We start from the raw sequence: 40,452 nt of genomic DNA, 5'->3' as shown, positions 1-40,452 counted from the left end.
GCCCGCAGCAGTTCCCGACAGCGGGCGAGCTGGATGGCCCGATGGCCGTTGGCGAGGAAACCGAAGTGACGGATGCGGTGAAAACCCGGTGGCAACACATGGAGCAGGAAGCGGCGGATGAATTCGTCGGCGGCCAGGTTCATCACCTTGGGCTTGCCGTGGTGCCGGTAGTCCTTCCAGCGGAAGCGGACCTGGCCGTCGTGCAGATCGACGAGGCGGCTGTTGGCGATGGCGACGCGGTGGGTGTAGCGACCGAGATAAGCCAGCACCTGTTCCGGTCCCCCGAAGGGGCGCTTGGCATAGACGACCCAGTCGAGCCGGCGCAGGTCGGCCAGGTGGCGGGAGAAGGCGGCGGGTTCCGACAGAGGGGACAGGTCCCCGAACAGCCGGATTGTGCCGGCGGCAAAGGCGGCGGCCAGTTGTTCCAGGAACAACCGCCGGAACAGCCGGGAAAGGACCCGGACGGGCAGGAAGAAGCCGGGCCGGCAGGAAACCCAGCGGGTACCGTCCGGTGCCGGTCCGCCGCCGGGCACGATGCAGTGGATATGGGGATGGTGCTGGAGCGCCTGTCCCCATGTGTGCAGCACGGCGATGCCGCCGGTCTGTGCCCCCAGGTGCCGCGGGTCCGCGGCGATGGTGCGCAGCGTCTCCGCCGCCGCCCGGAAGAGGATGGCATAGACCGCGGCCTTGTTCTGGAACGCGATGGCCGCCACCGGTGCCGGCAGGGTGAAGACCACATGATAGTAGGGCACAGGCAGCAGTTCGGCCTGCCGGGCCGCCAGCCAGTCCGCGCGGGCCAGGCCCCGGCATTTCGGGCAATGCCGGTTGCGGCAGGAATTGTAGGCAACGTGCAGGTGCCCGCAATCGCCACAGCGCTCGACATGGCCGCCGAGCACTGCCGTCCGGCAGGCCGCAATCGCCCCCATCACCCGCCGCTGGTCACGGTCGAGATGATCGGCATGGGTGCTGCGATAGGCATCGCCATGCTGGCGGAAGATGTCCGCCAGTTCCAGCTGATCGGCCATGGGGATGGCCTCAGCCCGGGGGCACGACCTCCAGGTGCAGGCGGTCGAGCGGGCTGGTGGTTTTCTGGACGGTGGTCGTGGCCACCTGTGTATAGCGCGCCGTCGTCGAAAGCTGGCTGTGACCGAGCAGCACCTGGATGATGCGGATGTCGGTGCCATTCTCCAGCAGATGGGTGGCGAAGCTGTGGCGCAGGGTGTGAACGCTGACCTGCTTGTGGAGACCGGCGGCCTTGGTGGCCGACCGGCAGGCGGCGTGCAGGACCGTCGGCGACAGCGGCTGGTCCGCGTCCCGACCCGCAAACAGCCAGTGCCGGGGCCGGGCCAGCCGCCAGTATGTCCGCAGGATCTGGAGCAATTGTGCCGACAGCATCACGTAGCGGTCCTTGGCCCCCTTGCCATGTTCGATCCGGATCAGCATCCGGGAGCTGTCGATGTCGCGCAGCTTGAGCGTGACCACCTCGGACACCCGCAGCCCGGCACCATAGGCCGTGGCCAGTGCTGTCCGGCATTTCAGGCTCGGCACCGCCTCCAGGAACCGCACCACCTCGTCCGGGCCCAGGATCACCGGCAGCCGCCGTGGCTCCCGCGCATAGGCGATACGCTCCGGCACGTCGGCCCGGCCCAGGGTGATGCCGTAGAAGAAACGCAGCGCCGCCACCGTCTGGTTCAGGCTCGCCCACGAAATGCCTTGCGACACCAGGTGGACCTGGAACGTGTGGACATCAGCCAGATCCAGACGGTCCGGCGACCGGCCGAAAAAACGGCTGAACTTCGATACTGCATGCAGGTAGGATCGCTGCGTCGCCGGCGACAGATTGCGGATCGTCATGTCCTCGATCATACGCCGGCGCAGAGGGCTCATCTCGGCCATCGGAAGCTCCTGTCAGGAGAGGGGGGATCAACACCCCAAATCCTCTCAGCCAGAAGCAGCGCAGGCGACACAAACGCCAATTACCGCGTCAGCGGTTTCGTTCAATCCCCTACGATTCAATTACTTTCAGACAGACTCTAGTAGATGAAGTATCAACCCGCCAGCAGGCGCCTTTTCCGTGCTGCGGGTTCGTTCTCCGAGGAAAGTCCGAAGAAAAGCTTGTCGTCAGCAGATGGGGTGTGTTTAAATAGTTAATTAAATCAATGCCTTAATCTTGCTATAACCTCGGTCAAATCCTGCCCCCGCATCCAAAAAAGGCCAGCAATCCCATAGGGTTGCTGGCCTTTGCCGTTTCTGGATCACACAAGCGGCGCAAGGCGTGGAAGCAGGGTGGAAGCGCTCCGACGCGACATCTTTCCAGAGGGACATGCACTCGAGTGAAAGAGTATCTGCCACGTTCAGAACACGTACTCGCCCTCCATTGCTGAAGATCATGTCCCGTGCGGCGATGTAAGAGCGGTTTGCGGTACATTGGGCTTGGTCTGCTGACACTGTCCGTCGTCGAAACAAATGGGACATCGGGATGAATTTGTGAACGGAGGTTCTGGCTCGTTGGGGGGTGATGTTAGGCGGCCATACCTTGGTGACACAAGCGCCTCTGCTGTATGGTTCGCTTCTTGATTTTGGCCCCCCTTTGAGGATGGCCGTGCCACGGCCGTAATAGACATCGTTCGGCGTCAGGTTGCCGATGCTTTCATGGTATCGGCGGCGGTTGTAATGGTCGACGAAATCCTGGATTTTGGCTTCCAGGTCGCCGGGCAGGAAATAGTTTTCCGGCAGGATGCGGTTCTCCAGGGTCTGGTGCCAGCGCTCGATCTTTCCCCGGGTCTGGGGGTGGTTGAGGGCGCCGCGGATATGGTCCATGTCCTTGTCTTCTAGTCATTCGGCCAGATCGCCGACGATGTAGGATGCGCCATTATCACTGAGCAGGCGAGGCCGGTGGGCAACATCGACCTGATTACAGCCCGAGGCTTCCAGCGCCGGAGTCAGGGTGTCGTGCCCGGCGTCAGCCTCTGTGGGACGCAATCACCCGCTTCTGTCCCACAGGGGCTGACGCCGGATACGCATTTCTTCACCACGATCCCGTACCGTGCTACGTTGTATTTCATTTACGTCTGTGCTACATTGTATTTCTTAGCTGGGGGGTAAATATGTCGACTAAGCCGACCACGACAATTCGGATCGACCTGGACGTTAAGCGGCGCGCTGGGGAAGTGTTCGATGAAATTGGTATCGGCATGTCTGCGGCTATCAATACTTTTCTTAAAGCGGTAGTTCGCGAGGGATCAATGCCGTTTGATATTAGCGCCAAACTTCCAAGGCAAAGCTCGAAGCCGGGGAATGCTACCCTCAATCACGCCTTTATCGTTAAGAAAGATGAGTTCTATACACAGTATGAAGATGTAGTGAAGGAAATATTGAGATACAAAGAGAAAATGAATGGAAAACATGTTCTTTGTAACTGCGATGATCCTTTTGAGTCCGCGTTCTTTCGTTTCTTTGTTCTTCATTTCAATAAACTGAGATTGGCGAGTTTGACATCGACCTGTTATGCGAGTTCTTCGATAGCCGGACTGGAGTACCCCCTAGAGGGGCAAACCAATGCATATAAGGCGACGGTCAAGGAAGTGCCTGACGAGCCAATAACGCGACCGGATGGATCACTTGATTTGGAGTTGCTATTCTCTATGCCTCAAAATTCGCTTGTGCATCTCGCGGGCGACGGCGATTTTCGGTCAGCCGAATGCGAGGCCTTGCTTAAGGGGGCCGATATAGTGGTCACTAATCCACCCTTCAGCCTCTTCCGTGAGTACGTCAGTCAGCTTGAATGTTTCGGTAAGGAATTTATTATTCTTGGAAACATAAATGCGTCTACGTACAAAGAAGTGTTCCCTATGTTCCGTGAAAATAAAATTTGGTATGGAGAATCTATACGCTCGGGGGATCGCAAATTTTTTGTACCAAATAGTTATCCGCTAAATGCGGCGTGTTGCGGAGTGGACGAGAGAGGACGACGCTTTATTAGGGTGAAGGGTGTACGCTGGTTCACCAACTTGGACACTGTCAGGCGGCACAAGCCAATAATATTAACCCGTCACTACAACCCGAACGAATATCCACGCTACGAAAACTATGATGCGATTGACGTTGCTCGCACCCAAAATATCCCCGCTGACTACAAAGGGATCATGGGTGTGCCTATCACGTTCCTCGATAAGTACAGTCCGGAACAGTTCGAGATCGTAATGCTAGCCAACGGCAACGCGCGCACGAACGTGCCCTCGAAAATCCTTAATGAGGTAGGGTATCGCCCACATCCTGAGGATAGAGGGGGGGTCGGCATCGTCAATGGTCGGCGCGTCTATGCACGAATTTTAATCCGCAGGAAGTACCCATGAGCTTAGTGATGCGCGTGCCATGCGCATATCAAGGCGGAAAGCAACGTGTCGCGAATCAGATCGTAGACCTTTTGCTGGAGGCAGCGCCGGAACCGAACTCCCGATTCTATGACCTGTGCTGCGGATCTGCTGCGGTTTCTATCGAGCTAGTAAATAGGGGCGTCCATCCGTCACGGATTTGGATGCTTGATGTCAGCTCGTGGGGGACATTTTGGTCCGCCATTGGAGCGGGGGCGTTCAACATGGACGCCTTTGATCAGCTTTTATCCGGGTTGCCTAAGGATAAACGCGATCTTAAGGCGCATATGTTGGCCTTATCAGCGCTCCCGGTGGGGGACCGTGAAGTTGAACTTTATCCGTTGCTTCAGGCGTGCTCCTTTGGTGGAAAGCAAATTTGGCGCAAAGGCGAGTATTGGGCTAATACGTGCTTCCGCGACTACTGGGAGCCAACTGCGACAAGTATACGCCGCAGCCCGGCTAATCCAATGCAACCTTCTCCAGACGAACTACGCCGTCGAATTGCTACCCTTGTGCGGGGAATGAAAGGGATAACTTGTCTTAAGTCAGATATTATGACGATCCTTAGTGAATCTATTCCTAGAAATTCGGTCGTATATATAGACCCGCCATACAGGAGCTCGACGGGTTATGCATTCGGCTTTGATCTAGATGCATTCGTTGGTAGATTCCGTCGGATAAATCGGGTTCCATTGTTCGTTTCAGAGGGGGTACCTTTGAGTAACAATGCCTTGAAGCTGATGTTCGGAGGAGCAAAGGGGGGGATTAGCGGGATTCGAAAGGGGAAGCACCAAGAATGGCTAAGCCGTTTCTAAAGCAATCCAAGTTGTTTTGAGTTTAGGGTTGCTCCATTCCGTGCCAATATTAATGAAGCGTCAACAAATTCCTTAACTTTTGAGATTGGGAACACGGAAAGATGGTAGTAATCATCGTGAATTTTTGTAAAGGTAATTATTTTGTTCATTAAATAGTACCCTTCATCTTTTTTCATGAATGCGTCTGTTATTTTGTCTCCTGACGAGCTAACTCCTTTTATCTGGAGTCTCCACGTTCCATTAGCATTTTTTCCAGTGGGGAAAAGTATTTCGTTTCGGTGGTAATCAACCCCTTCAAAGTTGATGGTGATTGACTTAATTTCATCGGTTTCTTCAGAATCTACGCCAAAAAACGTTACTGCACCGCGCATGAGCCTCGGCTTGTCGAGGTTAAAAATAGTAGATGAAACATTTCCAAATTCCACCAAAGACGTCATCGATAGATCGAGTATGTTTCGTGAACCACCAGTCATTCTCCTGGTCTCGAACCAGATAGTTTTCCCACCGTCAATTACAAAAAAGGATGGTGGGTGTGCTTGTAGCGCGGGCGCTGTATTAATTGCACTTTTCATCGAGGAGGTGACACTGGGAAGTTTTGCTGAAGCGCCCTTACCAAAAAGACGTTCTCTGGCGTCCTTTTGTTTGTTGGACTTGGATGTAAACAACTGTAAGTCGATTTCATTATATATATAGCCATTTTTTAATAGATAGTCAATTTCGTTTTTACTTGATATCAACATACATGAATCTTTTAATGATTTTAGGTATTCAATATATTCAGTTAGCGCGTCGGGCAATTCGTGATGGTTTGAATTGAATTTTTCTGTTTGTATGATTATCGAGCTCTCAAAGTTGGTCCAAAGCCCTCCGGCGGTTAAATTGTGTGAGCCAACAACTGTAACCCCTTTATTGTTGCCTAGAAACTGATAAATCTTTGGGTGAAATGTCTGACCTTTCTCGGAGTGAACTACATTCAACGTATCAGTAAGGTGTAGCAAAGCTACAAGTGCCTCGTACGACGTTCCGCCGAGGTCAACGCCAACGTGAATATTTACTGTTCCGCCACGTTCTCTGAATGTCTCTAAGGCCGACTTTATTCGTAGAACGCCACTATTTTTGGCAAATGCTACTATTATATTCAATGTATGGTAGTCTGGTGAGTTTAGCAATTTGATCAGACGATCTCCAAGTTGTCCGGTAAGGGGCTGGCTCATTAATTCCATTAGGTTCTCCTATAAATCTTGGTCTCAACGCAGTGCTCAAAGAGAGTGTGCCTCGTGGAACGTTCTCTATCAAGTTTTGTCGTATTGTGTATGATGACTGTTGGGTGGTCATCGCGGTTATTCGGTAAAGTCTGGTCACTAAAGCAAGACCCTAACCAAGATGGCCACGATTATCGAAGGGATGCTGGCACTGGGCGGCGGCCTCGAAAACAGAGTTGATGCGAATATTTTTTCGGAGGCATAGGGCGCTTCAGCACCGCGCTTGGGCTCTGGTTCAGCGTTCGTTCGTTGCCAGAGCCCGGGCATTGAAGTGCGTCAGCGGTTGCAAAGGAGAGAGGCGATTGTCCCTAGTTACTGGCATCCGTCTGTGCCGCACCGCTCCCAATTGACGAACCGAAAGCGCTGTGCTGCTTTCCGCCGGCTGGCTTCAAACCGATCAGGGGCACCGCGTATATGGCCGCGGACTGCATTGGCGGCTGCTTCAGAGATAATATCTGCGTCGGCAGGCAAGCCGGCTGCAACTGAATAGGAGGCTGCCAATCCCTGTATTTGGGCGGTGAGGACTTGTTGCTGCTGTTTGCGCTTCACTTCCTTGATAACCCCAGGTTCGGCACCCGTGTTCATCTCGAACAGGTCCCTGTCAACTGTGTGGCGGGTAACGTCCCACAGCGGATGATCCAGCCAACGGCACCGCTCGCTGTCGGAAGGATTGGGGATCGTATAGCGGATATCGGCCAGCGCACGGGCGTAAAGGTCGCCCAGCCTGTTATCCAGGTCTGCCCATGTGCGGATACCCCAGCGCTCTTTCAGGTGCGCCTTGCCGGCCCGCAATTCCAGCCGCCAGATGGTTTCATCCCCGGACAATGGGGGCAGGTTCTGGCGGGTGCGGGCGGCGTTCCAATGGGACCACCATTCGCGCTTCTGCTTCTGCCGTACCTCCCGCGATTTCTCGTACAGGATCACTTGTCGGCCCGGCATCTTTCCGCAGGTGACGGACGTGTACCGGCCAGAGACGCCATGCATGGACATGCCGGCATCATCGTCATGGTCTGCCCGGCTGGTGTGGGAATGCATGACAAAGGCGGTGGGGTCGAGGGTGAAGGGCTGCCCCGTCGCGGTCTCAATATCCGATGCCAGGAAATCCAGGCAGTAATCCACGCGGGAGATGGAAGCGTCCCGCACGGTTGCTCCAATGGCGGACAGGAACCGGTACATTTCCGCCCGTACTCGCCCCAAACCCATGCATGCCAAGGCGTTGGACTTGGCGGAGACGCGGATACCCCAGTTGTCGGGCTTTTGGTTGCGGCTGAAAAACCATGTCATGCCGGTGGGGCCGGTATCGCAGCGGAAGGCGTAGCCCCCCTTGGCCCCGCTTTCGCCCACATGCATCGGTTCATCCTGCCATTCCAGCAGGACAGAGGCCTTGGCGGTGACGGCTTCGGCCTTGGCTTCCTCCAGCCGTTCGACCATGGCTTGCGAGATGCGGCCTTGAAAGGTGACGTCCAGACCGTCGAAATTCCAATAGAAGGGTTTCAGGCTCATAGGTCGGTGCCCTCTTGTCTGCGGTTCTAGAGGGGGGTGCTACAAGGACCCCCCTCTTGGCCCAATGGCAGGCCTTGTTATCGGTTTGGTGCCCGCTGTCGCGGGCTGGCTTTGGGTTTGGCCCTGCGGGCCCGTGGCCGCTTTTGTTTTGGGGCCGGGGAGGGGGCGTTCGGCCCCTTTGGCAACCGGGGTGCCCGTGGCGGGCGGGGCAGGGGGAGAGGTTGGGCGCTTGTGGAAAAGGGGGCGGATGATCCCCGCCCCCTTTCCTCTTTTTGAGCCTTCCGGCCCCAAAACACCGTGCGGTGCGGCCAGCCCCGCACGGCGAAAACTCATGGTCGCGCGCCGATGGCGGATCAGGCGGCCTTTGACAAGTCAGAGGTGCTGGAAACCAGCAGCGCTTCGGCCCAGGCGATCAGGTCGCGGCGGCGATAGCGGATGGAGCGGGCGGACACCTTCACAAAGCGCGGCCCGCCCCCACGTACCCGCCAGTTCTGCAAGGCGCGGACGGTGTAACCGATGAAGGATGCGGCCTCGATCTCACCGATCAGGCGGTCAAGATGGTCTTTGTCTTGGGTGGGGGTGGTGTTCTCGTTCACGGCGTGGCCTCCTGTCTGGCGTGCGGTTCGATGACCCAATTCAGACAGAGACGGGCGCGGTGGTCACGTCGAACCACTTGAAAGTACCGGGTCGATTTTTGCCCCCGGTACTTTCAAGCGGTCGGGCTTGACAGCTTTCGCCGTGCGCGCCGTTGGCGTTGCATCGCTGTGAAAATCTGACTGTTGGTGATGTCGGGTGCTGTCAACCGCGTCACGGCAACACAGAAGCGGGCCGCGTCGGAAACCGGCTCCCCCTGGTGACTATCCACGGTGAAGGTGCGTCCGAGAATATCCGTCCACAGGATATGGAGATTGCCCATCCAATGGCGCAGGCCCAACAACTGCCGTTGTCCGCCGGGATCGGCGGGGAGGCGCTCCAGCCCTTGAAGGGCGTAATTATGCAGGATGGTCACCGCACGCAGAAGGCTGACCGGGTCCTCATGCCATACGATCTCGACAGTGTCGTCGATGGTGCGTCGCTCAATCCGATGCCCGTAGGGGGTTTCGGTTTCCCCACGCATAACGGCGGAAGCCAAGGCCATTTCCGGGAACCAGAAGGCCGCTTGTGTCCGTCTGTCCATATGGGACAGACGGTCGTGCAATTGCTTGGTCAGGTCCGCAATTTCTGTCAGCGCCGCGTGGCACTCTCCCGGCTTGGGTGCATCGTCCACATTGTGCCGCCAGTGAAAGAACACGTCGGCGGACCCTTCGAGATGCTTTCGGGCTGCTTCCCGCTGTTCATCAGAAATGGCGAACTCTGCGCAGAGACGTTGCATATGGTCGGGTGTGAAGATGGGGGGACGTTCAGTCTCCCACCGCCTGCCTTCGTAACCCCACCGTGGCAAATGCTTCTTGGCCATCAGCCGCGCTTTCAACAGAGGGAGCGAGCGGGCAACCCGGCTATATAGGAACGCAGCTATATAGCTATATAGGGCAGCCCCAACATCGGGTGCCGAAACCGTCCCTTATGTACGTATGAACGGGAGCCCATTTCCCTACGTGCATACGGGACGCGGTGGGGCGGGCCTCACCCCGCCGGCGGCCCCTTCATACGGGTGGCAAGCAGGGCCGACACCCGTTCCGACGATGCCCGTAGGGGATCATCGGCCAGGTGGGCATAACGCGCTGTGGTCTGCACCTGGCTGTGCCCCAGCAACTTGCCGATCATGGGCAGGCTTTCACCCATGCCGACGGCTGCCGACGCAAAGGAATGGCGCAGGTCGTGAATGCGCAGATCGGGCAGGCCCGCCCGTTGCCGCAGCCGACGCCACGGCTTTTGCAGGTCTTGCAGGTGCTGCCCTTCAACCGCACCGCAGATGACATAAGGGTTGCCGGGCAGGCGCGGGATGGTGTCCAGCACCTCCATGGCCGCTTCCCCCAGATAGACCTTCTTGGCCCCCGTCTTACTGTCGGGCAGGGCCAGAAATCCCGGCTGGACGTAGGACCATTTCAGGGTCTGGATTTCCCCCAGCCGGCACCCGGTCAGGATCAGCAGCCGGATAGCGGCGATGAAATGCACGCCCTCGCTCCCGTCCCGTTCGGCATCGTTCAAGGCCATGCTCAACCGGTTCAGTTCATCGGCGGACAGGAAGCGTTCCCGCTTCTCTTCCCGGTATTTCTTCACATGCCGGCACGGGTTGGAACCGTCAGGACGCAGGTTCCAGACCTCTGCCAGATTGAACAGCTTAGACAGCACGCCCAAGGTGCGGTTGGCCTGATAGGGTGTGTCGCGGGCCTTGTGGTGCAGCCGGGCGATATCGGCCCTGGTCACGTCCTGCACCTTGTGTGATCCGATTTCCGGCTTGATGAACAGTTCCACCGCGCGGCGATATTCGCCCTGGGTGCTGGGTTTGCAGCGATGCTGAACATGCTCTTCCATGAAACGGTCGCACAGGCCCGCCATGGTCGGGGCATGCCGCTGGGTGCGGGCTTCCTCCGATGGGTTCTCCCCCTTATCGACGGACACCAGCAATTCGCGGGCCTGCCTGCGCGCTTCATCGGGTGTCATCACGCCATGCTGGGAAAAGCTGTATCGCCGCGTCCGCCCACCGGCCCGGTACTGGATCACATATGACTTCTTGCCCGTGCGCAGGACGCGCACACCAAAGCCGGGGATATCCTCATCCCAGATGAAATAATCGGTGTCCCTTGGTTCCGCGCTGTCGATAATCCGCTTGGTCAGTTTGGGCATGGGAACCGCCTGCTTCCATGATGGCCGTGGAAGCACGGTGGAAGCAGAAGATGGCGAAATCCGGCCCGGATTGGAGCAATCCAGCGGTCTATCCATGTCCTGAGACGCGCGGATTTCCTGGCTTTATGCCATCCCGCGACAAGCCGGCGGAAATCAGCGCAGACGGGGAACCAAACTCATAACCTGAAGGCCGCAGGTTCAAATCCTGCCCCCGCATCCATGGCTTAAACCCCTGAAAGCCAAAAGCTTTCAGGGGTTTTTGCTGTCCGCGCCAAGCGCGCGCCAAAATCCCGCAGGTAACACATAGGTAACAACAGAGAGTGAAAATGGGCGTAGGTATTTTCGTGTGGGGTGGTGATCACTTTGATACTCGGTGAGGCGCCCCAAAATTGGGGTTTCGGCGAGCGAAACGCGGCCTAGAACAAGGGGTTGGGGGTCGGTGCCGGTGCGGGCGGCGGCGGCGGGGAAAATGATCGCGGTTTGATACTTTTGAGCGGTTTGGGGCTGAAAAGTGATCGCGTGCCGCACCGGTTTGATACTTTTTCCGGTGCAGCCGAACCAATAATTAGAAAATGCGTGTACCTTTGCCTGCATATTCTTATAAGTAAGATGCTGGGATCGAACTATCCTCAGGCCAAGCGTTTGGTTTCAATGGGGTTTGCGGCGGCGGAGCGCAGTTCCTTGCGCAGGCGGGCCAGGATTACGGCCATGGCGCCGGCGCGGCCACCATCATCATCGGGGTCGGTGACAGACACGATCTCGTCATGCAGCTCCACCGCCTTTTCCACAGCCTGGTGCAGGGCGATGCCTTGGCCCATTTCCTTGTAGAGCTTGACAATGCCGTCCGTCAGGCGGCCCAAAAGGAATGCGTCAGTTGCCGCGGGAGCGCCTTGACCGCCGCCCGTATCCGCGCGGCGCATTTCCCCCGCACCCGTCATCAACCAATCCAGGCTGAAGCCGAGATCAGCCAACTCAGACAGCGTTTCTGTCTTCGGAAGCCGCCCTGCGCGCTCGTTTTTTGCCCAAGTCGATTCACCCAGCCCGAACCGATCAGATATCTCTTTTTGGCTCATCCCGAGAGCCAGACGGACCCTTTTAAGCCTCTCTCCAACGCCGCTCATATCGCAACCTCATTGCAAAGGTCCGCTTGCGCGGCACGCATGCAAGCCCAGGAAACTTGCGTTGCGATAATTGACAATAAAATCAATGAGTTGACAAAAAGCCGCACAAAAATGCCACTTGCGCCCTTTTTTGCCTTCTCAATGGGTAAAAAAGTACCTATTGTCAATTTGCACCCCAATCGCTGACACGATGGATTTCCACCCTATGAAACTCCCCGACAGTCCGATCCAGCGCCGCCATTTCGTGGCCGCGCTGTTGAAGAATAAGGGCATCACCTTCGCCCAGATCGCCCGCGAAGAGGGCGTGTCGCCCCAGGCCATCAGTCAGGCATTCATCTGCCCGAATGACCGGCTGGAGAAGGTGATCGCCGACAAAGCGGGGTTCACCCAGCAGGTGCTGTTCTCCGACCGGTACACCGCCGACGGCACGCGCCTCGTTCGCGTTCTTGAGGGTAAATCTAGCAGCCGCAGCGCCGTGGGTAATGTCCAAAATGGGGAGGCCGCTTGATATGTCGATTGATGGCCCGCCGCAGGATCTAATCGACCGGGCGGTCAATGCCCTGACGCACGAGGAAATCCTTTGTGCCATGGGGATCCTGGATCAGGCGGTTGCAGACGGACTTTCCTGCCCGGAAGCAATGCAGCGGCTACGCGACGGCATTTCTGCTCTTCGTCTGCATCGGGGGGGACACGGAGAATGACTTTATCCGGCATCTCCGCAGCAGCCATCATGACCATCAGCAATCTTCCGAACAGGATTGCCCAGGCAGTGTCGCACAGGCCAGACCAGTCTGACGCCTCTCCATTTGCCCAAGCGATAATCGCTGCATCCAGGGTTTTCTCCACTTCCTCATTCTCTGACCAATTCATGTGCGAAACACGCGCCCTGGCCATTTCGAACAGTGGCCAGAGCAAGTCAGACGCTTCTTTCAACGCAACGGGCTTCATGATCCCCCTCCTCGGTGGTGTGGCGATCCCGAGTGTAGGGGAGGATGCGGCGGGAGTCTCGCGTAGTGCGACACATGCGATGGCTCCCACCCGCATTTCGGGAGGTGTCGCATGAACCGGAAAAGCGCGCCCGTGACGGCTGCGGCCGGATTGCTGCCCCGGTCCTTGTGCATGAGCATCGACGGACAGGATGCGCTTGGTGACATCCGTGTCGAGTGCGCGCCGTCCCTGCTGGTCGTCGTCGCTATCGACGTGCTGCTGCTGGAAACCAGGGAAAGGATCACGGATCGGATCGTCTTTACCGCCAAGGAAGCGCGTACCCTGGCGCGCGCCCTGCTGGCCGCTGCGGATGGTGAAGCATGAGCCGCAAGCGCGACATGGTCACGCTGGATTTGTTCGACTGGGAGCCGCCGGAAGTGGTGGTTTCGTACCAGGACGAGCCGGCGGTTGACCGGGTGGGCAGCATTCATGGGCGGCTGTGCCGGGCCATGGCGCTGGCCTGCCGGGAATGCGGCAAGAACCGCGATCAGATCCATGCCGAGATGGAAGAGTGGCTGGGCCGCAAGATTAGCCGCAGCGCGCTGGACGCCTGGATGAGCGAGGCGCGGGAGGAAAGCTATATGCCGGCCCTGCATCTGTTCGCCCTTATCGCGGTGACGGGCGATATGCGCTTGTTGAGCGTGGGGCCCGAGATGTTCGACCACGCGGTTGTCCATAACCGGATGGTGCCCTGGATCAAGCTGGCCCTGGCCGAGGAAAAGCGCCGGGAGCTGGACGGTGTGATTGAACAGACCCGGCGTGAAGCCAAGCGGGGGGTCCGGTCATGATGGAGCCCGCCATTCTGGATGAAATTGCAGCAGCAATGGGGATCGACTACAGCAACGCTTACCGTGCAGCTGAGAAGCAGGCGTGGCCGCACGATGGCGGCCGTCCTCGCAGGTTTCCTCTCGAAACCCTGCCCACCGACATCCGCACAGCCATCGCGACGCTCCGCGCCAAGCGCGACATGGCGCACCCGGTCTGTGCGGATCGTGGCGAGGCGCAGTCCATTGCCGCTGCCAAGCGCAAGATGGACGCTGCCGCCCGACTGCGGTTGGATCGGCGCATCGAGCTGTTGGACGCCATGGCGCGGTGGAACATGGCCGCCAAGCTAAAGAATGTGCCCTGCGCCCGACGGTTCGAGACCGTCTACAACGCCGGGGAAGTCCCTGTCGCCCCGTATGTCCGGGAGGAATTCCCCACGGTCGCGGCCGCCAGCCTGCTGCGCTGGGGAAAATACCGCGCGGCCAAGGATTGGGCCGCCCTGGCGGGCCGGTTCCGGCCCAGCCCCTGCATCATCGAACGGGCACCCGGCCTGCGGGATTTCATCATCGGCCTGATCACGAAGCATCCGCATGCGTCCATGAAGTTCGTGCGTGACGCGGCCGTGGCCCGACTGGGCGAAGAGATCGAGATCATCATGCCGACGACAGGCGAGCTGATCAGCCGCGCGATCCCGTCAACGGATGCCATCGGCCGATGGCTGAACGACTGGAAAGCCGACAACAAGGCGCTGTGGGCGCGCCTGACCAATCCTGACCAGTACCGCAACAGCTATATGCCGGCGCCGGGATCGCTGTATGAGGCCATCCGGCACCCGAACCAGCGCTGGGAGATCGACGCCAGCCCCAACGACGTCATGTGCGTCGATGGCCGGTACAGCATGTATCTGGTGGTGGATGTCTATACCTGCCGGATCAAGGTGCGGATCACGCGCACGCCACGGGCGCGGGCCGCTGTCCTACTGATGCGGACGTCCATCCTGGATTGGGGCATGCCGCAGGTACTGGGGCATGACCAGGGCAGCGATTTCAAGGCGCGGGAATTCCAGGATGTGCTGTCCAAGGCCGGCATCGTGCCGGAGATGTGCGACGCCTATAGCCCCTGGCAGAAGGCATGCGTGGAACGGCATATCGGGTCCGTCCAGCACATGTTCATGGAACAGCAGCCCGGCTATATCGGCCATAGCGTGACCGACCGGAAGGGCATTGAGGCGCGGCGCAGCTTTGCCGCCCGGCTGGGCGAGAGCGACGAGAAGATGTTCTGCGTCAGCCTGACGGCCGAGGAACTGCAACGCCGACTGGACGAATGGATTGAGGTCGAGTGGAACCACCGGCCCCATGACGGCCTGAACGGCAAGACACCGTTGCAGATGGCGAACAGCTATCGCGGCACCCTGACGCGGGTCAGTGGTGAAGGTGCGGTGGAATTCATGCTGATGCCGCCGGCCGATGGCGATCCGAACCGGACCGTGGGCAAGAAGGGCCTTCAGGTTAACAACATCTTCTATCAGCACCCTGTCCTGATGCCGGGTCAGAAGGTGCATGTCCGCCTTGATCCCGACGATCTGGGTAAGGTCTATGTCTTCGACCGCGAAGACGGGGATTTCGTCTGTGTGGCCGTCGATCCGGTGCGCGTCGGCATGAGCCGGGCCGAAATGGCGGGCCGCGTGAAGTCCGAGCATCGCCGCGTCTTGAAGGAGAAGATGGCTGAGGTCCGGCAGGCGCAGAAGGGCATCAATGTCGCCACGATCAGCGGCGAGATCATCGCCGCCAAGCGCAAGCGGAACGCGAATGTCGTGCCGTTGCCCGTGCCGCAGAAGACGGAAACCCACAGCACCCCCGCCCTGCGCGCCAGTCAGGACGCCGCCGACGCGGCACGCGGCATCGTCCCCACCCGCACCCTGACCGAAGCCGAACAGGCGCAGCATGAGAAGGTGGTGAAGCTGTTGCGCGATCCGAAACCGGCCGCGCCGGCACAGTCGGATGAAGACCGTTTCTATGCCCGTGCCCGCGCCCTGGATGCGGAGGTCGATGCCGGGCGGCCCATCAGCGACACCGACGCGCAGTGGCTTGCCCATGCGCACCGGGCGTTCTGGTACCGGCCGCGCCGGCAGCAAGAGGAAATGTTGAAGCAGTTCCAGCAGGAACGCGGCTGAAAAAAGGGCGGAGCCGGCGGCCCGTCGAGGCCCGAACTTCGCCCAAGTACACAACTTTTAAGGACTCAACCATGCCGGATATCCACATGAGCGTCAACGCCCCCGGACCCCTGTTCACCGCCACCGTTGCCCCGGCCCGCGCCCCGCTGCGCAACCTGACCCTGCTGTCCCAGTTGGTCGAACGGTCGATGAACCGCAAGTCGGACCTGCCGGGCATGGTCTGCTTTTCGGGGTACAGCGGCTACGGCAAGAGCTACGCCGCCGCCTTCGTGGCCGCCAATTTCCGGGCCTATTATGTCGAGGCACGGGATACGTGGACGAAGAAGTCCATGCTGGCCGCCATCCTGAAACAGATGGGCATCGCCACGCCGAACGGCTGGACGGTCGATGACATGCGGGAGGCGGTGGCCATGCAACTGGCCAAGTCTGGCCGCCCGCTGATCATCGACGAGATGGATTATGTGGTGGACCGCAATCTGGTGCAGCTGGTGCGGTCGATCTATGAGGGCAGCCGCGCCACCATCGTCCTGATCGGCGAGGAAAAGCTTCCGCACAAGCTGGAAGCCTATGAGATGTTCCATAACCGCATCCTGAAATGGGCGCAGGCGGAACCGTGCAATGTCGATGAGGCCGCGTTACTGGCCCAGCTTTACAGCCGGTCGGTAACGCTGGCGCCTGACCTGCTGGCGCATGTGGTGCATGAGACGCGGGGCATCACGCGCCGTGTCTGCATCAATCTGGATGCCATCATCGAATGGGCGGCCGGCGCCGGCCTGAAGCATGTGGCCCTGGCCGACTGGGGTGGGCGTGAGCTGGATACCGGCGCGCCGCCGCGCGTGCGGGGGCGCTGATCATGGCGCGCCGCAAACCCCCTTTGAAGCCCCAGGGCTGGTTGACCGGCCGTGACGCGGCCTGGGCGGCCATCCGCGAGTTGGGGCAGGACGGTGCCGTCTTCACCGGCGCCGAGGTGATGAAGCGCGGCCAGGTCAACCTGAACATGATCCGCGATTATCTGCCCCAGTTGGTGGCCGGCGGCTTCCTCAGCGTGGAGCGCCGGTCCGGGTTTGCCGACCGTTTCTCGCTGATCCGGGATTGGGGGGTGGACACACCGCGCTTCACCGGCAGCGGTGAACTGGTCACGGAGCCATCGGTGCGGGAACGGCTGTGGCAGGCCATGAAGGTGCTGCCCAGCTTCAACGCGGCGGAACTGGCCACCATGGCCGGGGCCAACCTGTCGCACGCCAAGAGCTATGTGCTGGATCTGAAGCGCGGCGGTTATTTGCAGGTGGTGGCGGAAGGCCAAGGCCGGCTGGCGCGGTACCACCTGCCGTCCTGGCGGAACACGGGCGGGAAACCGCCTGCCGTGCGCCGCGATAAATCCATCTTCGACCTGAACCTCGGACGGCAGGTGTGGCCGGAGGTGGCGGAATGATGGCCGAGCCGGAATGGATGCAGGCCTTGCGGGCGGCTGCCCAACAGATGGGCGGCAACGCCGCCGTTGCCCGGTTGCTGGGCTTCAGCCGTCCTGCCATCAGCCGGGTGCTGAACCACAACTATGGCAACACGGACAAGGTCCGGGCCGCCGTTGAGCGCCTGTTGCTTGATCCGGTCCCATGCCCTGGCCTGAACCAGGTGATCGACAAAGCCACATGCCAGGATTGGCGCGGCCGGCCGTTCGACGCCAGCAACCATGTCAACGTGGCCATGTATCGGGCCTGCCGTGGCTGCCCGCATGGGGGTACGCCATGACGAAGCATCCCCTCCTTGTTCTGCCCTGGCGCTGTGGTCAGCGGATCGACTGGCTGGCCCAAGGCCGCACCCAGACCGGTCGGCTGACAACCTGGCGCGGGCCGTCCGAGGCGGGGGTCTATGTGCTGACGGTGTCGGTCAGCAGCGAGGGCGAGGCCGGCGGCCTGGTCACGCTGCATGCCCCCGGCCCGGAAGCCATCACCACCCAGATCCGGGAGGTGGCCCGCTATGCGTAGCCGCCCCCGTTCCCGGCGCCGCGACCCGCGACGCCTTGCACCCTGGCTGATCGCGTGCGCGGCAGCCGTTCCCTTCATCCTCGCGTGCTTTGAAAGGACGCATCCATGAGTATCCACCCCGATGCCGTCACCATCGGCGGCGCCCAATACCTGCGTGACAGCAAGGGCGACCTGAAGGCCATGGTGAACATCACTCCCATCGACTTGCTGATGGACGAGATGGTGCGCAAATGCACTGCCTACGCCGAGGACATCTCGGCCGAGCTGGCCCGCTTTCAACTGCATGTCTATGCCGACATCGCCGCCTTTGATGCGCTGCTGGCGCAGGAATACGGCGTCACCCAGGATGGCGAGAGCAAGGGCAACCGCACCTTCACGTCGTTCGACGGCCGCCGTCAGATCAAGGTGCAGGTGGCCGACCGCATCCAGTTGGGGCCTGAGCTTCAGATCGCCAAGCGCCTGCTGGATGAAATGATCCTGGCGCGCGCCAACGCGGAAGGGGCGGACACGTTCCTGGTCACCCTGGTGACGCAAGCCTTCAAGGTCGACCAGGAAGGCAAGGTCGATGTCGGCGCCATCCTGGCCCTGCGCCGGATGAAGGTGGCCGACCCGAACTGGGAGAAGGTCACCGCCGCCATCGACGGCGCCGTGCGCATCATCGGCACCAAACGCTATGTCCGATTCTACCGGCGGCCCGATCCCAATGGCGAATGGCAGATGGTGCCGCTCGACATCGCCAAGGCCGTGCCGACCCCGGCCGATACGGACCGTCGCAGCCTGCGTCGGGCTGTGGAGGAAGGCCGCAGCGCTGCCGAGCTTGCCGCCATTTACCTGCTGGACGGCGCCCCTGTTACGGCCTTGGAACGGCTGCATGCGGCCATCGTCGCCTTGGGTGGCACCGGCATCAGCGATAAAGACCGGGCCATGTGGGCGGCCAAGTTCGGCGCGCCCGCTCCGCCCACGCCGCCGGCCGCCCCGGCCGCCGTGGCCGCCTGATCGGAGGATAAGTCATGAACAAGACGAACCGCGGCCCCAGCCGCCGCAGCGAAGAGAATGTGGCCGTTGATGTCCATGTCGGCCAGCGCATGCGCCTGCGCCGTACCCTGCTGGGCATGAGCCAGGAAGTGCTGGGCGAGCGCCTGGGGCTGACCTTCCAGCAGGTGCAGAAGTACGAGCGGGGCGCCAACCGTATCGGCGCCAGCCGCCTTTACGACCTCTCGCATGCCCTGGAAGTGCCGGTGTCGTTCTTCTTCGACGGCATGGATGGGGGCGCCGCCAACGCGGAACCGGACCTGAAGCGGTGGCAGCTTGAGACGGTGCGCCATCTGGAAAAGCTGCCGGAACAGCAACGCAAGGCGGTTTACAGCCTGGTGGCCGCCCTGGCTGCTGAAGCCGATGGGGGCTCCAATGCAGACGCCTGATCGGGCCGCCATCTCCGCATGGCTGCGGGAATACCTCGACGATTTGGCGGACGGCGTGCGCATTTCGGATGAAACCCGGCTCTACGAGGATCTGGGCTTGGACAGTCTGGACAGCGTCGAACTGGCGATGGCCATCGAGGAGGAGTTCCGGGTCGAGATGCCCGATGACGAATGGGAAGATCTTGAGAAGCGCTTCCTGTTCAAGAACGTCGTCGACCTGATCGCCACGAAACTCCAGGCGAGCGGGAGGGCATGAGATGGCAACCCCGCAGCCGATCCCCACCGCCCCCGCCGCCATTCGGGTCTATGCCGCCGGGACGCATGCCGGGTACTGGCATGACCCGCTTCCGGATGCGGCGGCCAACGACCATCGCGTGCTGATCAAGAGCGGCGGCGGCACCGGCGTCCTCTGCCGGCTTTCCGAAGCTCACGATGGCCCCCGCCTGCATTTCGACGGCTGGTCCGAGCTGCTGCACCTGGCCGAGTGCCTGCGGCAGCGCGGCCGGGGGGACGTTCTGACTTTCCTGCCTGTTGAGAGCGGCAATGCTTAGGGCGACCAGCCGTTGGACCGACGACCAGGTCGCCACGCTCTGGCGCCTGGTCGGACAGGGCACAAAGGACGAAGAGATTGCGGCTGCGCTTGGCCGAAGCGCCACGGCCGTGCGGCTGAAGCGCCTGCACGGGCTGCCTGTCAATCCCGACGCTACGGTGAATAACCGGTCCTGCATGACGTGTCGCCACCCGTTCCGCAGCGAGGGACCGCACAACCGCATGTGTACCTCCTGCCGGCATCTGACCCCCAATCCCTTCGAGAGGTGATCATGAACAGATATGACGGCATCACGCGCGACCTTGGGCACAAGGCCGCCGCAGACTGCCTCTCGGCACTGAAACGTACCACAGCGCTGTGTGCCGACCCGAACCAGCAAGTCCACATCACCCTTTTCGCGGTTACCAGCCTTCTGGGTGTGGGTCTGGCGCAGTTCCGTGCGATCTGCGCCGCTGAAGGTGAAGATTTTCCGCCCCGCATGGTTGCGGAAACGATGATCGACAAGATGCTCCGGCCGATGGTTGTCGCGGTTGCTGTTGGCGAGCCGTCCGACAAGGCCGCCGATGCCATCCTGGCAGGTCTGTCGGACGACGATGCGTGGATCAAGGCCGACACGCTGGGGGAACCCAACCGCAACACCTGGCCGTGGGATGGCAGCCCCGTCCTCATCCATTGCCGCAGCATCATCCCCAACGAACCAGGAGTGACAGGCCAGGGCCGTTTCGCCCACCGCCCTGGCCTCGGATGGGATTGGTGGTTGGTCAGCACAGACAGCCAGCGCGACCCGCCCGTGAGGGGGATTTGCGGCCCAGTAACGCACGTCCGGCGGATCGTTCCGCCTTTGGAGGGCTGATCATGGGAGATAAGACCGGCATCTCTTGGACCGACGCCACCTGGAACCCCATCGTGGGATGCAGCATCCTCAGTCCGGGGTGCAAGTTTTGCTATGCCATGCGCGAGGCTGCCCGGCTGGAACGGATGGGTGTGGCCAAGTATGCGGGCTTGACCAGTGTCGTGAACGGCAAGCCCGTCTTCAATGGTCTGGTCCGCGTGGTGCCCAGCGCCCTGGATCAGCCCCGGCGCTGGCAAAGGCCCCGTCGCATCTTCGTCAATTCAATGTCGGACATCGCCCATCCGGCCCTCGGGCAGGGCGATTTCAATGCCGTGCTGTGCGCGATGGAGGATGCGCCCCATCATGTCTATCAGGTGCTGACCAAGCGCCCTGATGTTCTGTTGGAACGGCTGACGGCTTTTTTCCAGAGCGACCTGGCCGAACCGTTGTTCGCCCGCATCTGGTGGGGCGTCTCCGTGGAAGACCAGCGCCGGGCGGATGAAAGGCGGGAGGTCGCCGCCGCCCTGGCTGCGCAGGGTTTCAAGGTTTGGGTCAGCTATGAGCCGGCCATCGGGCCGGTGGAATGGGACGGGTGGGAGTTCATCGCCGGCATGGTGTCGGGCGGGGAAAGCGGCCCGGACGCAAGGCCGCACCATCCTGACTGGCACCGCGATACCCGCGACTGGTGCGCGGAGCACAGCATCCCCTACGATTTCAAGCAGTGGGGCGAGTGGGCGCCGGGTGAGAACGCGCCAGGCCCGCAGATGCGGACGGAACGTGTCGCCACGCTGTCAATGGATGGCTGGTGGTTCGACGAAGTCACGCGCAGGGCGGGCACCGAGATGCACTGCGATGACGAGCCTGACGTGTGGCGCTTCGGTAAGCGGGCTTCCGGCCGGATGTTGGACGGGCAGGTCCATGACGGCTTTACCCACGCCTGTGCGCCGGTGGAGGGCTGACCCGTGGCCGCCCGACCCACCGACATCGATCTGGCGCGCGTGCTGACCCTGTTGGGTGGGCCGTTGTCGGCGCGGGAGCGGGCGGAGTGCCGCAGCATCATTGCGCGGCATGTCCTGTCGCCGGCCGCCGGCATGACGGCCGAACAGGCCGAGGCAGCACTGCTGTCGGCCGCCGCCGAGCTGGCCGGGCATGGGTGGGGAGAGGCCGATATCCGGGACCTGCTGACAGATGACCGCGCCTGCCTGGATCGGGCCGGGCGGCGGCAACGGAGGGGATGACGCTATGACACAGAGTGTAAATGACCCCGCTCGCGCCGCTGCCATCAAGGCCATTCAGGCGCGGCGGCGACAGGTTCCCGCCCTGGTGGAGGATGATGCATGGCGAGACTTCCTGGCCGCCGCCACGCATGGCGGCCGAAGCCTGAGGGCAATGGATACCGCCCAACTGGCGCAGGTGGCGGCGGCCCTGACCAAGGCCGGCGCCCCCACCGGGCCGGGCCGGTCGGCCGCCCTGCTGCCGAATGATCCGCAGTCCCGCAAGCTGCGGGCACTGTGGATCACCATGGGCAAGGCCGGCGTCGTGAAAGACCGGCGGGAAAGTGCCCTGTGCGCCTGGTGCGCCCGCCAACTGGGTCTGGCCCAGTTGGACAGCCTGTCGTTCCTGTCCCCCGCCCAACGCGGGCGGTGCATCGACGATCTGGTGCAGTGGGCGCGGTCGAAGGGGGTGGCGGGATGATCAGCGTCGCTTCTCAAGCGGTCGGCGACGTTGGCTGCTGTGATGGCGCAGGCGCCGTCGGCGCAAGGCCCTTCTCAAGCACACCCTTCATTTCGATCAGCAGGACGTTCTGCCGTTCCAGCAGCCCGAAATGCCGATCCAGATTTTTCAGTACCCATCCCCAAAATATGAGGCCGGCCCCGAACATCATCAGTGACACGCCCGCCACGGGGTTGAGTGCCAGGATGAACACCCCTAGCACCATGATCATGAAGCCGGCGGCGATCCAAAAACCCATGCCTATATCCTCCCGGATGCTGCGGTGCGGACGCGCTGATTTGCGTGGCACATCCCGCACAGAATTCGCGCCATATGTACTTATGCACGCTATGGGCGCGTTGGCCAGCACCTTTGATCGGAGGTGTGATGCGCCCTGAACTGACCCCCGAAGAACAGGAACGCCACCGGCGCCGGGACAGCCTGCCCGTCCTACCGGACACCTATGACCATATGGTGCGGAGGGTCGGTGTAGCGCGGACTATCCGGTTCATTCGCGTCTATGGCGGTACAGAAGCGCGGTTTCCCGCCTCACCGCCGCCCGAACATCCCATGGTGCGCATCCTTGGCCGGCGCGGCGTCCAGTTGCTGAGGGACGAGTATGGGCCGATCGAGGTCCGGTGGCCCCAGGCGTCGAACTACCTGGCCATGCTGGATGCCCGCGCCTTGCGGGCACAGGGCATGGATGTCCATGACATCGCCATCAAGGTCTACCGCGACGTCAATACTGTGAAGCGGTATGTCAGCGGGGTCGAGCCCGTCAGGCAACCAGCCAAGAAGCCAACCCAGAAGGCCGCCCCCGAACCATTGCCCCTGTTCACCTGGCGCCGCACGGGCGCCTGAGTACCGCCCCGCGCCGAGGGGGGGCGTAACGCGCGCGGGAGACGGACAATCGGCCATCCTTTCCACCGGATGACCGCCCGATGCTCCGTTCCATCTCCTATCTGCGCAACAGCATCGTTGCCCCTGCGCTGGCAGAGATCGCCGACGCGGCGCGTATGCCTCACATCGCTTCACCGGCTGCCATTGATCTGGTCATGGGTACAGCCGCCGTGGAGAGCGAGTTCACGGCCATCCATCAGGTGGGTGGCGGCCCGGCGCTGGGATATTGGCAGATCGAGCCGGCCACGGCCGAAGATGTCTGGGTGAATTACCTTCAGCATCGGCCTGCACTGCACAAAGCCATGGGGCCGATCATGTCCCTTGGCTTACCACACCGACAGCTCGCTTCCAGCCTTACCTATGGCGCCGTCATGTGTCGCCTGATCTATCTGCGCTGCCCCCGGCCCTTGCCGCGCCAGGGGGATGTGCCCGCCTACGCGGCCTACTGGAAGGCGCATTACAACACCCCCTTGGGCGCCGGGACGGAACAGAAGTTCCGTGAGACCTGGTCGCGCCTGATCGCCCCCACCCTGAAATCGGAGTTCTGAACATGTGGACGGGTATCACCCTGATCCTGCTGGCCGCCATGCTTATCTGGTCCGGCTGTATCTGGTTCCGGAAGAACGACGCCAAGGCCCCGACACTGGCCCTTTTCGGCTTGGCCAGCATCGGCCTGGTGCTGGGCGTTTTCCTGGCCTGCACTGGGCGGGCACTAGCAGCTGATGCCGGCACCACCACCGCCGACCTGCGCCCCCTGTGGGGCTATGGTGTCGAAATCTTCGGGGCGGGCCTGTCGATCCTGGCCGGCATCGCAACCCGAGCTGTGACCAAGCATCTGTCCGTGCGCAGCCAGGACCTGGTGAGGGGTTACCTTGACCTGGCCCTGCAACGGGCCATCCAGTACGCGACCGAACTGGCCCTGCGGCGCGGCGACGACCTGGCGCAAGTCGAGGTGCGTGACGAGTTGGTGGCCACGGCCACCACCTATGCCGCCCGAGCCGTGCCTGATGCTTTGCGGACATTCGGCATTGATGAAGCGGGCCTTCGTGATCGACTGCGTGCCCGCCTGCCGGAAATCGTGCCGCATCCCGAACAGCCGGTTGTCTTCGGCCGAGTGGCCGATGCCGGCTGACATCGCTGACGAGGCGCAGGCGACCGAGGCGCTGCATCTCAGGGCCGCCTTCTCACACCGTCCGCCGGAGACGCCGCAAGGGCGTCCCGACTGCGAGGATTGCGGGGAGCCAATTCCAAGTGCCCGCCGCAGTGCCGTGCCAAACGCCCGCAGATGCGTGTTCTGCCAGGGCCAGATCGAGGGTCGGGGGCGAGATGATGGATGAGCTAAAATCCTGGCTGCCGGCCCTCGTGCCCACGGTCATCTTCATTCTGGTGCCGCTCTGGCACTGGCTGTTTTCACCGCGCCTGGCGCGCATTGAGGATGTCGACGCCAAGATCGCGACCGAGAGAGCGGCCCGCGAGGAAGCGATCCGGGGGGTCACCAATGCCACCGGCGAGTTGGTCAAGGCCGTCAATGCGCTGCACACCGACCATCAGGTCCTGAAGGAGCGCCTGTCGGGTCTGCCGACGCGCGACCAGGTGGCGGCGTTGGCTGAAGGGCAAGCGCGGATCGAGGGATTGCTGGGTGGCAAGCTGCAACAGATCGACCGCGTACAGGATGCCGTGGGGCAGCTGAACGACATCATCGCCGATGCCGCCCGCCGCGCCCATCATGAGGGGAAATGATGATCGAGCTTGAAGACATGGTCGAGCCGTGGCGCCAGCATCTGCGCCTTACGCTGTTGCGGTTCCTGGTCAACCCAGAGCAATGCCCCGGCCGGCAGGCGCATGAAAGCCTGCTGACTGACCTACTGCCAACCGTGCTGGTCAACCCCGACCGCGAGCGGGTGCGTGCCGAACTGATCTGGTTGCACAGCAAGGGCTTGGTCGTCGCGGAAGTCGCCGAGGGCTCCATCGGCGCCACACTGACGGAAGCCGGCGCACGGGTGGCCAACGGCACGCTGGTCGTGCCTGGGGTCAAACAGCCCAACCGAGCCGGCATCGTGAAGTCGGTGGCGGAGTTGCAGGCGGCCCTGTTGAAGCCCATCGTGCCGGGGGGCTGACATGGCGCACGACAACGAGACCCGTGACCAGTTGCGCCGCCGCTATGTGCATGACCGCATGGGCCTGGAGCAGGCGGCCGAGGCCTGCGGCATCTCCTATCCGACGGCAAGGCGCTGGAAGGCGGCGGCTGAGACGGCCGGCGACGATTGGGAGCGGGCGCGGTCGGTTGTGTCCCTGACCCAGGACGGCCAGAACAGCATGGGTCAGTTGCTGCTGGCGGATTTCCTGACCCTGTTGTCAGCCACCCAGACCGAGCTGCGCGAGGCCAAGGATGTGCCTGTGCTGGCGAAGGTCGAAGCCATGAGCAGGCTGTCAGATGCCCTGCACAAAACGCTGGCCGCCATGGCCAAAACGTCACCATCTCTTAGCCGGCTGGCCATTGCCATGGATACCATTACGCTGTTCGCGCGCTATGTGGAAGCCAATCATCCCAAGGCGTTGGGCATGGTGGGCGAAATCCTGGGACCGTTCGGGGACTTCCTGTCGAAGGAGTTCTCCGCGTGAGCCAGTATTCGAGCAGGCTACGGCCCAAGAACTTCTCTCGTGCCGACCTGCGCAAGGAGATCGCCGAGCTGGTCGCCGGCTTGAAGGTCAAGCTCGAAGCCGAGGTTACCGGCCTGGACGAGAGCGCCGAGGCCGTCGCGGAGCGTCATGCCAGGGTGATGGCACCGGATGGCTACAGGTTCTTCGCGCAGACGTACTTTCCGCACTATCTGCGCTCACCCGAGCCCAGTGCGTTTCATGCCTGGTGCTTCGAAAAGCTTCCAACGGTCGTAGATAACCCGAAAGGCATCAACCAGGTCATACTGGCGCCGCGCGGTGAGGCTAAGTCCACGCTGGTCACACAGATATTCACGATGTGGTGCGTCATCACGGGGCGAAAGCACTATTGCATCATCGCCATGGACGTCTACGCGCAGGCTGCCCTCATGCTGGCGGCCATCCGAACGGAACTGGAGGCCAATCCACGGCTGAAGCTCGACTTCCCCGACGCGGTCGGTCAGGGCCCCCTCTGGGCTGAAGCGGCCTGTATCACCCGGAACGACGTCCGCCTCGAAGCGAAGGGTGCCAGGCAGAAAATCCGAGGGCGCCGGCACGGGGAGTGGCGTCCGGATTTGGTGCTGTTGGATGACCTGGAGAACGACGAAAACGTCCGAGAGATTGAGCAGCGCAACCAGCTCGAAAGCTGGATCGACAAGGCTGTCCTCAACCTCGGCGAGGCCAGCGGAACCATGGACTGCATCTATGTCGGGACAGTCCTGCACCTGGATGCAGTGATCGTCCGCAAGTTCAAGAACCCCATGTGGCGCGGCATCCGGTTCGCATCCGTCATCACCTGGCCGAAGAACATGGAGCTGTTGGACAGATGGGAAGAGGTACTGCAGAACTTCGACCCCAACGATCCGGCCGACAAGGAGCGCGCCCGGCTGGAAGCGGATGCGTTTTGGGCTGCACATCCTGAGATCGAGGCCGGCGCAGTGGTGAGTTGGCCCAGTGTCCGTCCGTTCAAGCTGCTGATGGAACTGCGGGTTCGTATCCGACCGCCGGCGTTTGCCAGCGAGCAGCAGAACAACCCTTTGAACGAAGAGGACGCCGTCTTCCAGAAGCTGACGTTCTGGGTCAACCGGCTGCCGGACTGGATCATGTTGGGCGCTTGCGATCCTTCCATGGGCAAGGCTACCAAGCGCCGCGATCCGGCGGCGATTGGCGTGGGAGGCTTCAACCGCGAGACCGGTAAGCTCGATATCGTCGAGGCGATCATCATGCGGATGTTGCCCGACCTGATTATCGGGCGGATCATCGAGCTTCAGCGCCAGTACCGCTGTCTGCGGTGGGCGTTCGAGGCCGTCCAATTCCAAGAGTTTGCGCTGACGGAGCTGGTGAAGCGATCCGCTTCGGCTGGCGTCGCAGTGCCAGCGATCGGTATCAAGCCTCGTGTCGAGAAGGAGCTGCGGATCATGGCCCTTCAGACGCATGTGGCGCATGGGCTGATCCGGTTCCACCCCAACCACAAGACACTGAACGACCAGTTCACGGCCTGGCCGCTGGCGGACCATGATGACGGCCCCGACATGGTAGCCATGCTCTGGGACCTGTCCCAGAACTTCGCCGGCGCCCTGATCGACTACACGCCTGCCTTTGCCCGACCGGAACGAGACAGGGACGATCAGGTGGAGCGGCTGGGTCTGTCGCTGCAACGTGAGGCCGACGAGTTCACGGGCGGGCGCTTCGGCGCCGGGGGGTGGTGATGACGGTATCCCGTATCTTGGGCGCCGACGGCCGCCCCATGGAGCGCAAGGCGTTACTGCATGAACAAGCCGGTCCGACAGTAACGGGGGTGCGGTCAATCCTGTCCGGCCACCCGTCGGAGGGGCTGACGCCGGCGCGCCTGGGCGCCATCCTGCGCGCGGCCGAGGAGGGCGATGCCACCGCCTATCTGGAGCTGGCCGAGGACATCGAGGAGAAGTTCATCCACTACCGTTCGGTGCTGGCCACCCGGCGCCTGGCGGTGTCCCAGTTGGAGGTGACGATTGAGGCCGCGACGGATGATGCGGCTGGCATCGCCCATGCCGACTACGCCCGCGAGGCTATCGCGCCGCTGGACATGGCAGATGTCATGTTTGATCTGCTGGACGGTCTGGGCAAGGGCTTCGCCGCTTCAGAGATCATCTGGGACATGTCGGGGCGTGAGTGGTGGCCACAAGCCATCGTGTGGCGGGACCCGCGCTGGTTCCAGTTGGACCGCACCGACGGCATGACACTTCGCCTTCGCGATATGGGGCATGTGGATGGCGTCGATTTGGCGCCCTACAAGTTCATCCAGCATCGCCCGAAGACGAAGTCCGGGCTGCCGGTCCGGGCCGGCCTGGCGCGGCCGGCGGCATGGCTGCACCTGTTCCAGTCCTTCGGCTGGAAGGACTGGCTGTCCTTCGTTGAGGTTTATGGACATCCGGTCCGGCTGGGCAAGTATGGGCTGGGCGCCAGCGAAGCTGATAAGGACACACTGCTGCGTGCCGTGCGGTCGATCAGCACCGATTTCGCGGCCATCGTGCCCGACAGCATGCTGATCGAGTTTCCCGGCGGGGTGGCAACGGCTGCCAACGCCGATATCTATGACCGGCTGCTGGCGCGCGTGGAACAGACCGCCAGTAAGCTGGTCCTGGGGCAGACGGCGACCACCGATGCCATCGCCGGTGGCCATGCCGTCGGGCAGGAACATCGTGAGGTACAGCAGGATCTGAAGCGCGCCGATGCCCGCCAGATGTCTGCCACGCTGACCCGCGACCTGGTGCGCCCGCTGATCGACCTGCGCTTCGGACCGCAGAAGCTCTATCCCCGTGCCGTGGTTGGCATCCCGGACGCCTGGGACGCCACGACGATGATGCCAGTGGTCCGCGAGTATGTAGAGATGGGCGGTCGGGTGGCATCATCGGTGATCCGCGACAAGCTGGGCCTACCCGATCCTGCCGAAGGGGAGGAACTGCTGGGGCGCCCACCGGCGCCGGCCGAGCCGCCACCGTCCGCACCAGGTCCGCAGCGTCGGGCGCTGGCGGCCGCTCAGACCACGGCCGACCCGGTTGACGACCTGGTCGCCGAGCTGCTGGCGGATTGGGAGCCGACCATGCGTCCGGCAATTGACCAGATCCTGACGCTGGCCGCTGCATCACCTGACGCGGACAGCTTCCGGCAGGGACTGCTCGACCTGGCCGATGGGCTGGCGCTGGACGAGTTGCGCGAGGCGCTGACCCGCGCCAGCTTCACGGCACGCCTGGCGGGCCGGCTGGGGGTGGTGGAATGAGCCTTCTGGACGGCGCTGACCGGGGTGACCGGCTGTGGTTGCAACCGGCCGGCGGCAAGGTTGCCCGCCCCCTGGCCACCATCCAGGATGTGATCCTTGGCGCTGATGGCCGGCCGGCGTGCCTGGTCGCGCAGATGCGGCACGAGGATGGGCGGACTGAGACCATCATGCTGACCTTGGAGCGGCCCGGCCATGCCTACTGAAGCCCAGCTCCGTCCGTTGCCGCCCGAAGATGCCCTGGAGTATTTCAGGGCGAAGGGGTTCCGCATCGGCTGGGACTGGCGGGATACCTGGCACGAAGAGCATGCGGCCAATTTCACGGTGGCCAAGGCAACCTCGCTCGACCTGCTGTCCACCATCAAGGACGGCCTGGAACAAGCCATGGCGGCAGGCCAGCCGTTCGAGGCATGGGCGGCCAATCTCCGCCCAAAGCTGGAAGATGCCGGTTGGTGGGGGCGCGAGGCGATCCACAATCCCGATACCGGTCGGGAAGAGATCGCTCAGTTAGGCTCCATGCGGCGTCTGCGGACCATTTACGACACCAATGTCCGCATGGCCATGGCAGCCGGCAAGTGGGCCCGCATCGAGAAGGTGGCGCAGGCCCGGCCCTATTTGCGCTATGTCGCGGTCATGGACCGCCGGACACGGGACGAACACCGGCAATGGCATGGCACCATCCTGCCCTGGGATCATTCCTGGTGGGATACCCATTATCCGCCCTGCGGCTGGGGATGCCGGTGTACCGTCATGCAACTGTCGGAGCGCGACCTGGTGCGGCACGGCTGGACGGTTTCCCCAGATCCCGACGTCAAGACAACGTTGTGGGTGAATGGCCGCACCGGCGAGGCCTCGGCCGTGCCAGAGGGGATCGATCCCGGCTTCGCCTACAATGTAGGCAAGGCCGGACGGCGCGTGGCGGCGCTGCAATCCTTCATGTCGAAGGTCGGGGGTAGCGATGCGGCGCTGGGCGCGGCGATCGCAGCACAGGTCAAGCCAGGTGCCGAGCCGCTGTTCCAGCGAGACTTCGGCCGGTGGTTTGATGCCATTGATCCCGCGCGGCCACGCGGCGAACGGCGGATCGTGGGTGCCCTGTCACCGGCCGTGGTGGCCGATGCGGCAACCCGGAACATCACCCTGCCGAACGCCGCCATCACGGTCAGTGACGCGGAGATCGGCCACATGCTGCGTGACGCCAAAGCGGATGCCGGCAAGGGGTTAGACCCTAAAACCGCGCGGCAGTTGCCGACTATCCTGGCGTCACCGCGCAGCGTGCTGTTCGACCTTATCGACCCTGCCTATCTCTACGTTTTCGACCTGGATGACGACACGCGCTTGGGCAAGGTCGTGGTGCGCGTTGGCTTCCGCACGAAAGTGAACAGGGTAAAACAGGAGATCAACACCATCCGCACAGGCGGTCGCGTCGATATCCTGGCCCTGCAGGACCGTTCACAGTATGCGCATGTCGAAGGGGATGAGCTGTGAGCAAGGGGGCACGCCACTTTCCCCGTAAGAGCCTCGCCAAGGCGACACCCAACCGGACCGGCGATTTCCCGGTTGTCAGGCTCACAGCCAATAAAATATAGGCCCGTTCCATCGGGGCTACAAGTACGCGCCAGCACTTGGCTGATTTTCAGCCCACCAGACCCATCGCACCAGAGGGGGGCTGGCGTGATACCGGCGGAACGGTTCATTGCGTTACTGCCCCCGTTACTGGCCCTGCCATGACCCATCGGGGCCGTAGCTTCCCGCCCCGCGTCTAGGGGGGGCATCAATGGCGTCCAGCAGCCACAATGCCACCCTGAAACCAGGGTTCGGCAATGACCAACAAAGACACCGCCATCGCGCTCTGCGCCGCCGGGGGGCAACAACAGTCGCTCGCCACGCTGGCATCGGCCCTGCCGGTGACCGCCAGCGGCGCGCCTGATTGGATACAGCTTACCCCTGCCGGCACGGTGACCGGCGTGGATGGCCGCGGCCCCTATCATTTCGGCGATCTGGGCAAGCTGAGGTCAATCGCCCTGGCCAGTGCCGCCACCCTGCCGCTGCCGATCGATTATGACCATGCCATTGATCTGGCCGCACCCAAAGGGCTGCCGGCGCCAGCTTCGGGCTGGATCAAGGCCATTGAAGCGCGGGCGGACGGCATCTGGGCACAGGTCGAATGGACCGCCCGCGCTGCTGCTGAAATCGCCGACAAGGCCTATCGCTACATCAGCCCGGCCTTCAACCACTCGGCGACGGGTGAGGTGACGCAGGTGCTGCGCGCCAGCCTGGTCAACCATCCTAACCTTCACTTGACGGCGCTGGCCGCCGCGCAACCCTCCGGAGGAACTGGAGACATGGAAGAATTGCTGAAGGCGCTGAGGGCGGCCCTGGGGCTGCCCGACGCCGCCGACCGTGACGCCGTGCTGGCCGCCGCCACAGGCGCCCACAAGGACAAGCTGGCGCTCGCCATGGCGGTGGCCAACCTGGCCAAGGCGGCTGGCTTGCCAGAAACCACGGCAGCCGACCAGGTCGCCACCACCCTGGCGGCCCGCGTCGCCGCCCCGGCCGACCCCAGCCAGTATGTGCCGATGGCGCAATATACGGCGCTGGCCAGCCGGCTGACGACACTGGAAACCGGCCTGACCGAAGACAAGGCCATTGCCGCCGTCGATGCGGCCCAGTCCGCCGGCAAGATCGTGCCGGCGACGCGGGACCATTACCTGGCCATGGCCCGCGCCAACCTGCCCGGCTTCACAGCGCTGATGGCGGCCAGCCCCGTCGTGGTTCCGCCCGGCCCCGTTGTGCCCGGCGGAAAGCCGCCCGGCAGCGCGGACGGCGAGTTCACTGCCGAACAGAAGGGCATCCTCGCCCTGATGGGCGTCGATCCCGAGGCGGCCAAGAAGGCCGCCACCACCATCACCTTCTGAGGCTGCCATGACCCTCGCAAAGGATCGCAATTCGCCGGAACGGTCCGGTGACCGTTTCGTCTACCCGGTCAAGGGTGCCACCCGTGTCTTCATCGGAGCGCTGGTGGTGCTGACCACTGCCGGCCTGGCGGCCGGGGGTACAACGGCAACCGGACTGACGACTGTCGGTGTCGCGCAGTCGCATGCGGATAACCGGCTTGGCGTTGACGGGGATGTGGATGTCACCGTCCGACGCGGCATCTTCCGCTTCGACAACTCGGCGGGCGGCGATGAGATCGGCCGGACGGAGATCGGCGACGCCTGCTATATCGTCGATGACCACACCGTGGCCAAGACGACCAACGGCGGCACCCGCAGCGCGGCAGGCTTCGTTGTCGATATCGACGATATCGGCGTTTGGGTGCTGGTCGGCTACGGGCCGGTGGCTTCTCCGGCTGGCAGCCTGCTGGCCGCCAACAACCTCTCCGATGTCGCCAGCGCCGCAACGGCACGCGGCAATATCGGCGCCAACAAGCTCTACCTGCCTGTCCAGATCACCAACCTGACCGGTGCGGGTGCCGCCGTCGCCTATCTGGTGCTGCCGGCGGACTGCACCGTCACCAGGCTGCGCTCCGTCCTGGGTGGGGCGTTGACCGTGGGTAATGCCACCGTCACTGCGGCCATTGCCGGCACGCCGATCACAAATGGCGCGCTGACCATCGCCCAGGCCGGCAGTGCCGCGGGCGACGTGGATATAGCCACGCCCACGGCCGCCAATGCCGGTACGGCCGGCCAGGTGCTGACCCTGACGGTGGGTGGCACCAACACGGCGGCCGTGGGTGCCTCCGTCATCGTCGAACTGACCTACTGAGGCCCGCCATGCTGCTGAACAGCTCCAACCTGCGCACCCTTCACATCGGCTTCTCCACCATTTTCCAGGAAGGGTTCGCCGGCGTCGCCGCGACCTGGCCCCGGATCGCCATGAAGGCCCCCAGCACCACCGCCGAGGAAGAGTATGGCTGGCTGGGCGAGCTTCCGCGTGTCCGGGAATGGCTGGGCGACCGTGTCGTCAACATGTTGTCCGCCCATGATTATCGGATCAAGAACAGGGATTTCGAGCTGACTGTGGGTGTGGACCGCAACCATATCGAAGATGACAAGGTCGGCATCTACAACCCCATGTTCAACGAGTTGGGCCGGGCATCGGCCAGCCACCCCGACGAACTGGTCTGGGGGCTGCTGTCCGTCGCGCACCAGACCAAGTGCTATGATGGTCAGTATTTTTTTGATACCGACCATCCCGTCCTGAATGAGCAGGGTCAGGAGGAGAGCTGGTCGAACTGGGGTGGTGGCGCCGGCGCCCCCTGGTTCCTGCTGGATGTCAGCCGGGCGCTGAAGCCCATCATCTACCAGGAGCGGCGCCCGATCGGCAGCCTGGTGGCCCTGAACAAGCCGGATGACGACAATGTCTTCCGCCAGAAGAAGTTCATCTGGGGCACCGATGGCCGATGCAATGTCGGCTTCGGGTTCCCGCAGCTCGCCTATGGCAGCCGCCAGCCGCTGACCCCGGAGAGTTACGAGGCGGCCCGCGCGGCGCTGACAACCCTGAAGGGCGATTACGGTCGCCCGCTGGGCATCATGCCGCGCCTGCTGGTTACCGGCGGCAACAACGAAGGTGCGGCCCGCCGCGTCCTGCAAAGCCAGTTGGTCAATGGGGGCGAAAGTAACCCGTGGGCCGGCACGGCAGAGCTGCTGGTCAGTCCCTGGCTGGTCTAACCCGAGGGCATCATCATGGACGTCACGCGTATCCGCATCACGGCCCGGCCCGCCGAAGGATGGCGCCGGGCCGGCATCCGCCACCCGGCACAGCCGGCCGAGTATCCGGCGGACCGTTTCACGCCGGATGAACTGGCCGCCCTGCGCGCCGATCCGAACCTTATCGTCGAACTGGTCAATGGGGGCGAGACCACCCCTAACCTCATGACCCCGCGTGAGAGCAACCATGGGGAGGGCGGGCAATCCGGCCCGCCCTCCGATGGCCAATCCGGTACGGGGACGAAACCGGCCGCCATTGCTGCGGCCGAAGCCGAAGGTGCCGCTGGCGACGGCGCGGCGGTCGGCACCGAGGACGGGAAGCGGCGCGACACCGCTTCCCGTCCGAAAAATCCCAAGGCTGTTGCCAAGACGCCCGTCCAGCGGGCGGGTGAGCAGACCGAGAGCAACAAGGCCTGATCCATGGCTTACGTCACCCTCGACCAGCTCATCCAGCGTTTTGGCATGGCGCAGCTTCAGCAGCTGACCGACATGGACGGGGTTGGCGCCATCGACGAAACGCGTGTGGCCGATGCCATCCTGGCCGCCACCGAGTTGATCGACGCCCATCTTGGAGGCCGGTATCAGCTGCCACTGTCCAGCGTGCCGGGTCTGTTGAGCGGTATCGCGCAGGATCTGGTACATGCCCGGCTGCATATCCACGTCGTGCCGGAAGTGGTTGCGACGGCGGACCGTGAGGCCCGCCGTCTGCTGCGGGATATCCGGGATGGCGACCTGGCGCTGCCGCTGGCCGGACAGGTCGCCCGGGCTGCGGACGGGGTCGCGTTCAGTGCCGGTGACCGGCTGTTCGATCGCGACCAGATGCGGGGATGGTGATGGCCATGACCGGCGCGTCGATCAAACTTGACCTGTCTACCGAAGCGCTGGCGGCCGCCCTGGCCACACTGGCGGCGGCTGGGGAGGATGCGACACCGGTCATGCAGCAGGTCGGCTCTTTCCTGGAGACCGATACCCTGTTGCGCTTTGAGCGGGAGACGGGGCCGGATGGGCGCAAATGGCCGCAATCCCTGCGCGCCAAGCATAGCGGCGGGCAGACCCTGACCGATACGGCCCGGCTGCGCCAGTCGATCGTATCGGAAGCCACGGCCACCAGTGCGGCCGTCGGGACCAACCTGGTCTATGCCGCCGTCCATCAATTCGGTGGCACGGTCCAGCGCCAGGCGCGGCAGCAGACCATTTATCACTATTACGACAAGCGGTCGGGCGAACTGTCCCGCCGCTTCGTCAGGAAGGGCAAATCCAACTTTGCCCGTGATGTCCAGGTCAAGGCGCACGAGATCAAGATCCCGGCGCGGCCGTACCTGGGTATCAACGAACAGTCCGAGGCCGGCATCACCGAGATCCTGACGGACTATCTGGCCGGGGCGGCCGGAGGGCTGGCGTCATGATCGATCTGGTCGACCTGGTCGTGACCCGGCTGCTGGACACCAAGGCAACCACCGGCCTGCGCGATGTGCAGGGGGCTGCCGAACTGTCGGAGTTGATCGAGAAAAACCTGCTGCCACAGCAGATGCCGCATGGGTTCGTGCTGCCGATCGGCGCCGACCCGGCCGCCCCGCGCAGCGCCACCGGCCCGCACACGCAGTCCGTGGCCGAGACGGTGGGCGTGCTGCTGCTGGCCAGGGTCGCCGGGGATGCCACCGGTGCCCGCGTGCTGCCGATCCTGACGGGCTTGCGCAACACGGTTGTGGAATGCCTGGCCGGCTGGACGCCAGCCGGCGCCAAACGCCCCCTGGCCTGGACGCGTGGGCGGCTGGTCGGCCTGGTCGCCGGCACCGCCTTCTACCAGGCCGATTTCGACACCGACTGGACGCTGAGGAAAGGGTGAAGAACCATCATGAAGCGCAGTGCCGATCCCCAGATCATCAACGAATTCGGCGGGCCGCCGCAGCCCTTGCCGACGCCTGTCGCCGCCAAGGTCGCCGCCGTCATGCCGGTGGCAGACAGTCCGGCGGTCGCCATCACCGCCACCACGGGCGAGCCCGACGCCGTTTCCAGCGCGGATGGTACCGGCGGTAAGCGCCGCGCCCCCAAGCCGTAAGGAGCCCCTTCTATGACCATCTCTCCCGAAACCCCGTCCTCGTCCAACGAGATCGTCATCGTCGCGGCGGTGGAAACGACCTATGGCACCGATGCCAATCCCACCGGCGCCAATGCCGTGCGGATCATCGATCCCAACTTCATGCCGCTGGCCGCCGACAAGAAGACCCGCAACTATGTCCAGCCGTTCCTGGGGGCGCGGCCGTCGACCAAGACGATGAAGCGCACCGAACTAACCGGCAAGCTGGAGCTGTGTGGCTATGGCAGTGCAGTCGACCGCATCCCGCCCCAGGATGGCTTCCTGCGTGCCCTGGGGCTGACGCGCACCGAAGTGGCCGCCACGCCCACGGCGACGATTGCCGCCACCGCAACGGCCAAGGCCGGCAACACCGGCACCTTTACCTACGCCCGCACGACCGCGTATGCCGGCCTGGTGGCGCGGACGGTCAAACTGGTCTGCACGACGGCTGGCGCCAGCGGCATCGCCAAATTCACGGTGAGCGCGCCAGCCTTGGGCACCATCCCCGCCTATTCGGCGACTAACGTCACCATGACCGACGCCACCGCCTTCGCACTGCCGGGTGGAGCGGTCATCACGCCCACGGTCGGTACGGCCTTCGCCCTGGCCGACGAATACACGATCGCCGTCCAGCCCAGCGAGATCCGCTATCAGCGTTCCAGCGACCGCTACGGCCATGCCAGTCTGGCGCTGTACATGATCCGCGACGGCAAGCGACAGAAGATGCTGGGCGCGCGCGGTACCGCTGGCAAAGTGGTTTTCCCGGTCAACGACAACCCTTACCTGGAATTCACCCTGGTCGGGTTCTTCCTGCCCCCGGACGCGGTGGTCCCGCCGACACCAGACTACAGCGACTGGACAGATCCGGACCATGTCAGCACCGACAACACGCCGTTCTTCCGGGCCTGGGGCCAGGACCTGGTGCTGTCCAACTTCGAGCTGGATCTGGGGCTGTCGGGTGGCCTGAAGGAACGCGTCGGCCGCAAGGTGGTGCGGATCAATAATTGGGCCAGCCGGTTCAGCGCCACAGTCGAAGAGCCCAATCTGGGCGACATCGACTTCATCTCCATCGCGGCAGCCGACACGGTCGGCACCATCGAATTCATGCACGGCACCGAGGCCGGCCGCGTGATCGCCATCACCTGCCACCAGGCCCAACTGGATGCGCCATCGCTTCAGGATGACGAAGGCGACGCCATGATGCAGTTGGCGGGCGACCTGTTCCCCCTGACCGGTGATGACGAGCTGACCATCGCCTTCCGCTGATCCGGCCGTTACCGGCCACCTTTGCTCACCTTCCCAGTAACGGGGTTCCCACCATGCTGAAGATTTCCACGTCCGTCGCCATCCTGCGTGAAGTGACCATCCGCATGCCGAAGGATGGCGGCAGCGGCTTCGACAAGCACATCGTCCGCATCCGGTTCAAGATCGTCGAGAAGGACCATCAGGACGAGATGCAGCGCCGTCTGACCGAGACCATCCGCCGGGAAGACGACGAAAGCGACGACGCCTATCTGGCGCGCCTGGAAGCCCAGCGCGAATGGCTGCGGCAGTATGACCGCGACCTGCTGCGCGAGGCCATCATCGACTGGCCGGCCGACAAGACCAGCGGCCTGGCCGATGATGGGGGCGACCCGCTGCCGTACACCGAAGACACACGCGACGCGATGCTGAACAACCCGATCATCCTGGCCCAGTTGGTGGCCTATTACCGCGACCTGTTGAGCGGCAAGGCGGGTATCGGAAAAAACTGACGGACTTCGCGATCTGGTGGGCTTCCGGCGCCGGCCGGGCGGCATCGACCGCCCGGAAACGGAAGTCCCGCCAGGCCGCGAAGGCGCAGCTTGCGCAATTGAAGGGAGAGGCGGCCGATGATGGCGCCGACCCCGATGAAGAACCGGACGACGGCTTCCCCATCCTGCCCTCGGCCGCCCCCATCGCCCTCCTGTTCCTGCGATCACAACAGGCGTGCCGGCGCAACGCCTTCAACGGTGCCCCGGACGGCGTGGATTGGGGGGAGGTCGAAGCCGTTGCGCGGATGACAGCCGCCACCATTGACGGGTGGGTTTTCGACGTTTTGGCCGAGATGTTCCGGGAGGCCGAGAAGATCGCCATCGTTCGATGGCGTGAGCAGCAGAAGGCGGCCGAGGCGGAAGCCAAGAGGAAGAAGTAGACCATGACGCTCGCCCTGAAAGCCATTCTGAGCCTGGACGCCAAGGGCTTTGCCCAGGCGGCGGCTGCCAGTGGCGAGCGTCTGCGGGATCTGAAGGGCCAGGCCGACCAGGCCGCCGCCGGCATGTCGATCCTTGCGGCCGCCAGCGATCGGGCGACGCAATCGCAGGCCGTCGCCGCGGCCGCCGATCAGAAGCGCACCGCTGCACAACAGCAGCTGGTGCAGGCGCAACGCGACATCACGGCCGCACAGGCCGCCCTGTCGCAAGTCAATGATGACGCGGCCGCCACCGCACAGCAGCTTGCCGACGCCGACCAGCGCCGCCGCCAGGCGCTGGATCAGGTAGCGGCAGCGCAGGCCGGCGTGACGGCGGCGCAATCCCGCCTGACCGCCGCCAATGACGAGGCTGAGCGCGTCCATCGCGCCTTGTTCGAGGCCGAGCAGGCCCGGCGCCAGACGCTTGAAGGCTTGACACGTATCCAGGTCCAATCGGCCGCCGCCGCCCAGCGCGAGGTCGAGGTGCTGGATCTGATGCGGGACGCGGTGCGCAACGCCGCCACCGCCGATCTGGCCCGCGCCCAGGCGCTGGAAGCCCGTATCCGGCAGGCCCGTGACGGCGCTGTCGCGGAATTGCAGGCCGCGCGGGCCACCGCCCAGGCCACGGGTGATTACCGGGCCATGGCCGAGGCTGCCCGCAACCTGCAAGGCGTACAGGGGCAATTGACGGCCGTGCAGACAGCGCAGGCCGCCATAGTCCGGCAGATCCGGGATCAGTATGTGCCGCTGGAGGCGGTCACCCGGCAATATGAAGCGGCCCTGGAAGAGCTGAATGCCGCCGAGCGTGCCGGCATCCTGACAGACAAGGAAGCGGCCGCCGCACGGGCGCAGGTCAGTGCCAGCCTGCGCCAGGCCGAAGAAGCACACCGGCGCCAGGCCAATGCCGCGAATGCTGGCGCACAATCCACAGGGCTGGCGGCGCATGAGGTCACCAACCTTTCGTACCAATTGCAGGATGCAGCCGTGCAGTTGGCCGGTGGACAGAACCCGTTCCTGATCCTGATGCAGCAGGGTCCACAAGCGGCAGGCGCCGTCGGGGGCGTGACACGCCTGCTGAAACTGATGCTGTCGCCGGTCGCGCTGGCCGCCACTGCGGTTGTTGCCCTTGGCGTGAGTTTCGCCGCCGTGGCTGGCTATATCTCCGAACTGGCGGCGGAAACGCGCGTCTACGAAACCCGCCTGGAGGCGCTGAACCCGCAGATTGATGTGTCGGTGCAGAAATACCGGGCACTGGCCAAAGAGATCGCCGCGGCGAAGGGCGTGTCGCTGGCCGACGCGGGCAATGCCATCCAGCGCATCGTCGTCGTGCCGACCATCCGGTCCACGGACATGGTGCGAGACCTTGCGGGCTTGTCGCAGGATATCGCCGCTGTCCTGGGGCAGGATGTGGGTGAGTGGGCGGACAAGCTGGCCAAGAGTTTCGGTAAGGGAGCGGCTGGTGTCAGGGACTTGGATGATCAACTGGGCTTCCTGACGGCCGCGCAGGCGGCGAGCATCCGCAGTCTGGAGGCACAGGGCAGGCAGACGGAGGCTTTGTCGGTGGCCATTGCTGCGCTGCAAGGGCGCTTTGGTGGTGCGGCGCGAGCCACGCAGTCCGACTACGCCCAGGCCATGGTATCGATGGGGAACGCCTGGGACGCCTTCCTGGCGCGTCTTTTCGACGAGGATGTCCAGAAGCGGGCGGCGAACGTCGCCAACGCCATCGCTGGTGCCATCAAGGCGTTGACGCCGGAGAGCGCCCCTGAACAGAACCTCGACCGTCTCCTCAACAAGATGGAGGCGCTGAAGAAAGCGCAGCAAGAGTTGGATGAGGCCCGCGCCAGAGGCGCTCTTGGGATCGGGGTGCTGGAACGCAATGTGGCGGCGCTGGCCCAAGAGTTGGAGGCGCTGCAACGCAAGCAGGCCGCCAATCCGGTGAACAGGCTGCCGGACAATGCGCCGACATCCCAGCCGTCGGGTTCAACGCTCGCACAGTCCAGCGGCTTGACAACCGAAGAACAGAAACGGATTGACGACGCCAAGGCCGCCCTCGACCGGTATCGGGAAGGATTGAAGGGAGTTGGTCTCGCCCGACAGCTCGCGGCGGCGGGGGCACAGGCCTATTACGCCGAGTTGGAGCGGGGCGGCAGGGCGGAGGCCGCAGAGCAGCAGCGCATGATCGCGCAGCAACAGGTACTGGCCGACCACGATGCTTCCCTGCGCGATCTGTCGCGCACCACGTTGCTGGCGGCCGACGCACAGGACCGCCTGGCCGACGCGGCAGGCAAGGGCGAGGCCGCTCAGCGGGCGGCAGCCGACGCCAATACCATTGCCGAGGCCCGGGGGGCGGGGGGGG

Annotated in this window: 52 protein-coding genes and 1 pseudogene; 41 read left to right on the top strand and 12 right to left on the bottom strand. The window is 63.1% G+C overall.

Translation table 11 applies throughout. The features are described from left to right. The 3 genes and pseudogenes from ACODTW_RS26355 to ACODTW_RS26345 all read right to left on the bottom strand — a co-directional run. A partial coding sequence (locus ACODTW_RS26355) for an IS91 family transposase (protein ID WP_488949121.1) occupies positions 1-1,025 on the bottom strand: 1,025 nt, incomplete at its 3' end. A 10-nt stretch (positions 1,026-1,035) separates the two neighbouring features. After that, complete coding sequence (locus ACODTW_RS26350; protein WP_488949120.1) at positions 1,036-1,896, bottom strand: tyrosine-type recombinase/integrase; 861 nt, start codon at positions 1,894-1,896, stop codon at positions 1,036-1,038. A gap of 625 nt (positions 1,897-2,521) precedes the next feature. Then, positions 2,522-2,952: pseudogene (locus ACODTW_RS26345) on the bottom strand (integrase core domain-containing protein); the annotation flags it as partial. A 155-nt stretch (positions 2,953-3,107) separates the two neighbouring features. On the opposite strand from ACODTW_RS26345, the gene ACODTW_RS26340 reads away from it, so the two are divergent. Then, a complete protein-coding gene (locus tag ACODTW_RS26340) occupies positions 3,108-4,355 on the top strand; it encodes a type II toxin-antitoxin system RelB/DinJ family antitoxin (RefSeq protein WP_488949119.1) in 1,248 nt (415 codons plus the stop codon). A gap of 829 nt (positions 4,356-5,184) precedes the next feature. On the opposite strand, the gene ACODTW_RS26335 is transcribed toward ACODTW_RS26340, so the two are convergent. The 7 genes from ACODTW_RS26335 to ACODTW_RS26305 form a co-directional block, all read right to left on the bottom strand. After that, positions 5,185-6,402: a phospholipase D-like domain-containing protein gene (locus ACODTW_RS26335; RefSeq protein ID WP_488949118.1), complete on the bottom strand. Its 1,218-nt coding sequence runs from the start codon at positions 6,400-6,402 to the stop codon at positions 5,185-5,187. Positions 6,403-6,762: 360 nt separating this feature from the next. Next, complete coding sequence (locus ACODTW_RS26330) at positions 6,763-7,953, bottom strand: hypothetical protein (protein WP_488949117.1); 1,191 nt, start codon at positions 7,951-7,953, stop codon at positions 6,763-6,765. A 353-nt stretch (positions 7,954-8,306) separates the two neighbouring features. Beyond that, positions 8,307-8,549, bottom strand: a complete 243-nt coding sequence (locus ACODTW_RS26325; RefSeq protein WP_488949116.1) for a helix-turn-helix transcriptional regulator — start codon at positions 8,547-8,549, stop codon at positions 8,307-8,309. Positions 8,550-8,662: 113 nt separating this feature from the next. Continuing rightward, a complete protein-coding gene (locus tag ACODTW_RS26320) occupies positions 8,663-9,409 on the bottom strand; it encodes a hypothetical protein (RefSeq protein ID WP_488949115.1) in 747 nt (248 codons plus the stop codon). 167 nt (positions 9,410-9,576) lie between these two features. After that, complete coding sequence (locus ACODTW_RS26315) at positions 9,577-10,740, bottom strand: site-specific integrase (protein WP_488949114.1); 1,164 nt, start codon at positions 10,738-10,740, stop codon at positions 9,577-9,579. A 249-nt stretch (positions 10,741-10,989) separates the two neighbouring features. Then, positions 10,990-11,334, bottom strand: a complete 345-nt coding sequence (locus ACODTW_RS26310) for a hypothetical protein (protein WP_488949113.1) — start codon at positions 11,332-11,334, stop codon at positions 10,990-10,992. Between the two features lie 35 nt (positions 11,335-11,369). Continuing rightward, on the bottom strand, positions 11,370-11,861 hold the full coding sequence (locus ACODTW_RS26305) for a helix-turn-helix domain-containing protein (RefSeq protein ID WP_488949112.1): 492 nt from the start codon (positions 11,859-11,861) through the stop codon (positions 11,370-11,372). A 205-nt stretch (positions 11,862-12,066) separates the two neighbouring features. Between ACODTW_RS26305 and ACODTW_RS26300 the strand changes: the two genes are divergently transcribed. Further along, positions 12,067-12,369 (top strand): helix-turn-helix domain-containing protein, encoded by a 303-nt coding sequence (locus tag ACODTW_RS26300; protein ID WP_488949111.1) that lies wholly within the window; start codon positions 12,067-12,069, stop codon positions 12,367-12,369. A 44-nt stretch (positions 12,370-12,413) separates the two neighbouring features. On the opposite strand, the gene ACODTW_RS26295 is transcribed toward ACODTW_RS26300, so the two are convergent. Continuing rightward, positions 12,414-12,809, bottom strand: a complete 396-nt coding sequence (locus ACODTW_RS26295) for a hypothetical protein (RefSeq protein ID WP_488949110.1) — start codon at positions 12,807-12,809, stop codon at positions 12,414-12,416. 111 nt (positions 12,810-12,920) lie between these two features. Between ACODTW_RS26295 and ACODTW_RS26290 the strand changes: the two genes are divergently transcribed. The 16 genes from ACODTW_RS26290 to ACODTW_RS26215 all read left to right on the top strand — a co-directional run bounded on the left by ACODTW_RS26290 (position 12,921) and on the right by ACODTW_RS26215 (position 22,269). Next, on the top strand, positions 12,921-13,172 hold the full coding sequence (locus tag ACODTW_RS26290) for a hypothetical protein (protein ID WP_488949109.1): 252 nt from the start codon (positions 12,921-12,923) through the stop codon (positions 13,170-13,172). Further along, on the top strand, positions 13,169-13,636 hold the full coding sequence (locus ACODTW_RS26285; protein WP_488949108.1) for a hypothetical protein: 468 nt from the start codon (positions 13,169-13,171) through the stop codon (positions 13,634-13,636). The genes ACODTW_RS26290 and ACODTW_RS26285 overlap by 4 nt, the downstream gene beginning before the upstream one ends. Then, a complete protein-coding gene (locus ACODTW_RS26280) occupies positions 13,633-15,786 on the top strand; it encodes a Mu transposase C-terminal domain-containing protein (protein ID WP_488949107.1) in 2,154 nt (717 codons plus the stop codon). The genes ACODTW_RS26285 and ACODTW_RS26280 overlap by 4 nt, the downstream gene beginning before the upstream one ends. A 71-nt stretch (positions 15,787-15,857) precedes the next feature. Next, positions 15,858-16,637: an AAA family ATPase gene (locus ACODTW_RS26275; RefSeq protein ID WP_488949106.1), complete on the top strand. Its 780-nt coding sequence runs from the start codon at positions 15,858-15,860 to the stop codon at positions 16,635-16,637. A gap of 2 nt (positions 16,638-16,639) precedes the next feature. Continuing rightward, complete coding sequence (locus ACODTW_RS26270) at positions 16,640-17,218, top strand: hypothetical protein (RefSeq protein WP_488949105.1); 579 nt, start codon at positions 16,640-16,642, stop codon at positions 17,216-17,218. Then, positions 17,215-17,535 (top strand): helix-turn-helix domain-containing protein, encoded by a 321-nt coding sequence (locus ACODTW_RS26265; RefSeq protein WP_488949104.1) that lies wholly within the window; start codon positions 17,215-17,217, stop codon positions 17,533-17,535. Before ACODTW_RS26270 ends, ACODTW_RS26265 begins: the two co-directional genes overlap by 4 nt. Further along, positions 17,532-17,771 carry a hypothetical protein gene (locus ACODTW_RS26260; RefSeq protein ID WP_488949103.1) on the top strand — a complete coding sequence of 80 codons (240 nt, stop codon included), beginning with the start codon at positions 17,532-17,534 and terminating at the stop codon, positions 17,769-17,771. The genes ACODTW_RS26265 and ACODTW_RS26260 overlap by 4 nt, the downstream gene beginning before the upstream one ends. 105 nt (positions 17,772-17,876) lie before the next feature. Further along, positions 17,877-18,767, top strand: a complete 891-nt coding sequence (locus tag ACODTW_RS26255) for a DUF3164 family protein (protein ID WP_488949102.1) — start codon at positions 17,877-17,879, stop codon at positions 18,765-18,767. Positions 18,768-18,781: 14 nt separating this feature from the next. Further along, on the top strand, positions 18,782-19,192 hold the full coding sequence (locus ACODTW_RS26250) for a helix-turn-helix domain-containing protein (RefSeq protein WP_488949101.1): 411 nt from the start codon (positions 18,782-18,784) through the stop codon (positions 19,190-19,192). Continuing rightward, positions 19,179-19,448: a phosphopantetheine-binding protein gene (locus ACODTW_RS26245; RefSeq protein ID WP_488949100.1), complete on the top strand. Its 270-nt coding sequence runs from the start codon at positions 19,179-19,181 to the stop codon at positions 19,446-19,448. Before ACODTW_RS26250 ends, ACODTW_RS26245 begins: the two co-directional genes overlap by 14 nt. A gap of 1 nt (position 19,449) precedes the next feature. Beyond that, positions 19,450-19,743: a hypothetical protein gene (locus ACODTW_RS26240; protein WP_488949099.1), complete on the top strand. Its 294-nt coding sequence runs from the start codon at positions 19,450-19,452 to the stop codon at positions 19,741-19,743. Then, entirely contained in the window at positions 19,736-20,011 is a 276-nt protein-coding gene (locus ACODTW_RS26235; protein ID WP_488949098.1) for a hypothetical protein, read from the top strand. The genes ACODTW_RS26240 and ACODTW_RS26235 overlap by 8 nt, the downstream gene beginning before the upstream one ends. 2 nt (positions 20,012-20,013) lie before the next feature. Next, positions 20,014-20,595 carry a hypothetical protein gene (locus tag ACODTW_RS26230; protein WP_488949097.1) on the top strand — a complete coding sequence of 194 codons (582 nt, stop codon included), beginning with the start codon at positions 20,014-20,016 and terminating at the stop codon, positions 20,593-20,595. 2 nt (positions 20,596-20,597) lie between these two features. Continuing rightward, positions 20,598-21,533 carry a DUF5131 family protein gene (locus ACODTW_RS26225; protein WP_488949096.1) on the top strand — a complete coding sequence of 312 codons (936 nt, stop codon included), beginning with the start codon at positions 20,598-20,600 and terminating at the stop codon, positions 21,531-21,533. Positions 21,534-21,536: 3 nt separating this feature from the next. Further along, entirely contained in the window at positions 21,537-21,812 is a 276-nt protein-coding gene (locus ACODTW_RS26220; RefSeq protein ID WP_488949095.1) for a hypothetical protein, read from the top strand. A 4-nt stretch (positions 21,813-21,816) separates the two neighbouring features. After that, a complete protein-coding gene (locus tag ACODTW_RS26215; protein WP_488949094.1) occupies positions 21,817-22,269 on the top strand; it encodes a regulatory protein GemA in 453 nt (150 codons plus the stop codon). Positions 22,270-22,282: 13 nt separating this feature from the next. Here ACODTW_RS26215 and ACODTW_RS26210 read toward each other — a convergent pair whose 3' ends face one another. Then, positions 22,283-22,546, bottom strand: a complete 264-nt coding sequence (locus ACODTW_RS26210) for a hypothetical protein (protein WP_488949093.1) — start codon at positions 22,544-22,546, stop codon at positions 22,283-22,285. A gap of 128 nt (positions 22,547-22,674) precedes the next feature. Here ACODTW_RS26210 and ACODTW_RS26205 point away from each other — a divergent pair, with 128 nt between their 5' ends. From ACODTW_RS26205 to ACODTW_RS26095, 23 genes are all read left to right on the top strand, one after another. Then, positions 22,675-23,148, top strand: coding sequence for a hypothetical protein (locus ACODTW_RS26205; protein ID WP_488949092.1), 474 nt, complete (start codon positions 22,675-22,677; stop codon positions 23,146-23,148). Positions 23,149-23,228: 80 nt separating this feature from the next. Further along, positions 23,229-23,735, top strand: coding sequence for a hypothetical protein (locus ACODTW_RS26200; protein ID WP_488949091.1), 507 nt, complete (start codon positions 23,229-23,231; stop codon positions 23,733-23,735). 2 nt (positions 23,736-23,737) lie between these two features. Beyond that, on the top strand, positions 23,738-24,319 hold the full coding sequence (locus ACODTW_RS26195; protein WP_488949090.1) for a hypothetical protein: 582 nt from the start codon (positions 23,738-23,740) through the stop codon (positions 24,317-24,319). Then, positions 24,219-24,524 carry a TraR/DksA C4-type zinc finger protein gene (locus tag ACODTW_RS26190; RefSeq protein ID WP_488949089.1) on the top strand — a complete coding sequence of 102 codons (306 nt, stop codon included), beginning with the start codon at positions 24,219-24,221 and terminating at the stop codon, positions 24,522-24,524. Before ACODTW_RS26195 ends, ACODTW_RS26190 begins: the two co-directional genes overlap by 101 nt. Then, positions 24,514-24,927, top strand: a complete 414-nt coding sequence (locus ACODTW_RS26185) for a hypothetical protein (protein WP_488949088.1) — start codon at positions 24,514-24,516, stop codon at positions 24,925-24,927. Before ACODTW_RS26190 ends, ACODTW_RS26185 begins: the two co-directional genes overlap by 11 nt. Further along, on the top strand, positions 24,924-25,304 hold the full coding sequence (locus ACODTW_RS26180; RefSeq protein ID WP_488949087.1) for a VpaChn25_0724 family phage protein: 381 nt from the start codon (positions 24,924-24,926) through the stop codon (positions 25,302-25,304). The genes ACODTW_RS26185 and ACODTW_RS26180 overlap by 4 nt, the downstream gene beginning before the upstream one ends. 1 nt (position 25,305) lies before the next feature. Further along, a complete protein-coding gene (locus ACODTW_RS26175; protein WP_488949086.1) occupies positions 25,306-25,809 on the top strand; it encodes a DUF1804 family protein in 504 nt (167 codons plus the stop codon). After that, entirely contained in the window at positions 25,806-27,554 is a 1,749-nt protein-coding gene (terL, locus tag ACODTW_RS26170; protein ID WP_488949085.1) for a phage terminase large subunit, read from the top strand. Before ACODTW_RS26175 ends, terL begins: the two co-directional genes overlap by 4 nt. Next, on the top strand, positions 27,554-29,104 hold the full coding sequence (locus tag ACODTW_RS26165; protein ID WP_488949084.1) for a DUF935 domain-containing protein: 1,551 nt from the start codon (positions 27,554-27,556) through the stop codon (positions 29,102-29,104). The genes terL and ACODTW_RS26165 overlap by 1 nt, the downstream gene beginning before the upstream one ends. Continuing rightward, on the top strand, positions 29,101-29,307 hold the full coding sequence (locus ACODTW_RS26160) for a hypothetical protein (protein WP_488949083.1): 207 nt from the start codon (positions 29,101-29,103) through the stop codon (positions 29,305-29,307). Before ACODTW_RS26165 ends, ACODTW_RS26160 begins: the two co-directional genes overlap by 4 nt. Continuing rightward, entirely contained in the window at positions 29,297-30,586 is a 1,290-nt protein-coding gene (locus tag ACODTW_RS26155) for a phage head morphogenesis protein (RefSeq protein WP_488949082.1), read from the top strand. The genes ACODTW_RS26160 and ACODTW_RS26155 overlap by 11 nt, the downstream gene beginning before the upstream one ends. Before the next feature lie 335 nt (positions 30,587-30,921). Beyond that, a complete protein-coding gene (locus tag ACODTW_RS26150; RefSeq protein WP_488949081.1) occupies positions 30,922-32,016 on the top strand; it encodes a phage protease in 1,095 nt (364 codons plus the stop codon). Positions 32,017-32,023: 7 nt separating this feature from the next. Next, positions 32,024-32,866 (top strand): hypothetical protein, encoded by an 843-nt coding sequence (locus ACODTW_RS26145; protein ID WP_488949080.1) that lies wholly within the window; start codon positions 32,024-32,026, stop codon positions 32,864-32,866. 8 nt (positions 32,867-32,874) lie between these two features. Next, the gene (locus ACODTW_RS26140) at positions 32,875-33,771 is read left to right on the top strand and encodes a Mu-like prophage major head subunit gpT family protein (protein ID WP_488949079.1); all 897 of its coding nucleotides are present in this window, start codon (positions 32,875-32,877) and stop codon (positions 33,769-33,771) included. A 15-nt stretch (positions 33,772-33,786) separates the two neighbouring features. Next, on the top strand, positions 33,787-34,227 hold the full coding sequence (locus ACODTW_RS26135) for an HI1506-related protein (protein ID WP_488949078.1): 441 nt from the start codon (positions 33,787-33,789) through the stop codon (positions 34,225-34,227). A 3-nt stretch (positions 34,228-34,230) separates the two neighbouring features. After that, entirely contained in the window at positions 34,231-34,644 is a 414-nt protein-coding gene (locus ACODTW_RS26130) for a gp436 family protein (RefSeq protein ID WP_488949077.1), read from the top strand. 5 nt (positions 34,645-34,649) lie between these two features. Beyond that, on the top strand, positions 34,650-35,216 hold the full coding sequence (locus ACODTW_RS26125) for a phage virion morphogenesis protein (protein ID WP_488949076.1): 567 nt from the start codon (positions 34,650-34,652) through the stop codon (positions 35,214-35,216). After that, positions 35,213-35,656: a phage tail terminator protein gene (locus tag ACODTW_RS26120; protein ID WP_488949075.1), complete on the top strand. Its 444-nt coding sequence runs from the start codon at positions 35,213-35,215 to the stop codon at positions 35,654-35,656. Before ACODTW_RS26125 ends, ACODTW_RS26120 begins: the two co-directional genes overlap by 4 nt. A gap of 9 nt (positions 35,657-35,665) precedes the next feature. Continuing rightward, on the top strand, positions 35,666-35,869 hold the full coding sequence (locus ACODTW_RS26115) for a hypothetical protein (RefSeq protein ID WP_488949074.1): 204 nt from the start codon (positions 35,666-35,668) through the stop codon (positions 35,867-35,869). 12 nt (positions 35,870-35,881) lie between these two features. Then, positions 35,882-37,153, top strand: a complete 1,272-nt coding sequence (locus ACODTW_RS26110; protein WP_488949073.1) for a hypothetical protein — start codon at positions 35,882-35,884, stop codon at positions 37,151-37,153. A 53-nt stretch (positions 37,154-37,206) separates the two neighbouring features. After that, positions 37,207-37,641 (top strand): hypothetical protein, encoded by a 435-nt coding sequence (locus tag ACODTW_RS26105; protein ID WP_488949072.1) that lies wholly within the window; start codon positions 37,207-37,209, stop codon positions 37,639-37,641. 98 nt (positions 37,642-37,739) lie between these two features. Continuing rightward, entirely contained in the window at positions 37,740-38,060 is a 321-nt protein-coding gene (locus tag ACODTW_RS26100) for a hypothetical protein (protein WP_488949071.1), read from the top strand. Positions 38,061-38,063: 3 nt separating this feature from the next. Next, on the top strand, positions 38,064-40,452 hold a 2,389-nt coding region (locus tag ACODTW_RS26095; protein WP_488949070.1), incomplete at its 3' end, for a phage tail length tape measure family protein.

It is taken from the genome of Niveispirillum sp. FG148 (assembly GCF_057809655.1).
Note: the sequence above shows the minus strand (reverse complement) of the source record. Positions and strands in the feature narration are given on the sequence as shown.

What these genes read in the sequence shown, in the direction of transcription:
- ACODTW_RS26350 (WP_488949120.1), bottom strand. Translation starts at nt 1,896, where the DNA reads ATGGCCGAGATGAGCCCTCTGCGCCGGCGTATGATCGAGGACATGACG.
- ACODTW_RS26340 (WP_488949119.1), top strand. Translation starts at nt 3,108, where the DNA reads ATGTCGACTAAGCCGACCACGACAATTCGGATCGACCTGGACGTTAAG.
- ACODTW_RS26335 (WP_488949118.1), bottom strand. Translation starts at nt 6,402, where the DNA reads ATGAGCCAGCCCCTTACCGGACAACTTGGAGATCGTCTGATCAAATTG.
- ACODTW_RS26330 (WP_488949117.1), bottom strand. Translation starts at nt 7,953, where the DNA reads ATGAGCCTGAAACCCTTCTATTGGAATTTCGACGGTCTGGACGTCACC.
- ACODTW_RS26320 (WP_488949115.1), bottom strand. Translation starts at nt 9,409, where the DNA reads ATGGCCAAGAAGCATTTGCCACGGTGGGGTTACGAAGGCAGGCGGTGG.
- ACODTW_RS26315 (WP_488949114.1), bottom strand. Translation starts at nt 10,740, where the DNA reads ATGCCCAAACTGACCAAGCGGATTATCGACAGCGCGGAACCAAGGGAC.
- ACODTW_RS26310 (WP_488949113.1), bottom strand. Translation starts at nt 11,334, where the DNA reads ATGCAGGCAAAGGTACACGCATTTTCTAATTATTGGTTCGGCTGCACC.
- ACODTW_RS26305 (WP_488949112.1), bottom strand. Translation starts at nt 11,861, where the DNA reads ATGAGCGGCGTTGGAGAGAGGCTTAAAAGGGTCCGTCTGGCTCTCGGG.
- ACODTW_RS26300 (WP_488949111.1), top strand. Translation starts at nt 12,067, where the DNA reads ATGAAACTCCCCGACAGTCCGATCCAGCGCCGCCATTTCGTGGCCGCG.
- ACODTW_RS26295 (WP_488949110.1), bottom strand. Translation starts at nt 12,809, where the DNA reads ATGAAGCCCGTTGCGTTGAAAGAAGCGTCTGACTTGCTCTGGCCACTG.
- ACODTW_RS26290 (WP_488949109.1), top strand. Translation starts at nt 12,921, where the DNA reads ATGAACCGGAAAAGCGCGCCCGTGACGGCTGCGGCCGGATTGCTGCCC.
- ACODTW_RS26285 (WP_488949108.1), top strand. Translation starts at nt 13,169, where the DNA reads ATGAGCCGCAAGCGCGACATGGTCACGCTGGATTTGTTCGACTGGGAG.
- ACODTW_RS26280 (WP_488949107.1), top strand. Translation starts at nt 13,633, where the DNA reads ATGATGGAGCCCGCCATTCTGGATGAAATTGCAGCAGCAATGGGGATC.
- ACODTW_RS26275 (WP_488949106.1), top strand. Translation starts at nt 15,858, where the DNA reads ATGCCGGATATCCACATGAGCGTCAACGCCCCCGGACCCCTGTTCACC.
- ACODTW_RS26270 (WP_488949105.1), top strand. Translation starts at nt 16,640, where the DNA reads ATGGCGCGCCGCAAACCCCCTTTGAAGCCCCAGGGCTGGTTGACCGGC.
- ACODTW_RS26265 (WP_488949104.1), top strand. Translation starts at nt 17,215, where the DNA reads ATGATGGCCGAGCCGGAATGGATGCAGGCCTTGCGGGCGGCTGCCCAA.
- ACODTW_RS26260 (WP_488949103.1), top strand. Translation starts at nt 17,532, where the DNA reads ATGACGAAGCATCCCCTCCTTGTTCTGCCCTGGCGCTGTGGTCAGCGG.
- ACODTW_RS26255 (WP_488949102.1), top strand. Translation starts at nt 17,877, where the DNA reads ATGAGTATCCACCCCGATGCCGTCACCATCGGCGGCGCCCAATACCTG.
- ACODTW_RS26250 (WP_488949101.1), top strand. Translation starts at nt 18,782, where the DNA reads ATGAACAAGACGAACCGCGGCCCCAGCCGCCGCAGCGAAGAGAATGTG.
- ACODTW_RS26245 (WP_488949100.1), top strand. Translation starts at nt 19,179, where the DNA reads ATGCAGACGCCTGATCGGGCCGCCATCTCCGCATGGCTGCGGGAATAC.
- ACODTW_RS26240 (WP_488949099.1), top strand. Translation starts at nt 19,450, where the DNA reads ATGGCAACCCCGCAGCCGATCCCCACCGCCCCCGCCGCCATTCGGGTC.
- ACODTW_RS26235 (WP_488949098.1), top strand. Translation starts at nt 19,736, where the DNA reads ATGCTTAGGGCGACCAGCCGTTGGACCGACGACCAGGTCGCCACGCTC.
- ACODTW_RS26230 (WP_488949097.1), top strand. Translation starts at nt 20,014, where the DNA reads ATGAACAGATATGACGGCATCACGCGCGACCTTGGGCACAAGGCCGCC.
- ACODTW_RS26225 (WP_488949096.1), top strand. Translation starts at nt 20,598, where the DNA reads ATGGGAGATAAGACCGGCATCTCTTGGACCGACGCCACCTGGAACCCC.
- ACODTW_RS26215 (WP_488949094.1), top strand. Translation starts at nt 21,817, where the DNA reads ATGACACAGAGTGTAAATGACCCCGCTCGCGCCGCTGCCATCAAGGCC.
- ACODTW_RS26210 (WP_488949093.1), bottom strand. Translation starts at nt 22,546, where the DNA reads ATGGGTTTTTGGATCGCCGCCGGCTTCATGATCATGGTGCTAGGGGTG.
- ACODTW_RS26205 (WP_488949092.1), top strand. Translation starts at nt 22,675, where the DNA reads ATGCGCCCTGAACTGACCCCCGAAGAACAGGAACGCCACCGGCGCCGG.
- ACODTW_RS26200 (WP_488949091.1), top strand. Translation starts at nt 23,229, where the DNA reads ATGCTCCGTTCCATCTCCTATCTGCGCAACAGCATCGTTGCCCCTGCG.
- ACODTW_RS26195 (WP_488949090.1), top strand. Translation starts at nt 23,738, where the DNA reads ATGTGGACGGGTATCACCCTGATCCTGCTGGCCGCCATGCTTATCTGG.
- ACODTW_RS26190 (WP_488949089.1), top strand. Translation starts at nt 24,219, where the DNA reads ATGAAGCGGGCCTTCGTGATCGACTGCGTGCCCGCCTGCCGGAAATCG.
- ACODTW_RS26185 (WP_488949088.1), top strand. Translation starts at nt 24,514, where the DNA reads ATGATGGATGAGCTAAAATCCTGGCTGCCGGCCCTCGTGCCCACGGTC.
- ACODTW_RS26180 (WP_488949087.1), top strand. Translation starts at nt 24,924, where the DNA reads ATGATGATCGAGCTTGAAGACATGGTCGAGCCGTGGCGCCAGCATCTG.
- ACODTW_RS26175 (WP_488949086.1), top strand. Translation starts at nt 25,306, where the DNA reads ATGGCGCACGACAACGAGACCCGTGACCAGTTGCGCCGCCGCTATGTG.
- ACODTW_RS26165 (WP_488949084.1), top strand. Translation starts at nt 27,554, where the DNA reads ATGACGGTATCCCGTATCTTGGGCGCCGACGGCCGCCCCATGGAGCGC.
- ACODTW_RS26160 (WP_488949083.1), top strand. Translation starts at nt 29,101, where the DNA reads ATGAGCCTTCTGGACGGCGCTGACCGGGGTGACCGGCTGTGGTTGCAA.
- ACODTW_RS26155 (WP_488949082.1), top strand. Translation starts at nt 29,297, where the DNA reads ATGCCTACTGAAGCCCAGCTCCGTCCGTTGCCGCCCGAAGATGCCCTG.
- ACODTW_RS26150 (WP_488949081.1), top strand. Translation starts at nt 30,922, where the DNA reads ATGACCAACAAAGACACCGCCATCGCGCTCTGCGCCGCCGGGGGGCAA.
- ACODTW_RS26145 (WP_488949080.1), top strand. Translation starts at nt 32,024, where the DNA reads ATGACCCTCGCAAAGGATCGCAATTCGCCGGAACGGTCCGGTGACCGT.
- ACODTW_RS26140 (WP_488949079.1), top strand. Translation starts at nt 32,875, where the DNA reads ATGCTGCTGAACAGCTCCAACCTGCGCACCCTTCACATCGGCTTCTCC.
- ACODTW_RS26135 (WP_488949078.1), top strand. Translation starts at nt 33,787, where the DNA reads ATGGACGTCACGCGTATCCGCATCACGGCCCGGCCCGCCGAAGGATGG.
- ACODTW_RS26130 (WP_488949077.1), top strand. Translation starts at nt 34,231, where the DNA reads ATGGCTTACGTCACCCTCGACCAGCTCATCCAGCGTTTTGGCATGGCG.
- ACODTW_RS26125 (WP_488949076.1), top strand. Translation starts at nt 34,650, where the DNA reads ATGACCGGCGCGTCGATCAAACTTGACCTGTCTACCGAAGCGCTGGCG.
- ACODTW_RS26120 (WP_488949075.1), top strand. Translation starts at nt 35,213, where the DNA reads ATGATCGATCTGGTCGACCTGGTCGTGACCCGGCTGCTGGACACCAAG.
- ACODTW_RS26115 (WP_488949074.1), top strand. Translation starts at nt 35,666, where the DNA reads ATGAAGCGCAGTGCCGATCCCCAGATCATCAACGAATTCGGCGGGCCG.
- ACODTW_RS26110 (WP_488949073.1), top strand. Translation starts at nt 35,882, where the DNA reads ATGACCATCTCTCCCGAAACCCCGTCCTCGTCCAACGAGATCGTCATC.
- ACODTW_RS26105 (WP_488949072.1), top strand. Translation starts at nt 37,207, where the DNA reads ATGCTGAAGATTTCCACGTCCGTCGCCATCCTGCGTGAAGTGACCATC.